The sequence below is a fragment of the Salinactinospora qingdaonensis genome (genome assembly GCF_039539445.1).
In the GTDB taxonomy this organism is placed as follows: Bacteria; Actinomycetota; Actinomycetes; order Streptosporangiales; family Streptosporangiaceae; genus Salinactinospora; species Salinactinospora qingdaonensis.
On the sequence record NZ_BAABDD010000028.1, the window covers coordinates 1 to 57,671 of the forward strand.

Sequence of the window (57,671 nt, forward strand, 5' to 3'; positions counted from 1 at the left end):
GATGACGATGCCCGGGGTGGTCACCACCGGCGTCGCGAACCGCACCGCCTGAGCCGGAACCGGAGCCGTGGGTTGGGGTTGCTGCTCACCCGGCCGGGGGTTGCGCCACATCAGCGCTCACCCCCGATCCGAGCCCGCTTAGCGTTGGCCACCGCGCGGGCGTTGTCGGCCACCGCACGCGACTCGCCATCGCCGCGCTGGACGGCGAGGGCTTCCATCACCTCGGCTTTGATCTCGAACAGGGCGGCATCCTCGCCGGGATCGACCGGGGCCAGCAGCGGACGCTCGAAACGTTCCCGCAGCAGCTCCACAAACGCGCTCACCTCACGGGTGAGCGAGCGCTGATCTCCACAGGACATAAGCTAGACACACCTCTTCCACGAGTTTTCGCAGGACTGGGGAGAGTCAGGGGCGGCCCTACGGTGTTGCAGCACCCAGGCCGCCCCGCAGAAACACAGGGTCAGGCCGCATCCTTGGCCGCAGAGGAGGGCGCAGAGCCCTTGCGCCCCGCAGCACCGGGCGTCTTCACCCCGGCAGCGCGCAGCGAATAGGCCACCCGGGGACGACGGCCCGACTCATCGACGTAGGGCATGACCGCCATCCCCTCAAACTCCACCGGGCGAAACGGCAGCCCCGAGACCTCATCGGGCAACGTCGGACAATGCTCCGCAGCGACCTTGACCTTGACGCTCTTGGCCTTACCCCGCGCATTGGGGTCAGCGTCGATCACATCCACCGCCCACAGCGGCAACCCCGAGTCCTTATCCGTCTGGGGCCGCTTGGTCTCAAAATCGGTAATCGCCTCCACACCCAACGCAAAAGCGCCATGGGGGAACACCGTCGCGAACGCGACGGGTAGCGCGCCCTGGATTGCCATAGGAAAACTCCTCAACGTTTCAAACGCTCGACTACTCGTTCGGTCGAGTGTTTACAAAGATAGCCGACTCAACTCGTGCAGACAAGTGGTTGAGTCGGCGGTGGATGGTGGCCGTCAGGAGGCCGGGTAGCTGTCTTCGAGGTCGTGCAGGTCACCGGGGAGCACCACGTCGGCCACCGCGATGACGTTCTCAGAGGCATCCAGGATGCTGGCGATGATGCCCAGCACCGGAGTACCGGCATCCAGGCGGAGTAGCTCCCGCTCGTGTTCGGTGGCCAGACGCGCGGAGAGGCGTTCACAGATACGCGCGGGCCGCAGTTGTTTGACCGCCTGGAGATGTTCACGCACCCCGATACCGATGAGGGGAGCCTCGGCCAGATCGGTACCCGTAGCCACATCGAGCGGGAACCACAGCGTCACCAGTTCGCTGGGAGAGTCGTCATCGACGACGAGACGTTGGCGCATGATGGCCGGGGAGTTCTCCGGCAGCTTCAACGCCTCGGCGATTCCCGCCGGAGCGCTCGCGCGCCCAGTACTGGTGATGGTGTGAGTGGTGGGATTCTCCGGCGCGTCGAAGGCGCTTCCCCCTTCGTGGGAGCGCTCAGCCGACTTCTCGGGTACCCCTTTGACGAAGGAGCCCCGCCCGTGCTCACGTTCGATCCAGCCTTGCATACTCAAGATCTGCAAGGCCCGCACGACGGTACTGCGCCCCGATCCGAACTCACGCACCATGCGCGACTCCGAGGGCAACATCTCGCCCACGGGATAGGTGCCGTCCTCGATACGCGCTTGGATCGCTTGCACGATCTGGGCGTACTTGGGCGGCGTGAACTCCAGATTCGACATGAACAACCGTCCGGTGACTCTAGTACTCGTCTGGTCAAGCAGCATACGTGCGTCGCTCTGCCTTTGTCATGACGGTGCGTACCGTCCGTACAAAGACACGCTGGCGTAGGAGTATCTGCGGGGAGGACACCTGAAGCAGGGGCAGTGGCCCCCTCCCGACCCGGTTCGTAGGCCGAGGCCACTGCCCCCAAGCGCGACCGGTGGGAAGGCCGTTACCCGGGCTCCCGACCGCGCCTCCCTGTCACGTCACCGGAGGCGTACCGCTCCAGAACGTGCCGTCACGAAGATCGTTGAGCATGTCCGAGACCCACGGCTGGGACAACAGGGAGCGCCCCACCCGCGCGGGAGGGTCTTCAAGCTGACCGACGAAGGTCTCCACATCGGGCTCAACGAGGGTGGGCGCATGCGGCACGTCACGATCAACGGCTGTTGCGACCCACAGATGCTGGGTACGCCGAATCGTCCAATGGTCGCCATAGTGCGTGCGCAGCAGCTCCAACAGAGGATCGTGCCCGCCGCTCATCACAGCGCCCCCGACCCCGCCAAGGCCGGCAGGGACGCCCGGGAACGCTCCTGACGTCGCGCGCGTTCGTCGGCTTCCTGCTCACGGACACGGCGCTCATGGGCAAGGACGTAGGGCCGGACATAGGAGGGAACGGTCTCGCGCCGTCGAGCACGGCGAGGCCGCTGCAACGGTACGTGGGACTCTTCAGCCGGCGTTGACCAGGCGGCGGACGGTCGCCGCCCCGAGGGAAGGCGCCACGACACCTTCCCGCCCGTTTCAGCCCCCACGGTGCGCCCGTGAGGGGAGGAATGCAGTTGTTCCGGGGCGTCGCCGAGTCTCAGCGTCGCCCCGGGAGGTGGGGGGAGAAATCGCAGCATCCACGCCCGGAATCGGGCGATAGGGTTTCTCATGTCAGCCTGCTTTCACCAGGTTGGCCATGCCCCCGGACGCCGGCCCGCGTCGCGGGGGTCCAGAACAGGTGGACCGATCGGCGTTCCAGCCGAGCCCACAGGGGTTGGGATGACAGTCACGGATGCACGTCTTGGCGGCTCACCCCAACTCCGCCGCATGCCGTGCAGACGACGGCGCGCGCGTGCGACCTCTGCGCGGCGCCCGAACGGACGATGAGCAGTCGCCGCGAGCGGAGTGTCTTGTAACCACGCCCCCGGCAGGCCCTGCATGGCTGTTGCGCGGGTACAGCCCCGGAATCCAAGAAGCACGCCCCTTCACGACCGCGCGGTGATTCTTCGCCGCGAACGCCAACGTCAACCCGCTTGTGTCCGTCGAGAAATCGACACAGCGAACACAGCTCATATAGATGAGCCCTTCACAGGCACTCATGTATATAAGCACTGCACAACAAGAGTGGCCTACTTATATACATGAGTCAACCCGGTTGGCGAAGAATCTCGACAGGTAGCCAGCCCGGGGACGTCAGTCCGTGGCCGGGATGCGGTAGTCCAAAACGAACTGGTCAGCAGCCATGATCGTGTCGCAGACCTCAACGACCCGCCCGGTGACGGTGACAGCGTTGCGCGTCAAGTGGATGATCGGCGACCCCGGGCTGAGGGCCAGCGCGGTGGTTTCCTGCTTGGTGGCGATACGCGCCCGTACCGTCTCGGTGTACTCCAAGAACTCATGACCATGCTCTTCGAGTCTGGCGTAGATACCGCCGCCACCGGGGTTGTCCTCGAACAACTCGGGGATGTCGCGCGCCACGTCCCACGGCAGGTACGACGTCGCCTCTTCGGTCGGCGTGCCGTCACTGAAGTACAGCCGTCGCCGCGCCAGCACCTTGGCGTTCTCTTCGACCGCGAGCCGGTCTGCGATCTCCGGTGGAGCAGCCACCGGACCCACCGAGAGCACTTGCACCGTCGCCTTCACCCCGGCCTGTTCCGTCTCGGCGATGTAGGCGGCCTTGCCCGCGCGACGATGCGAACGCCGGAACCGATCCGAGGACTTCCGGCTCACCGGAGGACGCGACTTCACGAACGAGCCCTTGCCCTGATACGTCACCACCAAGCTCGCGGCACGCAGCTCAGCGACAGCCTTGCGCACCGTCCCCGAGGACACGCCGTAGCGCTCCATCAGCTCGGCTTCACTGGGCAGCTCTTCAGCAGGGGCCAACCGCCCGTTCTTGATCTGTTCTTCGAGGTCGTCAGCGATTTGCAGGTACATGGGTTTCGCCGACTTCGCCCCTGCTGTGCTCGCCATAGTCCTTCACTTCCTTCTATGCTCCTGTACATGAGTAACAATGCCCGAGATGGCCAGTCAACGCCACTGCATTCGGTATCCGTGGCCGGAGCGGTCATCCGGGAGGACGGCCGACTCTTGGCGATCCGCCGCACCGACAACGGCACCTGGGAACTCCCCGGCGGCATCCTCGAACTCGACGAGCTACCCGAGGACGGCGTACGCCGCGAGGTCTGGGAAGAAACCGGAATCCACGTCGAGGTGGACCAACTCACCGGCGTCTACAAGAACACCACCCGCGGCATCGTCGCTCTGGTCTTTCGCTGCAAACCATCCGGAGGCACCGAACGCCCCTCCGCAGAGTCCAGCGCCGTCGAATGGCTCACCCCCGACCAGATCACCCAACGCATGAACCAGGTCTACGCCATCCGACTCTTAGACGCCCTCGACACCAACACCCCCCACGTCCGCACCCACGACGGCACACACCTCATCCAGACAAAGTGACCCTGCTAGGCAACTGAAGGAGAGCACGCCCCAAGTCGCAGCGTTGCCGAATTGGGCTATGTGGGATCAAGGCGCCGGCGCTTCGCGCCGACGCACCCGCCCTGCGGGGGTGCGCCCGGGCTGCGGGCTGCCGCCCGGTCCCGAGCGCACCCCCGCAGGGCGACCAAGGACGGAAGACAAGAGGCGCCACCGATTCGCCGGCAGCGCCCATGAGGCAGAAAGGCACGCCCCACAGCGTCGAGTAGGCCCCAGCAGTGTCGCACCGTCCGCTCCCACAGGTCCCATGGTTACTCGTGTCCTGGGTCCCGTGGCACACGATCGCGCGACCCTGTCTGTCTATAGTCACCGACTCCAGCGCGATCGAGCCCCACGGACCGGAAACCGTGGTTGCTCGCTCCCATGGTTGGGCACGATGGTTGAACCCCCTTACCGAGTGCGCCACCGCTTGGGTTGCCGGGAGCGTGGGTTCGCGTGGTTGGGGGTGTGGCCCGCGTGTAGAGCGGTCCCGCCTTCGCGGAGGGGGCGGTGGGAGGGCGCGCGAGGCGATGCACATTCATTGCACACGGCCCCGGGAAACCGTGGGAAGCCGTAGGAACCGGTGAGGGGACGCGATCCAGGTCAGATGTGGTGTCCGTGGGTTCTCGCAGGGCCGCGCCCCGGTTTCGAGGTAACGGCAGGTTAGGGGTTCAAATCCCCTCGCCGGCTCTCACAGTCTCTCACCTGGGGAAAAGCTGAAGCGACAGCTGGAATCCGCAGGCTACACCGCTCTTAGAGCAGCCGCTTGACGCAGGCGGGCCGTTCCAAAGCCCTTTCCAGGTACGGCCGTGGCCTCACGTCGCTCGCCCTCCGACGTTCAGTCCTTCGTTTGCCACCTGCGCTTCCCGGGCCGCGGCGTGCCCTGCGCTGGGAGTCGGGCGCGCTAGGTCACCCTGGCTTCCGGGCCCCGCCGAGGATCGGCCGGCGGCTCGGAACACCTGACGGCCACCCTTCCTCAAAGTTCTCCAATGCCCCAAACACCACAAAAGCGGGCAACACGGTGAAATTGGGTTAGCTTTCTCCGCGTGCCCCATGTGGCCGACCGTGGGCGGTGGCGGTGGCGCCCGCCCGCTACCTTCCGTGCCTCGCGCCCTGGTATGCCATAGCGTTCTCTGTAGCGGATATCCGGAATTCGGGCATTCATTCCTCGCAGGTGACAGTCCAGACACGGACGGGTACCGGCGAAAGTGGGGGCAATTACGCGAGGAGGGGGCACGTGCGCGACGGAGATTGGGTGACGCAGACAGGGACAGAGATCCGAGGCGTCTTGAAGGTCATGGTCGATGCGGGGTGGCTGCCGGGAGGGGCGGCCGTCGTCGGCACCGACGGTATGTGGGAGTTCGTGACGGTGGGCTCGCTGGCACTGGAGTGTGGCGACGCTGTCCCGGCTCCGGACGTCCATTACGACACCGCCAGTTTGACGAAGGTCATGGCTACCTGGCCGCTCATCGGCCAAGCCATAGCAGGGGGCGCGCTCCACCTGGATGTCCCCGTCGGCGAGTACGTTCCCGGCGGCCCCTATCCCGGGGGATCGGTGACGATTCGCCAGATCCTCACGCACACCTCCCGGATGAGCCCCGTCATTTGGTTGGAGCGCTACGTCGGAACCGGCCAGGATCTGGCCGAGGCGCTTCTGTCCGAGCCGCTGGAGGAAGAGGGCTACCGCTACATCGACCACGGCTTCATCCTGCTGGGGCTCCTGTTGGAACGTGTGCTCGGCGATCCGCTGGACCACCTCGCCGCCGACCTGTGGACTTCCGTGGGCATGCCGGCGACCACCTACGGGCCGCTACCGCGCAGCCGCAACGTCGCCCCCACCGAACGTCGCATCGCCGGGGCAGCGCCCACGTGGGGCGTGGTCCACGACGAGGCAGCGGCTCTCATGGGGGGCGTCGCCGGCCACGCCGGAGTGTTCACCACCGTCACCGACCTGGGCTCCTACGCTCGCGAACTGCTGCGCATCCACGCCGGCGGCGACAGCCACGACCCCATGACCCAATACCTGCGGGAGAGTTGGCGCGGCTACGTCAACGCCGGGGATCACTGCTCGCGTGGTCTAGCGTGGCTGGTCAGCGATGACGGGGTCGTGTACCACAACGGCTACACCGGTACCAGCCTGTTCCTGCACCCGCAGACGGGCCGCTACGTCGGCCTGTTGACCAACGCCGTGCACAATGGGCGCCGCCGCCCGGGACTGCTCGACCTTAGAACGGTCGCACACGCCGCGTTCGCCGCCTAGCGGCACCCGCGCCGCGGCTACCGGGCGGCCCCACGTCACCGCGCGCGGTGGTTCAGCGGTTCCTCGGCGGACCCCTGGTCTGGCAGGTTGTAGGGGTTGGCCATACGGCGCTGCAACGTGCGCCCGCCGATCACCGCTGCTACGAGGAGGACACCGGCGAAGCCGATCCCGGCCCATAGGGTCCAGCCCGCCCCCGTGAGCCCCTCGTCCTCGTTTTGCTGGGCCAGTTCCGGGTCGAAGGCGGGCTGGTCAGCGGCGAGCTTGCCGGCGGCTTCGAGCGCGTAGCTGGCGTTGACCGTGCCTGAGGCCGTCAGCTCCAGGGGGGCGGTGTCCGGAGAGCTGGCCTGCTGAGGCTCCTTCGAGGCCACGAGGGCGTCTTTGACCTGATCCGGGCGTAGCTGAGGGTACTCCGAACGCACGAGAGCGGCCACCCCGGTCACCATGGCTGCCGCCGCATCCGTACCGCTGACATGCTCGTAGCCACCGCCGGTGGCCGTGGTGGCGATCTTTTCGGCTGGAGCGGGCAGCGAGGCGCCCACGAATGTGCTCGTGGTCCCGCTGGGCCGCATGCTCGGCCCGACAGGGCTGGCTGCGAGTACGTTCTCGTAGGCCGCCGGATAGAAGGGGGTCTCCTCCCCGCTACCGCCGGCGATGATGACAACTCCGCGGCGGTTGGCGTACTCGACGGCCTCCCGCTCTACGGCGCTGGTTTCCCCGCCGTGGCCCAGCAGCGGGATGCTGACGATCTGGGCCCCTTCCCGGACCGCCTCGCGGATGCCGTTGGCCAACCATCGCTGCTGTTCCTCAGGGCCGGCCTGGCTCGCCTCGCTAGAGCTTCCGGGGTCGGCACCGACCCTGATCGACAAGATCTCGGCGTTGGGCGCCACGCCCATGACGCCGCCGGAGTGCTCCACGCCGTGGCCGTTGGCTGCGATGATGCCCGCCATTTTGGTGCCGTGGCCGCCATAGCCGGCCTCACCGGGCCTGGCGTCTTCCCCCGTGTAGTCGGGGCCGATCTCGATATTGCCCGCCAAGTCCGGGTGAGAGTCGTCGACACCGGTGTCCAGCAGGGCGACCGTGACCCCCCACCCCTCGGTGATCTCCCATGCCTTAGGGGCGTCGACAGCTTCTAGGCCCCACTGCTGGTACCGCAAGTCCCCCGACGCTTCCGGGTCGGCCGCCGCGGAATCCACCCCTATGCCGAGAGTGAGAGCGCCGGCCATGAGAGCCGCCGCGCACGCGCCACGTGCCCTGACCATATTGGCCGTCATCAACCGCGTGGCGTGCCGGGCCATGAATCCCCTTCCAGCAAGCGTTCGGCCGAACTCCGCGAACCCGGCCTATTGGCCCTGGTCATTGTGCCACGTAACGGGTGATTGGTTACCACGGGTTCCGGGGCTCGCAGGTGCGACCCCCATGGTTTTACCCAACTGTTGCCCGATCCATCGCCCCGATTTTCGCCCGTCGAACCGGAGTCTCACGGTTAGCCCCCCGTATTTTCTCGCCATCGCCACGCCCGATAAGGCCATCCCAATTTAATGAGGTCGGTGTCACCGCTGTGTCGCCGGCGGGTAACGGAGCCGTAGTGGACTCCCGATGCCGATGGGAACAGCGCCGGGGCTCGTGCGGCAGTGGCCAGCGCCACACTTCTGCCCGCCCGCCCGTGCATAGAGGACGGTAGGCAGGCAAGGACAGCCAATTGTCACCTCTTGGCGGCGTGCCCGACCGCGGAGCTTTGCCCCGCGGCGCTGCCGGGAAATCGCTACGATGAGTCGCGCCAAATCCGGACGAGGAGGCGCTTCAATGTCGAATCCCGGGCCGTTCGGCCAGCAGCCCCCCAATACGTCGGCTGACCGTGCAACGTCCGCCGAGGAGCCCCACCTATCTGAACGCGACCAGCGGATACTCGCCTTCGAACGCCAATGGTGGAAACTCGAAGGCTCGAAGGAACAGGCCATCCGCGACCACTTTGGATTCTCGCCCACGCGCTACTATCAACTGCTCAACGGTCTCGTCGAGCGTCCGGAGGCCCTCGCCTTCGACCCCATGACCGTGAAACGTATCCGTCGTATGCGAGCCGACCGTCGGCGCCGCCGCACCGCTCGCATGCTGGGCATCCAACTCTGAGGGCGCCGCGGTATCCCGCCGGCCCCTTTCAGGCCATCAGCCGCCGACAGATGAGACCGTAGCCATGAGCCTGCCCCACCCCACCACCGACACCGGCGCAGCCGCGCTGGATCGCGTCATGGGCGACCCCCACGGCGCTGTCCTCGCCCTGGACTTCGATGGAACCCTCGCGCCGATCGTCCCCAACCCCAGCGATGCCCGTGCCCACCCCGGCGTGGTCGAGGAACTCGCGCGGCTGTCCCCTCTGCTGCGTTCCATCGTCATCGTGACCGGGCGCCCGGCCGACGTGGCCGTAGAGTACGGCAACCTCACCAAGGTCAACGGCATCGTCGTGCTTGGCCAGTACGGCAGGGAACGCTGGGAGGGCGGCCGGCTCACCGTGCCCGAGCCCCCGCCCGGCGTCGCCCTGGCTCGGGCTGAACTGCCCGAACTACTCGCCCGAGCGGACGCTCCCGAGGGCACCTCGATCGAGGACAAGCGGATCGCGCTGGCGGTGCACACCCGTCGCACCCCCGAGCCGCATGCGGCGCTCGAACTGCTGCGGGCCCCGCTCGCCGAATTGGCCGAGCGTGCCGAGCTCGCGGTCGAGCCGGGACGTATGGTCATCGAGCTGCGCCCTCACGGGATGGACAAGGGAGCGGCGCTCACCGACTTCGTCACCGACCTGTCGGCCACCTCGGTGGTCTACGCCGGAGACGATCTCGGCGACCTCGCCGCCTTTGCCGCCCTTGAACAGTTGCGCGAACGCGGCGTCGCCGGCCTCAAAGTGTGTAGCGCCGCCGGCACGGCCGAGAATGTCGCAGCGCTGGTCGAACGGGCCGATGTCGTCGTCGACGGTCCGGCCGGGGTGGCCGAGCTGCTGACCGGACTGGCCGACGCGCTACAGCAGCGTTAGGTGGCGCTGTCCTTGCCCGCGGCCCACGGCCGCGGGCCTTGCCGTGGGGTTAAGTTCTGTTTTTTGAAAAGGGCGGCGAGAAACGGCGGTGGGCACAAGCGGGTGGGCACCTCCGCCCTCGCCCCGTGGGTTGCCGAGCTCGCGAAGCGATCGAGGCAGGAGCGAACAAAGAACACCCCCGCCCCAGTCGTCCGAAAAACAACAACCTAGCCCAGTGCCCGCAACTGGTCGGTGAACCAGCGCTGTGGCGGCAGCGCCGTGGCCGCCTCCACCATGCGTTCGCACCGAGCGCGCCGTTCCTCCTGGGGCATCGTCAAGCCCTTGTGGAGGGCCTCGGTGGTCTCGCTGATGTCGTAAGGGTTGATCAGGAGCGCGTTTTTACCGAGATCGTCGGCGGCGCCGGCCTCAGTGGACAGCACCACCGCACACCCCTCAAGCGACAGCACCGGCCCTTCCTTGGCTACGAGGTTCATCCCGTCGCGGATGGGGTTGACCAGGAGCACGTCGGCGATCTGGTACGAGGCCAGCGACCGGGGGAAGTCGTCGTTGACCTCCAGGATCAACGGGGTCCAGTCGTCGGTGCCGAACTCCTCGTTGATCTCCTTGGCGAGCCGTTGCACGGCGGCGGTGTACTCCCGGTACTCCGGCACGTCGCCGCGGCTGGGGTAGGCGTAGGCCATGTGCGTCACCCGCCCCCGCCACTCCGGCCGGGTCGCCAGCAGTTCGCGGTAGGCGGCCAACCCCCGGACGATGTTCTTGGACAGTTCGGTGCGGTCGACTCGGACGATGAGCTTGCGGTCGCCCACCAGTTCGCGCAGCTCCCCACGGCGCTGGGCCACGTCGTCGGCCTCGGCACGCTCGCGCAGGAAGGCTCCGTCGGCGCCCAGCCCGTGCACTCCTACCTTGACGATCCGGCCGCCGAACTGCACCGTGCGGGCCCTGCGGTCGACGCCGGCGTGCAGGAAGCGTGCGCAGCACTCCAGGAAGGCGTCGGCCCAGCGGGAGCTGAGGAATCCCAGATGGTCGGCGCCGAGCATGCCCTCCAGCAATTCCCTGCCGACATCGGTGGGCAGCATCCGGAAGTACTCCGGTGGGGCCCAGGGGGTGTGAGAGAAATGGGCGATGCGCAGGTCGGGCCGGCGTCCGCGCACCATGCGCGGCACCAGCGCGAGGTGGTAGTCCTGCACCGCGACCTTCGCTCCCTCGCCGGCTCCGGTGACCAGCGCCTCGGCAAACGCGGCGTTGTAGGAGCGGTAGTTCTCCCACTGGTGCCGGAATGTGGCGTCGAAGCCGGGTTTGTTGGGGGTGTCGTAGAGCATGTGGTGGACGAACCACAGGGTCGAGTTGGCCACCCACGTATAGGCGTCGGCGAAGGTTTCGGGCGCGATGTCGAGCATGCGCACACGCGCGCCGCCGAGATCGAAGCCGGCTTGGTCGAGCCGCCCCTCGGGGGCTGCGGCCACGGCTTTGCGGTCGGCGTCCGACAGTGCCGCGCACACCCACAGCGTTTCGATGTCGGCGGCTACGGAGCTCAGCCCGGAGACCAGTCCGCCACCGCCGCGCCGGAAGGCCAGGGAGCCGTCGTCGGCGACCGAGAAGGACACCGGGCCTCTGTTGGACGCGACGAGGATCTGTGCCTTGTCCACCTGATCGTCCACCTCTCCCTTGGGATCCGTTGCTCCCCACTTAACTACATCGCCGCCCCGAGATGATGGCCGGGGCGATGCCGCGATTGTGACCCGTGGGGCACGTGTGCAAACCCCGCATCCCCTGCCGGCAACCGTTGCGCAGGTGGCGGTGGGCGTGATGGCCGTCACTGAGTGGAAGCGCGGCGGTGCGCTGCGGCGTCGACAGCGGCGGATGTCGCTTGTTAGCTAGCTCACCCCGGATAGAAAATCGGACACCGCGTCGGTTACAGTGACCAACGGATCTCGCGCGGCGACATGGTCGGCGATGATCTTCACAACCACATATTGCTCATCCAGAGGGGTGGAGGGACCGGCCCTGCGAAGCCCCGGCAACCATCTCGGATTACGTTTCTCGTCAGGTGCGAGGCGGCCGAGGCAGGTGCCAACTCCGGCCTGTGGTCAAGGTGGCGTACAGGAAAGATGAGGGGAGAAGCCTCGCATGGCGACGATCGCCACGGAACCGACGAGAACCGACCAGCCCACGATCCGCTCTTTCGGCCCGGCAGCCGCGCTGTCATGTCGCGAGTGTGGTGAGCGCTACGATCTCACTCCGCGCTTCGCGTGTGACTTCTGTTTCGGCCCCTTGGAGATCGCTTACGACTTCGAGGGGATCACGCGCGCCGCCATTGAGCGGGGACCCGCCAACATCTGGCGCTACGCCGGGCTGCTGCCCGTACCGGACAACGTCCGCGAGTTGCCCAACATGAACCCGGGGCTGACTCCGCTGGTCCAGGCCGACCGCCTCGCTGCTGAGCTGGGCATGCGCTCGCTTCACATCAAGGACGACTCGGGCAACCCCACACACTCCTTCAAGGACCGCGTCGTGGCTATGGCGGTCGAGGCCGCGCGCGTCTTCGGTTTCACCACGCTTTCGTGCTCCTCTACAGGCAACCTGGCCGGCGCAGTGGGGGCCGCCGCAGCGCGCGCTGGTTTCAAGTCCTGCGTGTTCATCCCGGCCGGCCTGGAGCAGGGCAAGATCGTCATGGCCGCCATCTACGGCGGGCGGGTCGTGGCCCTCGACGGCAACTACGACGACGTGAACCGTTTCTGCTCGGAGCTGATGGGCGACCCGGCCGGTGAGGACTGGGGGTTTGTCAACGTCAACCTCCGCCCCTACTACGCTGAGGGCTCGAAGTCCCTGGCCTACGAGATCGCCGAGCAGCTCGGCTGGCGGCTGCCCGATCAGGTCATCGTCCCCATCGCCTCCGGGTCCCAGCTCACCAAGATCGACAAGGGGCTGCGGGAACTGATCCAATTGGGTCTGGTCGAGGACAAGCCCTACCGGATCTTCGGGGCCCAGGCCACGGGGTGCTCCCCGGTGGCCCAGGCGTGGGAGAGCGGCTACGACGTCATTCAGCCCGTCAAGCCCGACACCATCGCCAAATCACTGGCCATCGGAAACCCCGCCGACGGTCCTTACGTCCTCGACGTGTGCCAGCGCACCGGAGGCGCTGTGGCTCACGTCAGTGACGCCGAGATCGTCGACTCCATCAACCTGCTGGCGCGTACCGAGGGGGTCTTCGCCGAGACGGCCGGCGGCGTCACGACCGGCGTGCTGCGCAAGCTCCTCTCCCAGGGCGCGCTCGACCCCGCGGCCGAGACCGTGGTCCTCAACACCGGTGACGGGCTGAAGACGCTCAACGCCGTTGAGGCGGGGGTCACCGCGACGGTTCCGCCCTCCCTCGATGCCTTCAAGGACGCTGGCCTGCTGTAACGTCCAGAACCGTCTTGGGGTCTCCGCTGCCCCCACCCGATCAGTCAAGGAGTTGAGCGCACGCAATGAGCGTCAGTGTCCGTGTCCCGACCATCCTGCGCAGCTACACCAAGGACGCCGCCGAGGTGACGGCCGAGGGCTCCTCCCTCAAGGAGGTCATCAACCACCTTGAGGCCGAATACCCCGGTATCCAGGCCCGCATCCTCGACGACAACGGCAAGATCCGCCGTTTCGTCAACGTCTATGTGGGTGACGAGGACGTTCGGTTCGCCGACGGCCTCGATACCGCCACGCCCGAGGGGTGCCAGGTGTCGGTCATCCCCGCGGTCGCCGGTGGCTGCTAGGTCACTGCGCGCGCTCGTGGCCGCCGCGTCGCCACGTCATCACCCAACGCGGCCGTAACCGCCCGGTTCCGGGCCCGTCGCCCTCGTCGACGGGCCCGGAACCGGGCTTTTTCGTTGTGCTGACCTGCGGCTGACGCTCTGGAGAAAACCGCGCTGCGACATTTGCACTCCCCATTGGAGAGTGCTAGAAAAGGGATCGTTAGCACTCAGTCATTATGAGTGCTAAATCAGGATCGAGGCGATGAGGCCGCGGTCTCCGGTGGACGGAATCCGGAACGCCGCGGTCGTCCGTCGCGGGCGTCGGCTCGTTCCTTCGCGTATCAGACGGTCCCGGGAGGACAGGAAGTCTATGGCAGCCAAACTGATCGCGTTTGACGAGGAGGCCCGGCGCGGCCTTGAGCGCGGTATGAATCAACTCGCTGACGCCGTCAAGGTGACGCTGGGCCCCAAGGGGCGCAACGTCGTTCTTGAGAAGAAGTGGGGCGCTCCCACGATTACCAACGACGGTGTCTCTATCGCCAAGGAGATCGAGCTCGAGGACCCCTGGGAGAAGATCGGGGCTGAGCTGGTCAAGGAGGTCGCTAAGAAGACCGACGACGTCGCCGGTGACGGTACCACCACGGCCACGGTCCTGGCCCAGGCCCTCGTACGTGAGGGGCTGCGCAACGTCGCCGCCGGCGCCAACCCGGTCGGCCTCAAGCGCGGCATCGAGGCCGCCGTCTCCCGCATCAGCGAGGAGCTGGCCAACCTCTCCAAGGGCATCGAGACCAAGGAGCAGATCGCCTCAACCGCTTCGATCTCGGCCGGCGACCAGCAGGTCGGCGAGATCATCGCCGACGCCATGGACAAGGTCGGCAAGGAAGGCGTCATCACCGTCGAGGAGGGCCAGACCTTCGGGCTGGAGCTGGAGCTCGCCGAGGGTATGCGCTTCGACAAGGGCTACATCTCGCCCTACTTCGCCACCGACCTGGAGCGCATGGAGACGGTGCTTGAGGACCCCTACATCCTCATCGCCAACCAGAAGATCTCCAACAACAACGAGTTCCTCCCCATCGTCGAGAAGGTCCTTCAGGCCGGCCGTCCGCTGATGGTCATCGCTGAGGACCTTGAGGGAGGCGCGCTCCAGACGCTCGTCGTCAACAAGATCCGCGGCACCTTCAAGTCGGTGGCTGTCAAGGCCCCGGGCTTTGGCGACCGTCGCAAGGCCCAACTCAGCGACATCGCCACGCTCACCGGCGGCCAGGTCATCACCGAAGAGGTGGGCCTGAAGCTGGAGAACACCGAGCTCGACATGCTCGGCCGTGCCCGCAAGGTCGTCGTCACCCGTGACGAGACCACCATCGTCGAGGGTGCCGGTGACGCCGAGGCCATCGCCGGCCGCGTCAACGAGATCCGCAACGAGATCGAGCGCACCGACTCCGACTACGACCGCGAGAAGCTCCAGGAGCGCCTGGCCCGCCTGGCCGGCGGTGTCGCGGTGATCAAGGCCGGCGCCGCCACCGAGGTTGAGCTCAAGGAGCGCAAGCACCGCATCGAGGACGCGGTGCGCAACGCCAAGGCCGCTGTCGAGGAGGGCATCCTGCCCGGCGGTGGCGTCGCCCTGCTACAGGCCGGCGTTCCGGCGTTCGAGAAGCTGGAGCTGGAGGGCGACGAGGCCATCGGCGCCGACATCGTCCGCCGCGCCATCGCCGAGCCGCTGCGCCAGATCGCGATCAACTCCGGCCTTGAGGGCGGGGTTGTCGTGGAGAAGGTCCGCGGCCTGGAGCCCGGCATCGGCCTCAACGCCGCCACGGGCGAGTACACCGACCTGGCCAACGACGGCGTCATCGACCCGACCAAGGTGACCCGCTCGGCGTTGCAAAACGCCGCTTCCATCGCCGGTCTGTTCCTGACCACCGAGTCCGTCATCGCCGAGAAGCCGGAGAAGCAGCAGGCCGCTGCCGCCGCTCCCGGCGCTGACATGGGCGGCATGGACTTCTAGTCCACCTCGCCGATACGGCAAGGGCGGTCCCGCAGCCGAGGGGCCGCCCTTTGTCATGTCGCTGTCCTCCCGGCCGAGCCGGGGCCCAGCGCGACAGTGGCAAGCTAGGGGCGCTCGGGTGACTCCGCGTCTCGGCTCACCTGTCTCATCGCCGCGCTGTCCTCCCGTCCGAACCTCTCTTCCAGTTCCTCGGGGGCGGCGTCGACGTCGATACGCTCCAGAGGCGCGCCCCGCGCGCTCTCGATCGCCCCCAGGCGGCGCAGGGCACGGTCGTTGGCGTACTTCATCAGGTCCTCGGTCGACAGATCGTGGCTGCCCTTGATGTTGGGACTGTTGGACAGGTTGACGGTAGACATCACGTGCGGCAGCAGTTCGTGGAGCCGGTCCTCGACGAGCTGCCAGTTGGCGTCGTCGGCGGCCACATGCCGCCGGCACGTGAAGGTGCCCCACGCCATGTGGCGGCGCTCGTCCTCGCTGATGCGCTTGATGATCTCGCGCATGCCGGGGAAGATGCCACGCGCGGTGCAGATGTGGTTCCAGGAGTGGTATCCGGTCAGCGCCAGCGACCCCTCGATGATGTGGTTGTAGGTGACCGAAGCCCGGATCTGGTTGGCGGGGCTGGGGTCGTCGTTGAGGGAGGACAGCGCGGCCGGCAGCTCCTCGTAGAACAAAAACCGGTAGCCGGCGTTCTTTTGGACGTAACGGTGCAGGTCAGTGTCGATGCCCAACGCATCCAGCCACATCCGAAACGCTTGGAGGTGTTTGGCCTCTTCAAACGCGAACTGGGTGAGGTACATCTCGTCGTTCAGCCGCCCTTCGGCCGCCATGGCGCGGACGAAGGGCTGGATGTCCTCGGTGACGGCTTCCTCACCCGCGACAAACACCGCGCACAGCCGCAGAATACGTTTCTGGACGGGCTCGGGGAGGCTGTGCCAGTCCTCGGCGTCGCGGCTCATGTCGATGTCGGCGGGGTTCCAGAACTTGGCGTTGCCTTTCTCGAACAGTCGCAGCGGAAAGGAGTCCCAATTCAGGCCCCCGGCTCGCAGCGAGTGGAAACCGCTGCGGCCGGTGGATGAGGTGCCGGTTGTGGTCTCGTTCTCGGGGGGTGGCGCCATTGGTTCTCATCCTCCAGTTCGGTCTGTTGGCACTATCATTCGACACTTCTCTCCGCTACGTAAATCTCGGTGTGGTCGGAGGGGTGAACTCCGTTTGTCGTGATCCGCTCGGGCCGTCGCGTCCGGCGCGAAACGGTACGGTCGGGAGGTGTCATCCACCCGGGGTCATCCGAGACCGGCTGTGGCCGCTCTGACAGCCGCGCCATCGTGGCTCCTGCTGCTGTGCGATCTGGCGCTGGCGGCTACTTACCTGTTGTTCGTGCTCACCGACTGGGGAGACAACGTGTTCTGTGGCAAGCCCAGCGGCCCCGACTACGCGGGATGCGTCGACCAGATGGCGCTGTTCGCCGTCGCTTCGCTCATCCCGGCACTGCTCGCGCTCACCCTCATGGTCTCAGCTTTCCTCGCCCCGAGCTTGCGTGAGCGCCCGGAACTGCGCACCCGGACATTGGGCTACTCTTTCATGGCCTGGCTCATCGCCGGCTTCACCTTCATCCTCGGCGGTCTGCCCTCGGTGTGAGCCCACGTGGGCGCGGCAACCGAGCGGTGCCGTGGTGCTACGCACTCACGAGCGTGCCGTTATGCGTCGCTTTCGCCGCCAAGAGCGACAGCCGGAACCAGCCGCCTCGCCCAGGCTCTCGGCGACAAGATCGTCCCTTGCTCAGGGAGAGAACCGGCGAAGACACATCTTCCCTCCGCAGCGTCGCCGAAAGTGAGGCTGTCGCCTACGGTGGTCCCTCGCCGTCAGCCGGCATGCACGACAAATCCTTCATAACTGGTTATCATATGCATGGTTTTTGTTTCGGGTTTCTTCAATCCAACGGGGAAGGGACGAGGTCGTGGTAGCCGCCAACCGAGCGCGTCCCCAAAAAACAGCGATGATCATCGCGCAGCGTATCGTCGCTGATATGAAAGCCCAGGGGCTCACCGCGGGCGACAAACTCCCCTCTGAGCGCGCCATGCTCGAGGAGTACAGCGTCGGCCGAGGAACCCTGCGGGAAGCCCTGCGCTATCTCGAACTCCAGGGGACCCTCACCCTCAAGCCGGGGCCGGGAGGCGGGCCGGTCGTAGCCAGCCCCGACGCTTCCCACCTCGCCGCCAACCTGATGCTGCTGCTACAGTTCGCTCAGGCGCCATACCGGGTCATCATGGAGGCCCGCAACGCCCTCGAACCGGTCATGGCCACCCTCGCCGCCGAGCGTATGGACGCCGACGACCTGGCCCGCCTCGGGGAGACCGTCACCAACATGCGCGACAACCTTGCGGACCGCGCGACCTTCCTAGCGGCCAACAAGGGGTTCCACGACATCATCGCCTGGTCCTCCGGCAACGCCCTCTTCGGCTACCTCGTCGACGCCATCCTCGGCATGCTCGACGGCACGGTACTCGGCATTGACTACCCCCTCCACCGCCGCGGCGCCATCCTGGAGGCTCACGAGAAGGTCTATCAAGCGCTGAGCAGCCAAGACCCCACCCTGGCGGGCGAGGCTATGCGCGACCACATCATGGAGTACACCCGCTACGCCGAGGTCAAGTACCCCGAGTTGCTCACCCAAGAAGTCTCCTGGGACCAGGTGTTGGCCTGAGCCCTTTCCGGGGCGGCGCACTCGCCCATGCGCACCGGCGGTTTCCCGACGTCGCCGTTTCGCCGCCGCTACCAGTTCGTCACGGGCACGATTCCCTCCACCCACGAGCCGGCCTGCGTCAGCACCACGAAGGAGAGGATGAACATGACCGCGAACATGACCCCCGCGGCTCCCAGGCAGTACCAGGAGTAACGGGTCAACGTCTCCGCCTCCAGGTAACGTCCCCGATCGCGCTTGTGGGCCGCACGGATCGCCAACACCATGCCCAAGACGCCGAAGATCCAGTTGAAGCAGCACAGAAACGTCAAGGCGTGCACGATCAGCGCCATGGTGGAACTGCTCGACCCCCCGCTCGGCCGATCCCGGTCATCGGCGCGCTCCTCGGCGTTCTCGCGCGCCGCGTCGTCGCGTGAGCGAGCCCGAGACGAGTCGGAACCGTGGTCGCGGGGGGAGGAGGCACCGGGGGGCAGCGAGGGGTTGCTCATAGGTCCCTATTCCTCTGTGCGGTTTGGGATATCGATGGGTGGGCGTTCTCGCCCTATCTCATCAGAGATCGGGCCCGCAGCGAGAGTGGGAATCGGGAGAGCAACACCGTCGGCGCCCGGCAGCCACTCAGCCACCGGCTCCATGGAAAACGATGCGTACCGAGCGCACGCCGCTCAGCGGCGGAATCCACTGAGTGGCGTCCTGTCCGCTGCCCAAGGCGGCCCCCGTGCAGTCGGGGCCGGAGTGGAAGGTGTAGTCGGCCACGGGCGTGGAGTCGGCGTAATAGACCATGCGCGGGGCGAACGAGTGGCACCCGCTCGCCACCGCGAGCGTTGTGTGGCCAAGACCGGGGCCCGAGTACAGCTCCAGGTGGGAATCGGCGGGCTCGGCAGCAGCGGCCGAAGGGCTCAGGGGTGTGAGCACGGCCAAAGCGGCGAGGGGCAGGGGAGTCAGAGCGCGTCGGCGCATACGGTTCCTTCGTGACGTTGTGGCTGGAGGCACAACAGCGGCAGTTCCCACTGCCGTTACGGATCGTATCTTTAATATTTCTTTTTGTGTTCATCGGATGGTTGGTAAGTGTCGGCCGGGCCCGTCACAGGAGGGGTAAATCCTTGGCAAGGTAACTGTTGAGCTGGTGTTTCGTGGGGGTGGTGAGGTGACTCGCCGGGTATTGATAGAACCGCGTTCCGTTTCGGTCGGCCTGCCGCCGCCGGAACGCGGTGGTCGCCGCAGATCGGCCGAGCCAGCCACGCGGGCCTCCCACATGGCGCGACCATCCGTCCAACGGCATTCCGGAGCCGCCGGCTCCCGTCCCACAACTCCGCAACCAGCGGCACCGGGGATGTCGTTAAGGGAGACCCGGCCGAATGCGGACCGGGTCTCCCGCCCGCGGTCGACGCAGGGAGAGCACAATCGATAAGGAGTGGCCGCTTATGGCCGGTCGTTTGGTGCCTTTTGTGCTTTTTACGGGCATGTAGCTACTCGCTTGATGAGAGCGCGGCGCATTAGCCTGAAACTGGCCCTGTGGGAAGATGGGGCCTTAGGAGGCCAAGCGAGCAAGCGCCGGTGCACGGTAGCTCGCGGGCCTCCATTCTTGGTCCGACGGCGAAAGCGATGAGGTCACACGTGCCCACCGGCAAGGTCAAGTGGTACGACAGCGAAAAGGGCTTCGGCTTTCTCACGCGCGATGACGGCGGTGAGGTGTTCGTTCACTCTTCCGCGCTGCCCGCGGGAGCCACCTCGCTGCGGCCCGGCCAGCGCGTCGAGTTCGGTGTCGTCGAAGGCCGAAAAGGCGCTCAGGCGCTCCAGTTGAAGCTGCTCGATACCCCTCGTTCCGTCTCCAAGGCGATGCGTAAGAAACCCGAAGAGATGGTCGTCATCGTCGAGGACCTCATCAAGCTCCTCGACGGCATCTCAGGCACCTATCGCAGGGGCAAGCACCCCGACCGCCGCGAAGCCGCCAAGATCGCGCAGGTACTGCGCGTGGTCGCCGACGATCTGGAGGCGTGAGCCCCAGCCTCGCCCTCCTCTCCTCCCACCAGGCAGTCCTGTGAGGCTCGCGTAACGGTCGGCTATCGATCCCCCTGATGGTCATGTCGGCACTGGTAATCAGCGAAAATGGAAATGTGAGCCGTACCCGTCGTTCGACACCAGACAAGGCATGTACCGAGGCGGTAGACCTCGCCCGAACCGCCGCCGTCGATATCGGACGTCCGGAGTGGGTTGGCGAGCACCTCTCCGCCAGCGTTGAAGGAGATCGGCTGGTCACGCACCTCTTCGAGTGCCTTGACCCCGCCTACCCCGGATGGCGTTACGCCGTGACGGTCGTGCGCGCCGCGCGCGCCAAGCGCGTCACCGTCAACGAGGCCGTGCTACTGCCCGGCTCCGATGCCCTCCTCGCCCCCGAGTGGCTGCCGTGGAAGGAACGCCTGCGCCCCGGCGACGTCGGCGTGGGCGACCTGCTGCCCAGTGCGGTGGATGACGACCGCCTGATGCCGGGCTACGCCCAGGTTCCCGCCGGCGAGGAGGACGAAGAAGGCGTCGACAAACAGATGTTTTGGGAGCTGGGGCTGGGCCGAGCCCGTGTCCTGTCCGAGAGCGGGCGCGAGGCCGCCGCCGAACGCTGGTACCAGGGACCCGCCGGACCCAACAACCCTATCGCCAACGCCGCCCCGGCCCCCTGCGCCACCTGTGGCTTCATGACACCCCTGGCCGGGGAGTTCCGCCAGATGTTCGGCGTGTGCGCCAACGAGTACGCGCCCGACGACGGCCGCGTCGTGTCCATGGACCATGGCTGCGGCGCCCACTCCGAGGCCTCCCTGCCCACGGAAGCTCCCGAACCGGCCCCGCCCGTCGTCGACGAGATGGGCTATGACCACATCGTCTTCGACGACACCAGCGAACTCGAACTCGTGACCTCCGACAGTTGACCCTGCCTCGAACCGCGTCGGCGCCGCCCACCCTGCGGGGCTACAGCGGCGGCCCGGCGTTATCCATATCGGCTTCGGCCAGCAACTCGCCCACGGTCTGCGGGTCGCGCAGCACAGCCGTCACGACGTGGCGCTTCTCCCACTGCCCCGACGCCCACGCCAGCGCCCGCGCCAACCCGTCGGTGGTGGCGGCGCGCACCGTACCCTCGGTGTAGCGCCACTCCACCGCTGTGCCGTCGACGAGCAGCTCGTCGTGGTGCAGGTAGGTGAGGAGGGCGGTGTCCAGGAACGCCCGCACCTCATCGGGGACGGGCCGTACCTCCCCGGTCGAGGCCGCGCTGCCCGTCACCGTCACGCTGCCTTCAATCTCCTCGCTGGCCAATGCCACGTCCAGCACGTCGGCCAGTGCGGCACACCGGTCGGCCGCCACGAGAATCGCAGGCCGGCCTCCCAGCAGCGGCAGCAGATCCGGCGCGTCGACCACCACCGTCTCCTCGGCGTCGGCCACCATGGTCTCTCCCGTGGCCGGGCTCACCGCCCGTACCCGCTCCGGAACGTTCACCCGCTCGGGGTCCACCTCGGCCAGCGCCCGCCACAGGTGCCGTAGCGCCTCCCGCGACACTTCCCGCCGCGGGTCGGCCATCCGTTCCAGCAGCTCATCGGGGCCGTCACGCTCGGCCAACAACTCCGACACCGTCGCACGCACCCCCAGTGCCCGCGCCAATACCGCGTCCACCCTCTCGGGCACCTCGTCGTAGAGCCCGCGCAGCTCCGCCGCCGCGTCGGGCATGCGCAGCTCCACCGGGCGCCGCCCCGCCAACAGTGCCCCGGTCCGCAGCCACCACGCCGTGTAGGAGGGCACGTCCACCGAGCGTCCGTCGCCGCGCAGCACCCGCGTGGGTTCCACGACGGCCCCGCGTGTCTGCGGCGCTGCCAGCAGCTCCAGCGCTTGCGGCCAGCGGTCCTCACGAACGAATTCCAGGTCGCGCACCCCCACCAGCTCGGGCACCACCGGCGGTACCCCGTCGCCCCCGGCCTGCTCCGCAACCTCCTCGCCCCACTCCTCGACGCCGTCCAGCGCCAGATCTTCGAGACTCTCCCGCAGCGCTGCCCCCAGCGTCACGTCCGTGCGCCGCCACAGCGTGAAGGAGCGCACCACCCCCACCGCCTCCAGCGGCTCCGCGCCGTGGCGCGCCACCACCTCGCGCGCCACGACACCGAAGGGAGCGTCCGCGACGAAAATCTCGCGCAGCGGACTGTCGGGCAACAACAACTCGCCAGCGACGGAATAGCCCCCCTCGTCGTCGGGCAGCGCCAGTTCCGCCAACCACGGCTCGTCGTCGGCCGTCACCCCCGAAACCGCGACCAGCCTTAGCACAACTTCGGCGATCGTGTCGGGGGCGTCGGCCTCCAACGAGTTCTCCACCGCGGCCCGCGTCGCCGCGTCGGTCACGATCGCCCGGTTTCCCGCCTCGACGGCCCCCAACCGCACCAGCAGCGGATCGACCGCGTGCGGATGGACCAGCCGCAGCCCCAACGGAGCGAGCTGCCGCGCCGGAGGTGTCCCGGGCCCCACCGCCTCACCCGCGGGCACAAGCAACCCGCGTGGCCCGCGCACGAGCCGGCCGTCCGCCAGCGGCACCGGCAGCGCGCCCAGCTCGGCGAGATCCCAGCCGTGCTGCCCCGCTGCGCGCAGCGCCGCGTACAGTTCCGCCCACCATCGGGGCTCCCGGTCGAGGTCAGCGAGCAGGTCGGCCAGCTCGGCAAGCCCGATGTGGCGCAGCCGCAGCCGCGCCAGCCCCGGGTGGCGGAAATTCCACTCCCCGGGCAGCACCGTCGGCAGGATCGGCGCCAGCACCTCTGTCAACTCCGGCCCGCCGGCCACGACGACCGCGTCGCGCGGACGCACCGCCACGTTGCCCGCCGTCACCAGGAAAGGGGTGTCCAGCATCGGTTCCAGCACCGCCGAGCGGAAACCGACATCGAACTCGCTGCCGCTCATACGTTCCACCGGGATGAGGTCCCAGGTCGCCCGCGCCGCGAACCGGCACAGTAGCTCACAGAAAGCGTTGGCGGCCACCTCGATCAGCGCGTCGCGGGCGGGGCCGGCGGCCACGCGCCTGCGATCGGGACTCAGCGGGAACGACCCGATCAGCAGAGCGGGCACATCGAGCTCGGTGTCGCTGGGCGTGGGCGCGTGCACCACCCGCGGCACATCCGCCGGCAATCCAGCCACCCCACCCGTCTCGTCCACTGCCACTGCCCAGGTCACCACCCAGTCCAGCCGCTCGCGTTCCTCGACAGGGCGGTCGGCCAGCATCGCCGGATCGAACCGGCCGGTGCGGGTGACCGTGCGCCACCGGGTGAGGTGTTCCTGCTCTCCTTCGCGTACCACGGTCACCAGGTCTTCGCCGTTCGTGGGCGCGGCGCCGCAACTCAAGACGCGCCGCCTTCCCTCGACGTCGATCTCGACCTCGGCCAGGTCGGGCAGCGCCAGCAGTAACGCCTGCCCCGTCTCTGCCAGGAGGTGCGTGAGGTGCGCGCGAGCGTCATCGTCGCGCAGCACCAACCGCACCACCGTGTCGTACCCCTCAGGTACCGGCTCGGCCGTCTCGAACTCGAACGGCAACCGCAGCAGCGGTACGTCACCGTCGCGCCGCTTCAACTCCGCGGCCAGCTCTGCCGCGGCCCCGCCGGCGCCGGGCAACCGCTCCTGCACCCACTCCAGCGCCCGCTCCCGGCTCCACGCCACCGCCCCCTCGCGACTGGAGACGGTGACTTCGTCGCTGAGCGGGACCACCGCCGAGAACCCCACGCCGAAACGTCCCGTGGCGGCGTCGCCGTCCACAGTGTCGGGGCGCTTGGCCGACGCCCGCAGCGTGCTCAACGACTCCACCCCTTCGCGGGTGAGCGGCGCACCGGTATTCGCGGCAGTGAACTCCCGCCCCCGCAACGCGAGGCGGAGTCGACCCCGCGTTCCCGCGCGCCGCGCGGCGTCAGCGGCGTTTTGCGCCAGCTCCACGACGACACGGTCCCGGTAGCCGCCAAGCGCGTAGTCCTCTTCGGCGTTGGCGTCCTCACGAAACCGGGCCGCGGAGGCCACCCACCCGTCGAGTACACGGCGCCGCACCTCGGCCGTCTCGAAGGGATCGACCTTTGCCTCGACCATATGGGCTCCTCCCGAGTCTGTGCGGCAACTACGCTACGCGACCGACTGCCCGCCGTCCCGCCGGCTCCCACCGAAACCGGCGCCGAGCGCTCTTTCCGGCGGGCACGCAGGGCACAGCGAACAACATCCTTGCACTCCCCGCCCTACACGCGCTCCACGATCCGCGCTCGCTTCGACCGGAGCGACCGACAGCCCGGCCCCTCCCGGCGGTACGGTCTCCGGCGCGCTCCCGGCACGCGCGCCACCACCGGCCGCCTTGGGCGGGTACGGCTCCACCGAGCGAACCCACCGCAGCGCACCGTCCAGCCATCGCGGTCAGCGCGCTACCCGGAAGAAACCGTCGGCGATGAGTCCCCGCAGGATCTCCGGGGTACGTTCCCGCAACACGGCCGGGTCTTGGCTGGTCAACTCGGCGATGGCGTCCAGGAGCGGCCCCACCGGCATCGTGCCGTCGCACACGCCCGCCAGCGCTGCCTCCACCGTTCCCACTTGGGCAAGCCGTCGCAGCCCGTTGCGCTGGCGCAGCAGGATCTGCTCCGGGTCGGGCGCGCCGGGGATCGAGACCCGTTCCTCCACCACGCCCGGCGCCGGCGCCACGTGGGCCGACAGCAGCGCCGCGTTGGTGAGCCGGTGCGCTGTCATGGCCCCGTTGACCACATCCGGCAGATAGGCGCCCGCCGGCTGCTCGATCTCGTGGCGCAGGTCTTCTACCCGCACGGCGGCGTCCTGAGCCACGTCGTTGCGCAGACAGATCCAGCCGAACCCGATCCCTTTGATGCCCTCGCGCTCGAAGTAGTCCAGCCAAGCGTCGTAGCGGCGCGTGTACTCCGGAGTTCCCTGCTCGCAGGAGTCGCGCAGCCACAGCTCCACATACTCGGCCGGGTCCTGCACGTCGCGCTGCACCACCCAGCCCGCGCAGCCGGTGCCCGTCACCCACGCACCGACCCGGTCGCGCCAGTCCTCTCCGCCGACGTGCAGCCAGTTCGCCAGCAACTGGCACCAGCCACCGTCGGTCAGGTACCCCGGCGCGCGCTTCACGATCTCGGCGCACACCTCGTCACCGGCCATATCGGACTCCCGGTAGGAGTAGCGCGCAGGCTCCGGGGTGATGACGAACGGCGGGTTGGAGACGATCAGGTCGAATCGTTGGTCTTCGACCGGTTCGTAGAGCGACCCCTGCCGCACCTCCACGTTGTCGATCCCCGACAGGGCGGCGCTGATCTCGGTGAACCACAAGGCGCGCGGGTTGACATCGGTGGCACAGACCTGCGAGGCCCGCGCGGCCAGATGCAGCGTCTGCACCCCGCAGCCCGCACCCATGTCGAGCGCGCGCTCCATCGGTCCGTCCACGATGAGCTGGGCCAGGGTGCTTGAAGCGCCTCCCGGTCCCACCACGTGGTCCGGATTCGGCTGGCCGTGGCCCGGCCGCACTGTGGGGTCGGAGACGACATAACCGGGACGGCCGTCATCCAGTTCCCACGGCACCAGGTGCACCCGCGCGCGCACCTGCCCCTCGGCGAGGGTCAACAGTCCCGCCTCGGCCAGCTCGGTCACCGGCAGGATGGCGCGCGCCGTCCGTTCCGCAACGGGTTCCTGTAGCCACCACAACCGCAGCAGCACCCCCAGATGCTCTTCGCCACCCGTCGCGCGCAGCGCGGGCACGAGCTGTTCGCGTGCGAGCGCCCGCGCTGCCGTGCCGCCCAGCCGGTCGCGTACCCCTGAGACCGTGTAGTCGGTCTCGATCAGAGTGTGGCGAAGCTCGTCGGCCAGCGCGCGGGGGAAAAGGTTAGACGAATCAGACACGCGCCCATTATCGGTGCCTGTGTCGAGGGGAGCCACGGGGTGAGTGAAGAGCAGTCAGTGAATCCTCACTGACTGCCGTGCTTGGGCTCCTCGCCGGTTTCGCCCTCTTCTTCGGCGTCGTCCGTCTCAGGCTCGTGCTGCGCAGCGTGGTGTCCCTCGGCCTTGTCCCGTCGTCTCAGCAGCCAGGGTATGTAGAAGTAGGCGAAGATCCCCAACCCGAGGCCGGTCACGCACACCCAGATCCACCAGCGGTCCTGTTCGGGCAGCCGGTCGCCCAGCGCCAGGAGCACCACAAGGGCCACCGTCCATCCCAGCGAGCCCAGCGCGGTTGGGATACGGTAATCGATCTCCATCACTTCGGGGTCTGGTTGACGGGGCGCGCGCACAGTTTCAGGCTAGACGATCGCCGTCTATGGGCACCGTAGCCCGCACCGGCCGGGGGTTTTCCGCCCGCTATGTCGCCCGCGAAGACAGGGGGAGACCGTCCACCCGCGCCGTCCCTTGGAGCCGGACCGAGTCCGCAGCGGTGCGCGCTTACCCGCGCGCTCCCCCCCCATTACCTTTTAGGGAGTTCCGCAAGGGAACTCCCGGCCTTCGGGCCCGGCAGGACTGGTCCCCCCTGTCATCGATGATCCGGGGGGTGGTGTCACCGGGCCCGAAGGCACCGCCAGACCGCTGATAGAAGCACCCCCCGGGGGCAATGTGGCGGGGTGTGGCTTCGGTCTGGGGAGAGCGTGCGGGGTTTTTCGTCGCTCGTGCCTCGATCGCTTCGCGATCTCGGCAGCTTTGACGGGGGCGCTGTGTCTTTGACGCATCGCTGTTGTGCCGGGTGCTGCTGGTGTGGGGGGTATGCCGGTGGGGTGGTGGCTGAGAACACGCCGGAACCCGCCGAGCCGCCCCGTCTGCCTTGTCGTGGTGCTCGCCTCCTGGTTGCCTCGTCATGGCGTCGACCCCGCCCCCGTCTGCCCGGTTGTGGTGGTGGTCTCGTTCCCGTCTGCCCGGTTACGGCGTCGGCCCCGGCCTCCGCCTGCCTTGTCGGGGTGGTGGCTCCACGTCGGCCCCAGCCCCTGTCGTGGTACCCGTGCCACCTCAGGCACAGCCCGCCCCGGGCTGCTGAGATCGCGCAGCGATCGAGGCACGAGCCAACGGCGAACCCTCCAGGCACAGCCCACCCCCCGGCTTGACAAACCCATAGAAGCACCCCCCGCGGGTGAGGCGCCGGCGCTCTCGCTGAAGGGGCAATCGGCCGGATTCCAGACCGTAATGTGGACATGTCAAGCTGCTGCGAGATGAGTGACAAGCCTCGTACTACCCAAGAACCCCCGTCGAGTACCGGAGCCGGCGGACTCAGCGGCCGGATCGACAGCTACTTCAAGATCACCGAGCGCGGCTCCGGGTTCGCCCGCGAGATCCGTGGCGGCCTGGCCATGTTCTTCGCCATGGCCTACATCGTCGTCCTCAACCCGTTGATCATCGCGACCGCGACCGACGTCCACGGCGACTTTGTCGGAGGCGCGGCCGGACCCGAGACGGCCATCCCCATGGTCGCCGCCGCCACAGCACTCGTAGCCGGAGTGCTGACCATCCTTATGGGGATCGTCGGGCGCTACCCCTTTGGCCTCGCCGCCGGAATGGGGCTCAACGTCGTCGTCGCCGTCACGCTTGCCCCCCAGATGACCTGGGCCGACGCCATGGGTATCGTCGTGTTGGAGGGGCTGGTCCTGCTGGTCCTGGTTCTCACGGGGTTCCGTACCGCGGTGTTCCACGCCATCCCGGCGGGCCTGAAGACGGCCATCGTCGTCGGGCTCGGGCTTTTCCTCACCCTCGTGGGGTTCGTCAACGCCGGGTTCATCCGCCGCATCCCCGACGCGGCCAACACCACCGTGCCCGTGCAGTTGGGGAACGGCCAGCTCGACGGGTGGCCGATCCTGGTGTTTGTGATTGGCCTCCTGCTGATCACGATCCTGACCGTGCGCAAGGTCAGCGGTGCGCTGGTCATCGGTATCGTCGCCGCCACCGCCATCGCGATCACCGTCGAAGCCGTTGCCAACGTGGGGGCTCTCAACGAGGAGAACCCCTACGGCTGGGCGCTCACGGTCCCCCAACTGTCCGGGTCGATCGTCGATACCCCTGACTTCGGTCTTCTGGGCCAGTTCAACCTGTTCGGCAGTTTGGAGCACGTCGGCGTCATCGCGATGATCCTGCTCGTGTTCACCCTGCTGCTGGCCGACTTCTTCGACACCATGGGGACGATGGTCGGCGTCGCGGGCCAAGGCCAGCTCCTCGACGACAATGGTGACCTGCCCGGCGCGCGCCAGGTCCTCGTGATCGACTCGCTTGGGGCCGCCGCCGGCGGAGCCGCCTCCGCCTCCTCGGCCACCGTCTACGCCGAATCGGCCGCGGCCGTGGGGGAGGGGGCCAGAACCGGGCTCGCCTCCATCGTCGCCGGAGTCCTCTTCCTCGCAGCGACACTGTTCTCCCCACTGGTGAACCTGGTGCCCTTCGAGGCGGCCACGCCGGTGCTCATCGTCGTGGGGTTCATGATGATGACTCAGGTGACCCGCATCGACTTCCACGACATGGGGATCGCCATCCCGGCGTTTCTCACCATCGTCCTCATGCCGTTCACCTACTCCATCGCCAACGGCATCGGCGCGGGCTTCATCAGCTTCGTGATCCTGCGGGCCGCCCAGGGCCGGAGCCGGGAGATCCACCCCCTCATGTGGATCGTCGCCGCGGCCTTCCTCGTCTACTTCACCCTCGATCCCATCCGTGCCCTGCTCGGCGTGTGACCCTACTCCTCCTGTCCGCTGTCGCGGAGCCGTGTCACCGGTGACACGGCTCCGCGCCTGTGTGATCTCGGAGATGGCTCCCCACGTTGTTCGCCGCCGCCTTCTCAACGAGACTTCAAAGGAATACCGTTAAATCGGATATCGTTAGCGAAAGTAATGAGTCATGCTAATGAAGCACCCCGATCTATCCCAGCAGACCAGGACCGACGCCGGCCTGGCCGCGGTGCTTCGCGTGGCTGTGGGCAGGCTGGCGCGCAGGCTTCGAGCCCAACGCTCCGACACCTCGATGTCCCTGGGGCAGAGCGCAGTGCTGTTCACTCTCGCCCGCCACGGCCGGATGACCCCTGGGGAACTGGCCGAGCACGAGAAGGTGCAACCCCCCTCGATGACGCGGATCATCACCAACCTGGAGGGGCGCGGCCTGGTATGCAAGATGAGGCACCCCGACGACCGCAGGCAACAGCTCGTGGAGCTGACCGCGACGGGCCTCGAAGTGGTACAGGCCGATCAGCGCCAGCGCGAAGCGTGGCTAGCCCAGCGCCTACGGGAGCTAACCGCAGCGGAGAAGGCCACACTGCGCAAAGCCGCCGAGATCCTGGAGCGGCTGAGTCAGGCCTAGCCGGCGACGCGGGCGGGGTGGCCGCTACAGGTGAGGAGACAGCCACGACTGCCGCACCATCCCCCCAAGCCTCCGACGACCCCCGCCACCCCGAACCCCCTGAGCGCGACGCGCCTCCCGAGACCACCGAACCCAAACCGCGCGGCCCCGCGATGTTTCGTTCGCTGGCCGTACGCAACTACCGGCTTTTCGCCGCCGGCCAGCTCGTCTCCAACACCGGCACCTGGATGCAGCGCATCGCCCAGGACTGGCTCGTCCTCCAACTCAGCGGCGGCAGTGGCATGGCGCTCGGTCTCACCACAGCCCTACAGTTCCTGCCGATGCTGCTGTTCGGCCTCTGGGGCGGCACCCTGGTCGACCGGTTGGCCAAGCGCCGCCTGCTCATCATCACCCAAAGCCTGATGGGAGTGCTCGCCCTCCTCCTCGGCGTGCTCGTCATAGCGGGCGCCGCCCAGGTCTGGCACGTCTACGTCTTCGCCTTCGCCCTTGGGATCGTCACCGTCGTCGACAACCCCGCGCGCCAGACCTTCGTCGTGGAGATGGTGGGCCAGCGCGACCTGTCCAACGCGATCGCCCTCAACAGCGCCGGCTTCCAGATGGGCCGCGTGGCGGGACCGGCCGTGGCGGGCCTGCTCATCGCCGCGATCGGCAGCGGCCCCGTCTTCCTCCTCAACGCGCTCTCCTTTGTCGCCGTCCTCGCCGCCCTAGGGCTCATGCGTCCCCGCGAGTTGCGCATCACCGAACCCGCGCCGCGCTCCAAGGGGCAGACGCTGGAGGGGCTGCGCTATGTCGCCAGCCGGCCCGATCTCGTGCTCCTGCTGCTCATGACCGGCCTGGTGCAGATGTTCGGCGCGAACCTCCAGAACCAGATCGCGCTCATGACCAACAACGTCTTCCGCGCCGGCGCCGACGCCTTCGGGTTCGCCGCCGCGGCCATCGCCGTCGGCTCCCTCCTGGGGGCGCTGTACTCCGCTCGCCGCGAGCAGCCCCGGCTCCGGCTCGTGTTCGCGGGAGCCTTCGTGATGGGGTTCTTGCAGGCCGCATCGGCCTTCTCCCCTGGTTACGTGACCTTCGTCGTCGCCTTAGTGCCTATGGGGATCGCCTATCTCACCTTCCACACCACCATGAACGCCGTCTTCCAGCTCAGCGTCGACCCTCAAATGCGGGGCCGTGTCATGAGCATGTACATGCTGTTCTTCTTGGGGATGGCCCCGGTCGGCGCCCCCGTCGTCGGCTTCCTTGCCGACACCTTCGGGCCGCGCCTCAGCCTGGCCGTGGGGGGCGCCGTTCCCGCGGCCGCGACCCTCCTGGTGGGCGCCCTGCTGTGCCGCAGGTTCGGCGTCCGCCTGCGCCTGACTCCACTGCGTCGCCCGTTCGTGCGGGTGAGCCAGGACACCAAGACCCAACCGGCCTGAGTCGCACGCCGCGGGGCGCGGCGCGCGCTAACGTGGAGCCAGATCCGGGGGGCTCTGCCCGCCGGCCGCCGCACCGCCGCAGCAAAGGGGGGAGGCATGCGCCTGTTCGCCGCCCTGACACCCTCGGCAGCCGCGCTTGACCAACTCGGCGGCGCTATCGCCGGCGCCACCACCGCGCGGGGGCTGCGCTGGATGCCACGGCAGAGTTGGCACGTCACGCTGGTGTTCCTCGGTGAGATCGCCGACGACCACCTCGGCGCCCTCCTCACCGGCCTCGACGAGGCTGCCACGCGCCACACCGCCATGACCCTGCGGCTCAGCGGCGCCGGCACGTTCCCGCGCAACGCCCGCAGCGCCCGCGTGCTGTGGGCCGGACTGGCCGGCGACACCGCCCCCCTCACCGCCTTGGCCACCAGCCTTGAGGAGACCGCCCGCGACCACGGCGTGGCGGTACAGCGCCGCCCCTATGTGCCCCATCTCACCGTGGCGCGCTGCCCGCGCCCCGTCGACCTCACCCGCGCCCGCGCCGGGCTCGCGGCTCTCGACACCGTTTCCTGGCAGGCCGGAGAAGTCGAACTCATCCACAGCAATCTCGGGGGCGAGCCTCGCTACCGCACTATCGCCGCCTGGCCGCTGCGCATCACTGAGAACTGAAAGCCGGCCGCCGCGGCGTCGTGGACGCCTGGGCCCAAACCAACAGGCCGGCCCGCAGCCACGAGCCTGCGGCGGGGGCCACACCCCTCCTTAGGCGGGTACCGCCGCGACGCCGCCAACACAGCGCCATACCCTGGAATCATCCCCGGGCGAAACTCCACACCACCACCGGGCCGGGGCACAGCGAAACCGAGGACCCATGAGCATGCTCACCAACAACCGCAAGCAGCGTTGGTTGCTGCCCACTGTGCTCGCCGCGATCATGCTCCTCGTCGTCATCGGCGCTTTCCTACAGTGACCCCGCTGCGTGGCCGCCGTCAGGCCATCGCCGCCATCCGGGCCACCGCCATCTCCACCAGCGCGGCGTTGCTCTCGACCTCCTCGCCCTCAGGGCCGGTCAAGGTGTCCTCCAACCCGATCCGCACATCCCGGCCGCTGGCGATCGCCGTGTCCAACACCGCCCACACCGTGTCATCCTTACCGTGCAGCAGGCGGGGGAGTTCGATCTCGGCGTGATCGAGCACGGCGTCGATACGCTCGGCATTGCCCAGCGCCTCCCCCGCGGTGGCCCCCTCCGGCTCCACCAGTACGTGCGTGAACCCGCTCACCAGCCCACTCGCCGCGAGGATGCGGGCCGCGTCGACCGACCACAGTCCCGCCTCCACCCCCACCCGCCGGTCGATCAGCAACCGCGCGATCTCCACCGACCCAGGCTCGTGCAGGTTGACGGTGGCCGAGTCGGGAAGCTCTCCCCAGCGCTGCACCATGTCGAACCGTCGCCAAGCGTCCGGCTCGGCCGACAGCGACGTGGTGACGCTGATCGGCGTCTTGGGCAGCACCGCCCGCAGCTCCAGCAGCAGCGGCGTCAGCACCTGCGGCTCCAGCGACTGCGCGCCCGTCGCATCATGCGGATGGATGTGCAACTCGGTCGCCCCCGCTGCCACGGCGGTGCGGGCATCCTCGACAAGCTGGCCCACCGAAATGGGAAGGGCAGGGTGCGAGCCCGGGCGCCGATCCCCGTTCAGACAGGCGACTATCCTCATGGCCGTCCTCTCGCCTTGGGCGCGTTTTCTGTGCGAAACATGCCCACCCGGGGTGACTCGCAAGCTAAGCACCCGAGAACCCTTCATGGGAAGATCCCCACATGACAAGCAGTACCGGCCTCCCCCTCCTGGCAGCGGCCCTGCTTGCCGTCACGGTCCCCGCTATGGCCGGACCCGCTGTCGCCGCTCCCTCTGAAGAGGAGAGCCCGGAGGAGCGGTCCCCGGCGTTCCACATCAGCGACCCCCGCGTCGTCGAGTCCAGCGGACTGGCTGCCTCCCGTCACCACGAGGGCGTGTACTGGACCCACAACGACAGCGGGGAGCAGTACGCACCGATGCTCTACGGGGTTGACGACACGGGGGAGACCGTCGCGACCGTGACCCTCACCGGCGCCGGCGTGCAGATGCGCGACTGGGAGGCCGTCGCCGTCGCCCCCGGTGCTGACGGCGAACCCGCCATCTACGTGGGCGATATCGGCGACAACTTCGACGGCGGGTGGCCTACGATCCGCCTCTACCGGCTGCCCGAGCCGCGCACCCTGGGCGACACCACAGTCGAGGCCACCACGTTCACCTTCAGCTACGCAGACGGTGGGCGCGACGCCGAGTCGCTGCTAGTCGACCCCCGCGACGGCCGGATCTACATCGTCAGCAAGGAGGCCGGCGGCGGGATCTACGCCGCCCCGGAGGAACTCGCCACCGACGCCACTAACCAACTGACTCGCCTCGGCTCGGCCCCCCTTTATGCCACCGATGCCTCTTTCGCCCCCGACGGCTCCCACTACGCGATCCGCACCTACTGGGGGGCCACGATCTACGACGCCACCGACGGTGTGCCCGGCTCCGCTGTCGAACGCCTCACGTTGCCCGACAGTGCCCAGGGGGAGTCGCTGGCCTACACCGGCACCGGCGACGCGCTCTTGGCCGGTTCGGAGGGCGCCACTAGCCCGGTCTGGCGTATCCCCGTGCCGGGGGAGTCCGGCGAGGACACCGACGACGCTGCCACTGGTGCGTCGCCCTCGCCCGCGGCCACTTCCGCCGGCGGTGACGCCGCCGGCGGGCGCGACCTCAACCGTGTGGCCGGCACTGCCCTGCTCATCGGGGTGGGCGCCGTCGCCCTTGCCATCGCCGGCATCGTGTGGCTCGCCCGCCGGAGTTGAACCTCAGTCGTCCTCCTCCGCGGCGGTGGCGGGCAGCGGGAACTCCGATGTGTCGAGTTCCAGGTCGAACGGCTCGGGAAGCGCGATCGGCTTACCGAAGGGGACCGTGGTGTGGCGCTGGTAGGTGCCGTTGCCGGAGTTTTCGAACAGCGTGGCCGCGGCGCCGTTGGGGTGCCACGAGTCGACCAGCAGGTACAGCGGAACGGCAGCGTTGGCGTAGCCGCGCAGTTCCTCCGTGCGGTCGGTCTCGGCGTTGCCCCGCGAGGTGATCTCCACCGCCAGCAACGCCTCCTCGGCGGGTACCGGCAGTTCGCCCCTCCTGAGCACTTCCTTGGGGTATGACAACGAGGCCGGGAATGTAGAGCTTCTCCACAAGCGCGATCCACACTCCCAGGGTTTGAAAGATCCCCCGTTCCGCGCGAGAGCCCTTCCGAAGGACTCCGTCCATGACGTCTGCGATCAGATTGGGCGGGACCGACGGCGGCGGCATCAGACTGATCCCCTCATCGATGATCTCGGCCCGCCATCCGTCAGGCACGTCCAGTTCTCGCCAGGTGCGCAGCAGCAGGTGGTCGCGCGGTGTGTCCGCCCCCGGGAGCGGCATCCATGACAGCGACACTCATTTCGCTAAGTCACCTCCGAGACCGGAAGCGTAATCGTCCCCGCGCCGGTTCGCCTGTCGTTTCCACAGAATAGGCAATGGCCGATCCGCTCGCCCGGAGCCGGGCACGGCGCGCGGCGGCGAGGCGTCCCCGCGGCACGCCCCTTAACAAACGCGGCCGGCCCGGACAGCGTCGGCTGTCCGGGCCGGCTGGTCGACGTCGGCGGCGTCTGCGTCGGCTCCCGCCGGCGCCGCTGTGTCAGAGGTGGCCGCGGGCTCAGGAGAGCTTGTTCACCACGTGATCGATGCACTCGGTGAGCGCCTGGACGTCACCGGGCTCGATCGCGGGGAAGGTGCCCACCCGCAACTGGTTACGGCCCAGCTTGCGGTAGGGCTCGGTGTCGACGACACCGTTGGCGCGCAGCGTCTTGGCGATCTCGGCGGCGTCGATCTCGTCGTTGAAGTCGATGGTGCACACGACCTGCGAACGCTGGGCGGGGTCGGTGACGAACGGCGTCGCGAACGACGACTTCTCGGCCCAAGCGTAGAGCAGGCTGGAGGACTCGCTCGTGCGCCGCACCGCCCAGTCGAGCCCGCCCTGGCCGTTGAGCCACTCCAGTTGCTCGGCGAACAGCAGCAGGGTCGCCACGGCCGGAGTGTTGTAGGTCTGGTCCTTGCGGGAGTTGTCGATGGCTGTGGTCAGCGAGAAGAACTCGGGGATGTAGCGCCCGCTCTCGGCGATCTCGGTGGCGCGGGCCAGCGCGCGCGGCGACATGATCGCCGCCCACAGACCGCCGTCGGCGGCGAAGCACTTCTGCGGGGCGAAGTAGTAGACGTCGGTCTCGGTGATGTCCACGGGCAGGCCGCCGGCGCCGCTGGTGGCGTCGACGAAGACCAGCGCGTCCTCGTCAGCGCCCTCGACCCGGCGGATCGGCATCGCCACACCGGTCGAGGTCTCGTTGTGGGTCAGCGCGTAGGCGTCGACTCCCCCCTCGGCGCGTGGCTCGCCGTGGGTGCCGGGGTCGGTGCTGATCACGGAGGGCTCGGCCAGCCACGGCGCGCCCTTGGTGACCTTCACGAACTTCGAGGAGAACTCGCCGAACGACAGATGCTGGGACTTCTCGCGGATGAGGCCGTGAGCGGCGATGTCCCAGAAGGCGGTGGTTCCGCCGTTGCCGAGGACGACCTCGTAGCCGTCGGGCAGCGAGAACAGGTTGGCCAGCCCGGAACGGACCCGGCCGACGAGGGACTTCACCGGCTTCTGGCGATGTGAGGTGCCGAGGTATGAGTCGCCTGAGGAGGCCAGGGCGCTCAACTGCTCGGGACGGACCTTGGACGGGCCGCAGCCGAAGCGGCCGTCACGGGGCAACAGGTTCGCGGGAATCTGGATCTCGGTCACTTGGCCTAGGGTACTCGCCAGCCGAGTCCAGCCAAGGGACAGGGCGGACGGCAGCAACATTTTCCCTGATCAGGCGGGGGTTCTCTCTCTTTTGGCGGCGCTGGCAGAGCGGTCGCCGCGGCGGGGCGGCGAAGCGGCGGTTAAACAGCCGCACGAGTGGAGACAAGCATCATTTCAGGATAATTTTTAGTGAAATCCCAGAGACATGCCTCTTTAGCTTATATATTCACAATTTCTGACTCTGGAAGCAGTGGCGCCTCAGTTGCCACCTCTGGCCACTGTTGCTCGCCTTGAGAGGGAGAGATGCCAAACATCGAGACCACGGGGCAGGACGGTCACCATCTTGACCAACAGCAGGCGCGTATCGCCGGCATGAAGGAGTTGCGCGGCGCCTTCACGAGTCTGCGTTGGCGTCCCTCCTATCGAAAAGGAGACAAGCCACTTCCCACCCTTAACCTCACGGGGCCACCATCGGTCACGGCCGAGGTCTTGACAGAATTCGACCGGTCGTGTGGGAACGATCCCCGGGCTCGACTCCCACTCGCCGACTCCGATGCTCCCGTTGACGTCCCCTCCTTGGTCCGGGAAGCGGCCCAGCGGCTCTCGACTCACTCGCATTGGTTCGAGCCGGCTTTGCGCTTTCCCCGTCTCGACCGGGTCCTTTGGCTGCTTGAGCAGCAGAAACCGCCGGGTACCGACCGCAAAGCGCAGCGCCGCCACATCTACCGTCGGTTTCTCGCGCCAAAGTCACGGACCAGTTTCACCCGTGCCGGCCGTGGGCTGCGCAATTTCCTGCTGGAGTTGATGGATCTCATCGTCACTCCCATCATTCCGGTACTGAGCTTGATCAGCATTACCGCCTCCTCCGTTCTGGACATGGCATTTTCGTTGATCATGCTGGGCGGTATTGCACTACTTATCGGAATTCAAGGCTTGTCGATGACCATGAGTCGACTCCTGGCGCTGCGGTTCCGCTGGTTTCTCGAGCAACCCTACATGTGTCTTTCCGAAGAGGCGAGTCGGAAGTTCTCCGAGTTCGCGCTGGGGGTGATCGAGAACCGCCACTCCGAGCAGCACCGCGACGAGATCGACAAACTGGTCGTCAACGCCTTCCTGCAAGACCTGTCGCGTGCCTATGTGCGGACGCTGCTGCGGCGCGCCCCGTGGGCCCGCACCAACTACCCCGTGTTGCTGTTGCAGGACGTGACACCGGGCTCGCCGGGCCAGCGACTTCTGGACCTCATCACGGCGGTGCGCCAGGACACCCGCAAAAACGTCGACCGTCTTGACCCGCTGCTCCTCGTCGTCAGTTCGACGGAGCCGATCGCGGCACCGGCCGCCACCCCACAGCCCGCCCCACCCCCCGCTCGTCCCCACCCGCAGCCGCCGTCGCTGTGGTCGGTGCTGCTCGGCCGTCGTTCCCGGCCGCGTCCGGCCGCCCCCGCGCCGCAGCACGTCACGGTCTCGGCCGGCACCTCCTCCGGTGTCGCCGTGTCCCCTCAAGAGATCGACGAGGCGCTGGAAGAGTGGCGTAGCGAACGGGAGTCCTACTCCCTGTTCGGGCCGCCGCGCATGCTCATCGTGGGTCTGCAAAGCGGCGACGACAGTCTTATGCGCGCCGGGGACGGCCCGATCCAACGACCGCGGCGCAGGCCGATAATCGCCCACCCCCTGCTGGCCGTGGGGCTGGTTCTGGCCTTTCTCGCCGCTTCGGGCGGCGTGGCCGCCTACCAGGTCACAACCTTCTGCGGCACCACCGACATCCGTCGCATCGAGGGCCAGTGCATCGGCATCAGCGACGGCTCCCACGTCTTCGATCCCGTCCTGGGGCCGGTCTTCGGCCAGATCGAGGCCCAAAACGCCGCGGTCGACACCGAAGGCGACGACTACGTCACGGTCATCTACATCGGCGCGATGTCCACCGCAGGTGACGCCGGCGAGAACGCCCTCTTGGCCGGGGTCCACGGTGAACTTCTCGGGATCGCCACCCAGCAGATGCAGGCCAACCAGGTCGGAGCGCCCCGCATCCGGGTCCTCATGGCCAACTCGGGGGCGGACTTCGAGCACGGTGAGCGCGTGGCTGAGGAGATCGTCGCCTACGCTCGCCAGGACTCGAGCGTGATGGCCGTCATCGGTTTCGGCCAGAGCACCCGCGGTGCCCAAGATGCCGTGCGCACGATCAACGGGATCGGGCTGCCGATGATCGGCACCACGACCACCTCACGCGACGTGGCCCAGATCAGCTACGCCAAGTATTCCCGATTCTTCTACCCCATGGCCCCCTACAACGAGGCGATCGCCGAGCAAGCCGCCAATTGGGCGAAAGAGGGGGTCCCCAGCGAAGCCGAGGAGGACGAGCAGCTCTTCCCCGCCGTCGGCGACGTCGACGTGTTCTACCACGAGTCCGAGGACGACCTCTACAGCGAGGACCTCGGCCAGAACTTCCACGACTTCTTCGGACCGCACCAGGCCGAGATGTTCTCCTACGACTCCCAGGGCAAGGGCATCAGCCAAGGCGTACAGCAAGCCTGCGAGGACCCGCCTGACCTCGTCTACTATGCCGGCCGTTCCGACCACGTCGACCAGTTGATGGACGAGTTCGAGAATTCGCGGTGCACCAGCGTGACCCTGTTGGCCGGAGACGACGTCACCCAATACGTCGCGCAGCGCTACGCCGAGGGCGACACCACCGCCCAGCGCATCCAGTTCTACTACACGCCGCTGGCCTTCGAGAAGGTGTGGGACAGCCAGGGCTCTGAGGACCCCATCGACGTCACCAACTTCTACGAGGACTACTACAAGCTACGCGAGACGCTCGGAGTGCACCAGATCGGCGACCAAGTCGACCAGTTGCCCTCCCCTTCCCACGCCGCCATGGCCGGCGACGCCGTCGACCTGGTGCGATGGGCGGCCAAGCTCGCCACCGAGGAGCAGTCGTCGCTGACCGCCGAGCAGCCGAACAGCCTGCCGCGCGACATCAGTTTCGCGCTGAGCAAGCGCCAAGGCCACGAGGGGGTCGCCTTCAACGGCACCACCGGCGCGATCCTCTTCGGCCCCCGCGGCTCCGCCCACAAGACGCAAGACCGGGTGATCCCCCTGGTGCAGGCGTTCCCCCTCAACGAGCAGCAGTTGATCGCCCGCTGTGGCAAGCTCGTCGCCGACGGCGTCCAGCCCGAGAACTGCGAGCGGTCACGGCGTCCGATCTCGGACTTTCCCGGAGCTGACATCTCCGCGCAGTGAGGGGCGTGCCCGGTCGCGGCCTGGTGCGGCACGCGGGCCGGGCACGACCACCATCTGCCGGCGGCCTCGGAAAGAGCGCGGTCGGTGCCGCTACGGGCGGTTCCGGCCGTGCCACCCCGGGGCCGCCGGGGTGGCCCGCATCGCGAGACACCCCCGTGAGGCCGTTTCGTCGCACGGGGGCCGCTCGCTGCTGTATGGCCACAAGGCGCGGGGTCACACGCCTTGAGCGATCGCTTCCTCCGCGCCCTCAACGCCCTTGATGTCACGCTCGGCCGGTCCCGTGTAGCGAGCGCTGGGCCGAACCAGGCGACCGGTGCGCTTCTGCTCAAGGACGTGGGCCGACCACCCGGCGGTGCGGGCGCAGGTGAACATGGACGTGAACATGCTCGAGGGGATCTGGGCGAAGTCCAGTACCACAGCCGCCCAGTACTCCACGTTGGTCGCCAAGACCCGGTCGGGCTTGCGGGCGTGCAGCTCCTCCAACGCCGCGTTCTCCAGCGCAGCCGCCACCTCGTAGCGCGGGGCGTTGAGTTCCTTGGCGGTCCGGCGCAGCACCCGGGCCCGAGGGTCCTCGGCGCGGTAGACGCGGTGGCCAAAACCCATGAGCCGCTCGCCCTGGTCCAACGCCCGCGACACATAGGTGCGCGCGTCGCCGATGCGCTCGGTCTCGTCGAGCATGTGCAGCACCCGCGCCGGCGCCCCACCGTGCAGCGGTCCCGACATGGCGCCTACGGCGCCCGAGAGCGCGGCGGCGACGTCGGCACCGGTGGAGGCGATGACGCGGGCGGTGAACGTGGAAGCGTTCATGCCATGCTCGGCCGCCGACGTCCAATAGGCGTCCACGGCTTTCACATGCTGGGGATCGGGCTCGCCGCGGAGCTGAATCATGAACCGCTCCACGATGCTCTCCCCCTCCTCGACGCGGCTGCGCGGAACCACCGGCTGGTCACCACGAGCCGATTGGGCGATCACAGAGAGCGCCGCGGAGGCGGAACGGGCGACATTGTCCCGTGCCTCGGCCTCGTCGATGTCGAGCACCGGCTTGAAACCCCACAATGGAGCCAGCGTCGCCAACGTACTCTGAACATCGACACGGACGTCGCCGGTTGAGACCGGCAAGGTGATCGGATCTGCGAAGGGAAGTCCGGGGGTGAAGCTGTTGTCCACCAACAGTCCCCACACGCGCCCGAAGGAGACGTGGCCGACGAGGTTCTCGATGTCGACGCCGCGGTACCGGAGGGAGCCTCCCTCCTTGTCCGGTTCGGCGATCTCGGTCTCGAACGCCACAACTCCTTCGAGCCCGGGTTTGAAGTCCGACATACCGGCTTCCTCCGTCTTCTCGGTCCTTGGAAAGGGTGAAATCCATTGAACCGGTTGGGGATTTTTCGATGACACGCGAGGTGCCCCAATGATCTCGCCGCCAAGTGGCGCTCGCCCCACAGGTCATGTGAGGATGCCCCTTTGTGAACCATTGTGACCCTGCTGGGCTGCGTGAACCTTACGACGGTACGCCGCTGTGCCGTACCGAGCTGTCCCCGCATCCCATGGAGCAGTTTCACACCTGGTTTACACAGGCCCACACGTCGGGTATCCCCGAACCCAATGCGATGGTGGTGGCCACCGTCGAAGCTTCTGGCGCGCCACGCGCTCGCACGGTCCTCCTCAAAGGATACGACGCCTCTGGCCTGCGGTTCTTTACCAGTTACCGGTCACGCAAGGCCCGTGCGCTGGCGGCGTATCCCACAGCCAGTGCCGTGTTCCCGTGGCACCCGATCCAGCGCCAAGTCATCGTCAGTGGCCGTGTCGAAAATCTCACTGACGAAGAAAACGATACGTACTTCGCACAGCGCCCCAGGGGTTCACAAATCGGAGCATGGGCCAGTGAGCACCAGTCCTCCCCCGTAGCCGACCGCGCGGAGTTGGAACGAAGCTACGCGCGCCGCAGCGAGCAGTGGGCCGATACCGCGGAGATTCCCCGTCCCCCCTACTGGGGCGGCTACCGAATCCAGCCGTTGGAGGTCGAGTTTTGGCAGGGGCGCGCTGACCGAATGCACGACCGGTTTCGGTATTGGCTCAGCGAGGGCGAGCCCGCCGACGGAGTCTGGCACCTGGAGCGTCTCTCCCCCTGACGTGCCTTTCAGCAGTTCAGCGCTCCCAAAGACCTGCCGGCCGCCGCTCGGGCGCGGCGCCTGTCCCCGGCTCTGCGTGGCCCCGGCGGTGGAAGCCACGCCAATCCCGGAGGGAACTTTTCCGTCTCACGCTATGATTGGGATATCGGTGGCCGCTCCCGCGGTCGGGCGCACACGACCGGCAAGCGCCGTCCACCCCTGGACGCGCTTTCGGGATGATCCGTGCGCTGGCCCGCTGTTTGAGAGATCCGCCGTTGATAGCTCTCAACCGGGCCCAAGAGGGGAGGGGAGCCTTGACCGCACACGGACTCATTGACACGACGGAGATGTACCTCCGCACGATTTTCGAGCTCGAAGAAGAAGGCATCGTGCCGCTTCGGGCCCGGATCGCGGAGCGACTGCAACAGAGCGGGCCGACTGTCAGCCAGACTGTGGCCCGTATGGAACGCGACGGTCTGCTGCGCGTCGAGAATGACCGCCACCTTGCCATGACCGACGAGGGCCATCGCCTGGCCACTCACGTCATGCGCAAACACCGCCTCGCTGAGCGCCTACTCGTCGACATCATCGCTCTGCCATGGGAGGACGTCCACATCGAGGCGTGCCGCTGGGAGCACGTCATCTCCGAGGCGGTTGAAGAGCGCCTCGTGAGATTGCTGGACGCGCCGCTGGTCTGTCCCCACGGCAACCCCATCCCGGGGTTGGACGAGCTCGGGCTCAAAGACTACGACCCCGAGCCGTTCACCGACGACTCCATCGTCCCTATGGTCGACATCGCCAACGCCACTGAGGTCACCGTCACCGTGCGCCGTATCAGCGAGCAGTTGCAAAGTGACCTGGACGTCATGCTCAGCCTCAAGCGAGCCGGGGTACAACCGGAAAGGGAAGTGACGTTCATCGCGAGCGATGACGGGGTCCGGGTGATGGATGGTACCGGAGAGGACGGTCAGCCCACCGAGCTGCCAAAACAGATCGCTAGCCATATTTTCGTCGCCAAACCGTAAGTTTTACCGAGGCTCGGCAGCCACAGATCGAATGCCGACTTGTTCTGCGGATACGCCGCCACTGTTGCTAATCTCTGGACTCATGGCGTGGGCCGGTCGGCACGAAGCTCATCACGCCCATCGGTCGGGGGCGGTGTGGATCGCGTGGTCATCGTAAATACGGTCCGTGACGGCGAGGTGGCGACTCTATGAAGCGCTCGTGGGAAGCGTTTTACGGCGAAGACGCGCTGCCCGGGACGGAAATCCTGGACAAGGCGCAGCTCGCCATGGTCGTCCTCGACCGCCTCGGTAACCTCCAGTACTGGAACCCTGCCGCAGCGGAACTCTTCGGCAGAACCAACGACCGTGATCTCACCGGCACCCCCTTCCCCCATCTGGGCATCCACGAAGCCGACAGCGAGCTCGCCGCCCAGGTCACTCACCGTGTTCTGCGCGGCGAGAACTGGGAGGGCACCTTCGCCGTCGTCCGCGGCGACGCCAGCCGCATCCACGTGAGCGCCCGCGCCGTACCGCTCAAGAGTTCCGCCGGCGCCGTCGAGGGCTTCCTCCTCTTCGCCCAAGAGGCCATGCGCAACCGCCGCATCGAGGAGCAGTACGGGCTTCTCGACCGCATCGGTAGTCGCCTGTCGAGTTCGCTTGAGTTCGACTCCACCACCAAAGCCGTCGCTGAGACCCTCGTCCCACAGTTCGCCGACCACTGCTTCATCGACCTCTACGACCACGACCGTCTGATCCGGCGGGTATCGGTACACGCCGAGGGGTGGACCCCGCCGCCGGCCACCTGGTACGGCGTTGACGAGGAGGTCCACTATCCCGAAGACCACTTCGTCCATATGGCGATGCTGCGGCTCGACACCGTCTTCATCGGCGACGACGCCCACGCCGTCGACATCGCCGCCGGCGAGCACGACGACCCCGTCTCAGAGCAGCTCGGCGTGACCTCGGCCATCGCGGCTCCGCTCCGCGCCAGGGGCGAACTGTTGGGAGTGCTCACCCTCGCCCTGTCCGGACTCTCAGACCGAGACAAAACCAGCTACGACGGATTCGACCGCGACCTCGTCGGCGCCATCGCCTCCCGCGTCGCCCTGGCCATCGACAACGCTTACCTCTTCGAGGAGGAGCGCAGCACGGCTCTGGCGTTCCAGAACAGTCTGCTGCCCCACAGCTTCCCTCTCTTCGACGGGTTGAGCATCGCGCACCGCTATGTGCCCGTGATGCCCCTCGAAGCCCACGGCCACGGCATCCAGACCCAGGTGGGGGGCGACTTCTACGACGTCATTCCCCTCTCCGCGGGGCGTGTGGGCATTGTCATCGGCGACGTCGAAGGCCGCGGTCCCCACGCCGCCGCCGTCATGGGGCAACTGCGTGCGGCCTTGCGGGCCTTCGCCCAAGCCGATCGCGAACCCGCCGACATCCTGCGCGAACTAGACGAATGGGTGCGCCAGCTCGGGCGTCCCGACCCTAACGGCGACACCTGGGTTCCCAGCGTGAGTTGCCTGTACATGGTCTATGACGCTTGGTCGCGGGAACTGTCCTATGCCAATGCCGGACACCAGGCGCCGCTGCTCATCCACGACGGGCGCGTGGAGGAGTTGGCACTGGAGATCTCCGACATGCTGTTGGGGCTCAAAGTCAAGGGCGCGCCCTATGGCGAGTCCGTTTACCAGCAGGCCACGATGACGCTGCCGCCGGGCGCCACCCTCCTGCTCTACACCGACGGCCTCGTCGACCGCAGACCCGTGGGCGGTGTCGTTGACGTCCGTCGTTCGTTGGCCCACCTCTACGAGCGGGTTCGCGAGGTGGCGAACAAGGACGTCGAGCAGATCGCCGAAGCCGCCGCTGCCGCCGTGCCTGGCGAGATCGAAGACGACACCGCCCTGCTCGTCATACGCTCCCACCCCGAAGAACTCTCCCTGCGGGAGGGGTGGTTCGTGGCCGAGGCTCCCACGGTGGGCGAGTCGCGCCACCTCGCCGCCACGACCTTCGCCGACTGGGGCATGGACCGCGGCCAGGCGGAGCTGGCGTGCCTGCTCGTCTCGGAGATCGTCACCAACGTCGTTATCCACGCCACCCCCCACCCGGTGCGCCGCGACTTCGCCACCGAGACCGACAAGGAAGCCGACGAGACCGACGCCCTCCACGGCATCGACCACAACGGCGGGTTCGACGACTTCGACGAAGACTGGTCCGACCTGCTTGAAGAGGCCCAGGACAGCACCGAGGACGACACCGCCCGCGAGTTCCTGCTGCGACTGCGCCGAGGGGCCAACTCGGTCTGGGTGGAGGTCTTCGACCGCGACCTTCGCCTGCCGCGCATCCGTAGCGCCGGCGCCGACGACGAGGGGGGCCGTGGGCTCTACCTGGTCGACCAGCTCGCCTCGCGGTGGGGGTCACGGCCCACCCCCGACGGCAAGGCCGTGTGGTTCGAGATGCCCATGAACCCCGAATAGTCTCCCGCCGCCCCACCTCGCGCCGATGGTGCCGTCACCGCCAGGACCACGCCCACAGCAGCAGCACCACGAAGATGAAGAACACGACGATCCCGCCAGTGGCCCAGGGGATGTGCACGCGGCGCCGCAGCATGCGCACACCCACGATGAGGAGGATGACCAGCAGGCCGAGGACGATGTAGCCGTCATAGACGCCGGAGGACATGGGCGGGACCTTTCACGCTGCGCACGCCGGATTCGGGGGCGGCGGCTACAGCCCCAGCGAGCGCCCCACGATCTCTTTCATGATCTCGGTTGTACCGCCGAAGATCGATTGCACACGGGCGTCCTGCCAGGCTTTCGCCACCGGGTACTCCATCATGTACCCATACCCCCCGTGCAGTTGTAGGCAACGGTCCATCACCTTATTGGCCAACTCCGTGGTCCACCACTTCGCCTTGGCGGCGTCTTCCACGGTCAGCTCGCCCCGGTTGAGGAGGCCGATCGCCCGGTCCACGTAGGTACGGGCGATATCAGTCTCGGTTGCCAGCTCGGCGAGCACGAAGCGGGTGTTTTGGAAGCTGCCGATGGGGCGGCCGAACGCCGTGCGGTTCTTGCAGTACTCGACCGTGTCGGCCAGCACCCGTTGCGCGCCGGCCACGGCCGAGACCGCGATCGACAGCCGCTCCTGGGGCAGGTTTTCCATCAGGTGGACGAACCCCCGACCCTGGGTGCCGATCAGGTTGGCCGCGGGAACACGGACGTCGGTGAAGGACAGTTCGGCGGTGTCTTGAGCCTTCAACCCGATCTTGGCGAGGTTGCGCCCCCGCTCGAACCCGGGCGTGTCACGCTCCACGGCGAGCAGCGAGATGCCGTGCGCCCCGGCCTCGGGGGCGGTGGTGGCGACCACGATCACGAGGTCGGCGTTGACCCCGTTGGTGATGAAGGTTTTCGCGCCGTTGAGGATGTAATAGTCGCCGTCGCGCACCGCCGTGGTCCGCACATTTTGCAGGTCGCTGCCGGCGCCGGGCTCGGACATGGCGATCGCGGTGATGAGTTCGCCGCTGGCAAAGCCCGGTAGCCAGCGCTGCTGCTGCTCCTCGGTGGTCAGGCCGGTCAGGTACGGCGCCACGACGTCGTTGTGCAGCGCAAAGCCCAGCCCGGAGGCGCCCACGCGACAGATCTCCTCGTCGAGTACGGCGTTGAACCGGAAATCGGTGGTGCCTGAGCCGCCGAACCGCTCTGGCACGCCCAGGCCGAGCAGGCCCACCTCGCCCGCTTTGGCCCACACCTTCCGCGGGACGATCCCCGCTTCCTCCCACTGAGGATGGAACGGCACCACCTCAGCTTCGAGGAAGCGGGCCACCGACTCGCGGAAGAGGTCGTGTTCGGGCTCGAAGATTTCCCGCTGCATCGTTTGGCTCCTTCGCTCGCCGCAGGATGGGGCCGGTTGCGCCGACGCCGCGAAATACACCGTAACCGAATCATGTTCGGGTCGATATGGGACAGCGTGGGGGAAGAGGCAAGGGAGAATGTGCTCTGGTCCAGTCGTGGCGCCGCCGGCGACATTTCCTCACCCCCGGAACCACTGTGGGCAAGCAAAACCGAATATGGTTCGGTTTGACAGGTTGGTTATTCCGCGCTCCTCCAGGAGGACATCGTGACTGAGGCATTCATCGTCGGGGCGGTTCGCACCCCGGTAGGGACCAAGAAGGGCGCGCTGGCCGGAGTCCACCCCGCCGACATGGGCGCCCACGTACTCAAGGAACTCCTCACGCGCACCGGGGTCGACCCCACGGCGGTTGAGGACGTGGTCATGGGCTGCGTGAGCCAGGTCGGCCCGCAGGCACTCGACATCGCCCGCACCGCGTGGCTGTCGGCCGGCCTGCCCGAGACGACCCCCGGCGTGACCGTCGACCGCCAGTGCGGCTCCTCGCAGCAGGCCCTGCACTTTGCTGCCCAAGGCGTGATGTCGGGAACCCAAGACATCGTCGTCGCCGGCGGTGTGGAGAACATGGGCATGGTGCCCATCGGCACCAACGCCAAGTTCGCTCTCGACGCCGGAGTGTCCCTCTACGGCCCGGAGTGGGAGCGCCGCTACGGCACCCAGGAGATTTCGCAGTTCCGCGGCGCCCAGCTCATGTGCGAGAAGTGGGGGCTCAGCCGCGAAGAGCTGGAGAAGTTCGCCCTGGAGAGCCACCGGCGCGCCGCCGCGGCCCTCGACGACGGCCGATTCGACGAGCAGGTGGCCCCACTGGGGGGGCTGGAGCGCGACGAAGGCGTGCGCCCCGACACCTCGCTGGAGGCCATGGCCGAGCTCGCGCCGCTGCGCGAGGGCTGGGACCTCACCGCTGCCGTGGCCAGCCAGGTCTCCGTGGGCGCGGGCGCGCTACTGATCGCCTCCGAACGCGCTGTGGCCGAGCACGGTCTCACGCCGCTGGCGCGGGTCGTGCAGATGGCGGTCGTGGGCGACGACCCGGTTTACATGCTCACCGCTCCCATCCCCGCCACCCAGGTGGCGCTGCGAAAGGCCGGGATGAGCATCGACGACATCGACACCTTCGAGGTCAACGAGGCGTTCGCGCCGGTGCCGCTGGCATGGGCCAGGGAGACCGGCGCCGAGTTGGCCAAGACCAACGTCAACGGCGGCGCCATTGCCCTGGGCCACCCGCTGGGCGCGACCGGCTCCATTCTCATGACCAAGCTCGTCTACGAGTTGCACCGCAGCGCAGGCCGCTACGGCATGCAAGCCATGTGCGAGGGCGGTGGCCAGGCCAACGTCACGATCGTCGAGCGCGTCTGACCCTGCTTGCCCGGTTGTCGGGGTGGACACGAGGGCCGCGCATGTGTGGGGACGGCCGCGCGTCCCTCGACTGCGTCAGGAGGGGGAGCGGCCGAATTCGGCCTCACGGGTGCCCGGCCGTGCGGGCGAGGGTGAGGCCGCGCTGGCAGGGCCGCTCGGCGGTTGCTCGCCAGCCAAAGCCCGCGATGGTGCGGCGACCCCCGGGAAGAGAGAAGGGTCAGGGTCGCCGCACCACCACGAGCGGGCCAGCGCGGTAGGTGAGGGGACACCACCGCGCATCTCCGCACTGGCCCCACCATAACTTGGGAGCGCTCCCAACGTCGATACCCCACAACCGATCCGTTGCAGCACGATTGGCACCGATTGGCATCGATCGTGCGCCGCCGGCTTAAACCTCGCCCCACACTCCGTTGGCCAGGCCGAGCCACTCGGCCAGCCGCTCCAGCTCTGCGCGTAGTTGCTCCCCCGTGCCCGCCGGAGCATCCTCCTCCAGCGTGGTGCGCCGCACGAGCAGTCGACCCGCCCGCCGGTCGGCCTTGAGGTCCACCCGGGCCACGAGCCGATCCCCCAGCAGCAGCGGCAGCACGTAGTAGCCGTAGCGCCGCTTGGGCGCCGGTACGTACAGCTCCACCGTGTGGTGGAACCCGAACAGGTGCTCCACCCGCTCGTGCTCCCAGATCAGCGAGTCGAACGGGCTCAGCAGGGCGCGCGCTTCAACCCGACGTGGCACGCGGGCGTCGCGATGCAGGTAGGCGGGGCGGCGCCACCCCTCGATGCGCACCGGCACCAGCTCACCGGCCTCGACAAGATCGGCGATCGCGGGCCGCGCCTCGCCGGCGCGCAGCCGAAAGTAGTCGCGCAGGCACTTCTCGGTCCCCACGCCGTGGGCGCGGGCGGCGATACGCACCAGTTCGCGGCGGGCCTCGGCGGGTTCGGGATCGGCGGCCTCGTGCACGTCGGCGGGCAGCACCCGCTCGGGCAGGTCATAGCGACGCTCGAACTGGCCGGTGCGGCCGTCGGTGGTGACCTCCCCCGCCCAGAACAAAAACTCCAGTGCCGTCTTGGCCGCCGACCAGTCCCACCACGTCCCCCGGCCGCCGGGGCGCTCGTGCTCCAGGGCGGCCTCGATCTCGCGCGTCGTGGCCGGCCCGATGCGCTCGACCTGCTCGCGCACCCGCTTGACCAGGTGGGGCTGCTCGTCGGCGATGCGCCGGATGTCCGACCACGCCTCGTCGCGCGCCCGTGCCATCCGCCACCGCAGCAGCCGGTGCGTCGCCGGGGGCAGCAGGCTCGCCTCGTGCCCCCAGTACTCCACCAGGCGGCGCTGCCGGCGCCCCGCGGCCCGGTCGAGCAGCCGCGGGTCGTAGTGGCCCAGTCGCGCGTAGACCGGCAGATACTGGCTACGCACCACCACGTTCACGCTGTCGATCTGGATCGCGGCGACCCGGTCGATGACCCGCTGGAGGTGTCGCATGGTCGGTGGCGCCGAGGGGGAACGGTCGGTGAACCCCTGCGCGGCCAGCGCGACGCGGCGCGCCTGGGCGCGCGAGAGCACCGCGTCGCGCCGGGGGTGGGCAGGCGGACCGGAGTCGTACATGCGTACCAACGTATCGTCCCCCGGCCTCGCTTCGGGCCGCGCTCGGCGTCACCGCCCGCCCCGAAGCGGCGGATTCACCCCATCGTGCGGTGGACATCCTCCCGTTGGGAGGGCCCCGGCTCGGCGGGGCCGATGAGTGGTCCCGGAATCGACGGGTCGAGCGTTCCCTCCTCCAACCACGTGTAGTGGTCGTCGAAGACGCGGCGGGCGAGCTTGCCGTCCACGTTGTCGGTGTTGTCCCACATGGCGGTGAACAGGTGATCCACTCGAAGCCGTGACTGGCGGGCGAAGGTGTCGGCCAGCTCATAGGCGCCCTGGGCGCGCTCGGGGCGCTCCTGGCCATCGCTATGGGCGCGCAGCACCACCGAGCTCGTGGCGAACAGTTCGGCGCCGATGTCGACCACCCGCGCCAGGAACGCCTGCTTGGTCTCCAGCGAGCCCTGCCAGCGCGACATCGCATAGAACGTGGAACGGGCCAGCTTGCGGCTGGCGCGCTCCACGAAGCGCAGATGCCGCGCGAGGGGGCCGAATTCCGAGAACGACGACGGGAGCTGGCCCTCGCCCACGACGAGCGTAGGCAGCCACGTGGCGTAGAAGCCGCCCGCCTTGGCCACGGCGCGCACTTTGGCTGAACTGTCGGACTCCGGGTCGATGATGTCGCCGGCCACCGACAGGTGCGCGTCGACGGCCTCGCGCGCGATCAGCAGGTGCATGATCTCGGTGGAGCCCTCGAAGATCCGGTTGATACGCAGGTCGCGCAGCATCTGTTCGGCCGGGATGCCGCGCTCGCCGCGGGCGGCGAGGGAGCCGGCGGTTTCGAAGCCGCGTCCGCCGCGGATCTGCACCAGCTCGTCGGCCACCCGATAGGCCATCTCCGAGGCCCACAGTTTGGCGATGGCGGCCTCGATCCGGATGTCGTTGCGCTCGTCGTCGGCGAGCTGGCTGGCCAGGTCGAGCATGGCTTCCATGGCGTAGGTCGTGGCGGCGATGAACGAGACTTTCTTGGCGATCTCCTCGTGCCGGCCCACAGGCCGCCCCCACTGCACCCGCTCGCGCCCCCACTCGCGGGAGACCTTGGTGGCCCACTTACCGGCGCCCACGCACAGCGCCGGCAGCGAGAGCCGGCCGGTGTTGAGCGTCGACAGCGCGATCTTGAGCCCTTCGCCCTCACGGCCGATCCGGTTCTCAGCGGGCACCCGCACCCGGTGGAAACGGGTGACCCCGTTCTCCAGGCCACGCAGCCCCATGAAGCGGTTGCGGTTCTCGACCGTGATCCCCTCGGCGTCGCCCTCGACCACGAAGGCGGTGACTCCGCCGCGGTGCCCCTCCGCCTTGGGCACGCGCGCCATCACCACCAGCAGGTCGCCCACGACGCCGTTGGTGGTCCACAGCTTCACCCCGTCGAGTAGGTAGGCCGTGCCGTCCTCGGTTGGGGTGGCGGTGGCGCGCAGCCGCGCCGGGTCGCTGCCCACATCGGGTTCGGTGAGCAGGAACGCGCTGATGTCGGTGGTGGCGCAGCGGGGCAGGAAGGCGCGTTTCTGCTCCTCGGTGCCGAACATCTTCAACGGCTGGGGGACCCCGATGGACTGGTGAGCCGACAGCAGCGCTCCGATGGCCGGCGACACCGAGCCCACGAGGGTGAGCGCCTTGTTGTAGTACACCTGGCTCAGCCCGAGCCCGCCGTAGTCCTCGGGGATCTTCATCCCCAGCGCTCCCAGATCCTTGAGGCCGCGGACCACCTCGTCGGGGATGCGCTCCTCGTCCTCGATGCGCTGGGCGTCGATGGTGGCGCAGAAGTCGCGCAACCGGCTCAGGAACGCCTCTCCCGTGGCGACGGCCGTGGCCTCGGGGCGCGGATAGGGGCTGACCAGGTCGAGCCGCAGCCGGCCGAGGTAGAGCTCTTTGCCGAAGCTGGGGCGGCGCCACTGGGTCTCGCGAGCTGCTTCAGCGACTTTGCGTGCCTGCCGTTCGTCCACGTGGCCGGTGGCGGCATCGGGTTCGGTCGCGGTCATCTGCGGATCACCCCCGCAACGGTGAGGACGTGGTTCCAATCACGCCCTTACCCGCTGGTAGCCCTTGCACACGCTTGTCACTGGTGCAGCGGCAGTCGCACCGTGATCGTCGTGCCTTCGCCCGGCGCCGAGGTGATCTCCACATCACCACCGTGCGCTGCGGCGATGGCCTGCACGATCGACAATCCTAGCCCGCTGCCGCCGCCGGGGGAGCGGTTGCCGCGGTAGAAGCGGTCGAACGCGCGGCGCACGTCGTCGGGGCTCATGCCCGGCCCCTGGTCGGTCACGTGCAGTTCGGCGGTGCCGTCGACCTCGACCAGCCGGAACTCCACGGGGGTGGAGCTCTCGGTGTGCTCGCGTACGTTGCCCAGCAGGTTGGCCAGGATCTGGCGGAACCGGGTCTCGTCGACGGCGCACGGCAGACTCTCGGGCGTGGTCACCGTTATGGGGCGATCGGGCTCTACCGCTTCAGCATCGGTCACCATCTCCCGCACCATCTCCGCGAGGTCGCCTTCGGCGATCTGTAGTGACCCGGTACGGTCCAGCCGCGCCAATTCCAGCAGCTCTCCCACCAGCCGGCTCATGCGGGTGGCCTCGCCTTCGACACGGCTCATCGCACCGGGTAGTTCCTCGACGGGGATGGCGCCTTGGCGGTACAGCTCGGTGTAGCCGCGGATCGTCGTCAACGGGGTCCGCAGCTCATGTGAAGCGTCGGCGGCGAAGGCGCGCACACGCTCCTCCGACTCCTGCTGGGCTCGGAAGGACTGTTCGATGCGCCCCAGCATGGTGTTGATCGCCATGCCGAGCCGGCCGACCTCGCTGTAGGGCTCGGCGTCGGGCATCCGGTCGGCCAGGTCAGAGCCGGTGCTGATGCGGTTGGCGGTGGTCGCCATCCGGTCCAGTGGGGCCAGCGCGCGCACGATCAACCACCGTCCGGCCAGCGTCAGCCCACCCAATAACAGGCCGGCGGTAATGAGTTGGGTGAGGACGAGCTGCCACGGGTAAGCCTCGCGGTCGTCGGTGGGGACACCCGCCACCATGATCGAGTCCGGGCGCATCCGAACCGTGGCCCGATGGGGTGGGACGCGGGGGTCGCCGCCGTCGAGCTCGAAGATCTGCTGGGAGCCGGCCAGATTCCGCAGCTCCGGCAGGGGGACGCGCACGATGCGCTCCAGCACGACGTCCTCGCGCAGCGTGTCGCCGTATACCTGGTCGACCTCGCCGGTTTGCGGGTTGAGCAGCACCACGAAGTACGGCGAGGGGCTGGGGGCGTCTATGCCGACCGGAGGGGTGCCGTTGTCCAGGCGCGCCATAGCACGGTCGGCGGTGAGCGCGAGTTGGGCGTCGAGCCGGTCGGTGATGAACGCCCGCAGGGTCAGGAACCCCACCACGCACGTCACGAGCAGTCCGACCCCGGTGACGGCGAGCAGGCCGACCAGCAGACGGGAACGTAGTGATCGCCCTTGCCACATCTCAGCCGTCGTTCTGGGCGCGCAGCGCGTAGCCGACACCGCGCTGGGTGTGGATCAACGGCGGCCCCAGCGGGTCGAGCTTGCGGCGCAGGTAGCTCACATAGGTCTCGACGATCTGCGACTGTCCCGCGTAGTCCCAGCCCCACACGTTTTCCAGCAGTTGTGCCCGGCTCAGTACCTGCCCGGCGTTGCTCATCAGGTAGGCCAACAGTCGAAACTCGGTGGGGGAGAGGTCGATGGGGGTGCCCGCCCGCCGCACCGTCCAGGTGCGCTCGTTGAGTTCCAGGTCAGAGACGCGCAGCACCCCTTCGTTTTCGGGGCCCGCCGCCGTGGCCGCGTCGCGCTGGGTGCGGCGCAGCAGCGCGCGGATACGCGCGATCAGCGCCTCGACCGAGAAGGGTTTGGTGACGTAGTCGTCGCCGCCGAGCGAGAGCCCGGTGACGGTGTCGGATGGGGTGTCGCGCGCTGTGAGGTATATGACGGGCACGTTGTCGTGCCCTTCGCGCAGTTGCCGACACACGTCAAAGCCGTTGACATCGGGGAGCAGCACATCGAGCACGATGAGGTCCGGCCGGTGGGAGCGTGCGGAGGACAGCCCTTCGCTGCCGGTCTCGGCCGTGCTGACGGTGAAACCGTGGAAGCGTAGGGCGGCTTGGACGAGATCACGAATATTGGGCTCGTCGTCGATCACGAGCACGTGCGGCTGTGCCGCGGTCTCGCTCATTGATCACCTCGCGGTGCTCGAAGAAACCTGCCCAGGGGCGTCATAGCAGTGCCGATACCGCTACGGCCCGCCCTCCCCATGATGCCGCAGATGACGGGGATGGCGGCGCGCGCCAGAGCCGCCATCCCCGTGAAGCCGCCCCGGCGCCGCGCTCATGCGGGCGCGTCGCGCGTGAACGGCGGTGGACCCATCGGCCCCTCCGCCCGGGCGGACCGGACAATACGCTCGGGCGGACATCCCTGTGGCGGCCCGCTGTCGGGGGGCAGTTGACCGACCACATACATGAAACATTTTCATTCTTAACTGTTGCCTGGTCATAGCTGGGAAAACCCTGAGTCTGCATCTGTTATGAGATGAGATTAATGTCCTTTATTGCATTTTGTGAGTAAAATATTACGCTGAGAATTTTCTTCGTCGCACGTGAACCATCATCGCCCCCCGATCATCTAACTCATAGCGACTACAAGAGCCCTTCGTGTGCCAGGAGTCGTGCAGGGGTCCTTGGCGTGGAGGACGGCCATGCCAAGGACCCGCCTAGGCGCATGCGGCGGTGTGGCACCCACGATGTCCCCACCAAGCGCTAGCCTGGCGTTGTGCGAGTGGCGACGTGGAATGTGAACAGCGTGCGGGCGCGCGCCGACCGGATCGCGGCCTGGCTGCAACGCAGCGACATCGACGCGGTGGCCCTACAAGAGACCAAGTGCCGCGACGACCAGTTCCCTGCGCAGGTCTTCCGTGACCTGGGCTACGAGGTAGCCCACCACGGTCTCTCGCAGTGGAACGGGGTCGCCATCGCCTCCCGCGTAGGCCTCGACGATGTCACCATCGGCTTCCCCGGACAGCCCGGCTGGGGCGAGCCACCCGAACCCGAGGCGAGAGCCGTCGCGGCCACCTGCGGCGGGCTGCGTATGTGGAGCCTCTACATCCCCAACGGGCGCGAGATCGACGACCCGCACTACACCTACAAACTGCAATGGCTCGACCGGCTGCGCGCCGCGGGCGAGTCCTGGCTCAGCGCCGACCCCGCGGCCCGCATCGCCCTGTGCGGTGACTTCAACATCGCCCCCCAAGACGACGATGTCTGGGACATGGCCGAGTTCGAGGGCAAAACCCACGTCACCAAGCCCGAGCGCGACGCCTTCCAGGCCATGGTCGAAAGCGGGTTCACCGACGTGGTGCGCCCCCACGCCCCCGGCCCCGGCGTCTACACCTACTGGGACTACAAAGGTCTGTCGTTTCCCAAGCGCAAAGGCATGCGCATCGACTTTGTCCTCGCTTCGCCGGCCCTCGCCCCTCAGGTGAGTGCCGCCTACGTCGACCGGGAGGAACGCAAAGGCAAGGGAGCCTCCGACCACGCCCCGGTCATCGTCGAACTCGCCTCCCCCTGAGCGGCGCCCGCACCGCTTCGTCCGCGTGGCCACAGCCGACGCGCAACAAAGGCGCGGTAGGGCCCACAATGGGCGGGTAGTGGGTAGCGTAGGCAGGCGTGAGCCACACATCCGCCCCGCAGATCGCGGTGTTCGGTAGCGTCAACATGGATCTCGTCGCCTACGTCGACACCGCGCCGGCGCGGGGCGAGACCGTGACCGGCACCCACTTCTCCCAGATCCCCGGCGGTAAGGGAGCCAACCAGGCGGTTGCCGCGGCGCGCGCCGGTGGTGAGGCCGCCTTCCTCGGCGCCGTCGGCGACGATGCCTTCGGCCCCCACCTGCGTGCCGCCCTAGCCGACTCCGGCGTCGACGTGACCGGACTGCACACGGTCTCCGGTCCCTCGGGAGTGGCCCATATCGTCGTCGAAAACGACGGGTCCAACTCCATCATCGTCATCCCCGGTGCCAACGGCACGGTGACCGGCCTGCGCGAGGGGGACACCGCCCTCATCGCGGGCAGCGACGCCCTCCTGTTGCAATTCGAGTTGCCTATGGCGGGCGTGGTCGCGGCGGCGACCGCGGCGCGGGCGGCCGGCGTGCCCACCGTCCTCACCCCCGCACCGGCGCGCCAACCCCCCGAGGAGCTGTGGGAGGCAGTCGATGTGATCGTGCCCAATCAGCACGAGGCCGCCGCCATCACCGGCGAGAGCGACCCGCGCTCGGCCCTGGCGGCACTGCTGCGCCGCGTGCCCGAAGCCGTCATCACGCTCGGCGAGGAAGGCGCGCTCCACGGCAGCCGGGAGCAGCGGCCCATCCATGTCCCCGCCGCCCAGGTGCGGGCGGTCGACACCACCGCGGCGGGCGATACGTTCTGCGGAGCGTTCGCGGTGGCCCGCGCCGAAGGCGCCGCGGTCGAGGAGGCGCTGCGGTTCGCCACTGCGGCGGCGCTGCTGGCGGTGGGGCGCGAGGGCGCCAGTACGTCCATGCCTACACGCGGCGAGATCGAGGCGGCGCTCGCGTCGTCACCTCCGGGGAGGGCCGTCGGCTAGGTTGTTGTTTTTGGAAGGGCGGCGAGGGCGGTCGGTGGGCGAAAACGGGGGGAGCGCGTGCGCTGCCGCCCCGCAGACGGGCGAGATCGCGCAGTGATCAAGGCACGAGCCGACGGAGAACACCCCCACAGCCCCCACACCCCAGCCGTCCGAAAACAGAACCGCTAGGCCGGCTCGGCCGCGTCCTACAGCCGGTTTTTCCGCGACGGTGTCGATCTGGTGACCGACCACTCGGCCCTCTCCGTGCACCGGGCCATCGTCACCGGCCTCCGAAATTCCACAAAGTGGAGCCGGCCGTTGGCCGGGTCGATGTTTCCCCAGGTCTGGCGGTCGAGACCGGCCCACTTTGGACTCAGTGGTGATCCTCGCCACGCGAGTGGGGGCGGTTGGAGTGAACCGTCGTGCCGCGCGGCCGTTCCCGGCGTGCGGCCTGGGGCCATCAGCGGACAGGGTTTACAGCAGGCCCTTATTGCACTACATACGATATGTCCGTTATTGCAATGTGATGAACGGTGAACCCCGGCGATAGCCGGACTCCTCCCGTTGCCCACATGTCCCTTCCCGCGACGAGGACGCCCGTATGCCAGGTCCCCACCGGGCCGACGGTCCGACCCGCACCCAGCGGCTGCACGCCCGACAGCGCCGCCGCCGACGCCGCCTCATCGGCTTCGCCGCGAGCACCCTCACCGTCGCCGGCCTCACCACAGCGGTGGTGACGCTAGGCCCAGACATCGCGCCCCCCACTCCGCACGTGGAAGTGGCCCAAGCCCCCGCCAGCACCCAAGAACTCAGCGACACCTCAGCCACCGGGCCGCACACCCCCTCCCCCGCACCCTCGATCACCGCCCCCGAAGAGCCCGCGCGCGCCGAGTTCAGCGCCTTCGCCACCACCTCCAGCCGGCCAGGGGCAGCCACCCGCGACCGCCCCGGCCCCGCCGTCCCTACCTCCCCCGCCGACCCGGCACCCTCCGGAGCCGCCGACGCCGCCGGCACGGAGGACACCCGCAGCGAGGAGACCAACGACACCCGCAGGCGCGAGCCCAGCGCCGGCCCTACCGGCACAACACCGGCCCAGTCCGCCCGGGCCTCCCCGACTCAAGGCGCGCCTTCCCCGTCGGCCACGCCGCAGCCCACCCCCTCGCAGCCGGGGCCACCCGAGCCGCCCTCGCCCAGCACGGCCCCCTCACCCACGCCCATCCCCTCAGCTTCGCCCACCGCCGCGCCGACTTCAGCCGCGCCGACCAGTTGAGCTCGTCCGCCGCCTACATCTGTTGCGGCGCCCGCACCCCGAGCAGTTCCAGGCCCTGCACGAGAGTGCGCAGCGTAGCGGCGGTCAACGCCAGCCGAGAGTCCCGCACCTGCTCCTCCTCTGCCCGCAGCACCGGGCAGTGCTCATAGAACGAGGTGAACGCCTGAGCCAGATCGAACAGGTAGCTGCACAGCCGGTGCGGTTCCAGTTCGTCACCGACCTGGGCCACGGTCGGCCCGAAGCCCAACAGCGTCAGCGCGAGCGTCCGCTCAGTGGAATGGCCGATATTGATGTCGCCGGTGGCGTCCTCAGGCGAGATCCCCCCCTTGCGGAAGATCGAACGGATGCGCGCCACCGCGTATTGCTGGTAGGGGCCGGTATTGCCGTTGAGGGCCAGCATCCGGTCGAAGTCGAAAACGTATTCGCTGTCGTGGGCCACCGAAAGGTCGGCGTACTTCACCGCGCCGATCCCCACGTCTTGGGCGATCTCATCGCGGGTCGCGGCGTCGAGGTCGGGCCGGGTCTCGGCCACCACCGCGGCGGCGCGCTCGATCGCCTCGTCCAACAGCGCCATCAGCCGCAGCGACCGTCCGCTGCGGGTACGCAGGATCTTGCCGTCCTCTCCCAGCACGTTGCCGATCTGCACGTGGGTGGGCACCACATGGTCGGGGAGCCAGCCGGCCTCCCGCGCGCTGGCGTAGACCATCCGCAGGTGCAGGTTCTGCGGCGCGCCGACCACGTAGATGATGCGGTCGGCCTTCAACTCCTCGACCCGGTATTTCAACGTGGCCAGATCGGTGGTGCCGTAGCCGTACCCGCCGTCGCTTTTGCGGATGATCAGCGGGACGGGCCTGCCCTCCCGGCCAGTGAA

At 68.0% G+C, this 57,671-nt stretch carries 48 protein-coding genes and 1 riboswitch (1 of these 49 running past the window's edge); of the genes, 24 read left to right on the forward strand and 24 right to left on the reverse strand.

The window, feature by feature from the left end:
- Positions 1-110 precede the first annotated feature (110 nt).
- The 5 genes from ABD848_RS20315 to ABD848_RS20335 form a co-directional block, all read right to left on the reverse strand.
- Entirely contained in the window at positions 111-359 is a 249-nt protein-coding gene (locus ABD848_RS20315) for a hypothetical protein (RefSeq protein WP_344975053.1), read from the reverse strand.
- Between the two features lie 101 nt (positions 360-460).
- Positions 461-877 (reverse strand): plasmid replication, integration and excision activator, encoded by a 417-nt coding sequence (locus ABD848_RS20320; protein ID WP_344975056.1) that lies wholly within the window; start codon positions 875-877, stop codon positions 461-463.
- 114 nt (positions 878-991) lie between these two features.
- Positions 992-1,768 (reverse strand): GntR family transcriptional regulator, encoded by a 777-nt coding sequence (locus ABD848_RS20325; protein WP_344975059.1) that lies wholly within the window; start codon positions 1,766-1,768, stop codon positions 992-994.
- A 196-nt stretch (positions 1,769-1,964) separates the two neighbouring features.
- Positions 1,965-2,246 carry a hypothetical protein gene (locus ABD848_RS20330; RefSeq protein ID WP_344975062.1) on the reverse strand — a complete coding sequence of 94 codons (282 nt, stop codon included), beginning with the start codon at positions 2,244-2,246 and terminating at the stop codon, positions 1,965-1,967.
- A gap of 915 nt (positions 2,247-3,161) precedes the next feature.
- Positions 3,162-3,941: a GntR family transcriptional regulator gene (locus tag ABD848_RS20335; protein ID WP_344975065.1), complete on the reverse strand. Its 780-nt coding sequence runs from the start codon at positions 3,939-3,941 to the stop codon at positions 3,162-3,164.
- Between the two features lie 30 nt (positions 3,942-3,971).
- Here ABD848_RS20335 and ABD848_RS20340 point away from each other — a divergent pair, with 30 nt between their 5' ends.
- Entirely contained in the window at positions 3,972-4,427 is a 456-nt protein-coding gene (locus ABD848_RS20340) for an NUDIX hydrolase (protein WP_344975068.1), read from the forward strand.
- Between the two features lie 1,252 nt (positions 4,428-5,679).
- Positions 5,680-6,702 (forward strand): serine hydrolase domain-containing protein, encoded by a 1,023-nt coding sequence (locus tag ABD848_RS20345; protein ID WP_344975071.1) that lies wholly within the window; start codon positions 5,680-5,682, stop codon positions 6,700-6,702.
- Between the two features lie 35 nt (positions 6,703-6,737).
- Here the strand turns inward: ABD848_RS20345 and ABD848_RS20350 are convergent, their stop codons facing one another.
- Positions 6,738-7,997, reverse strand: coding sequence for a S8 family peptidase (locus tag ABD848_RS20350; RefSeq protein WP_344975074.1), 1,260 nt, complete (start codon positions 7,995-7,997; stop codon positions 6,738-6,740).
- A 508-nt stretch (positions 7,998-8,505) separates the two neighbouring features.
- Here ABD848_RS20350 and ABD848_RS20355 point away from each other — a divergent pair.
- A complete protein-coding gene (locus tag ABD848_RS20355) occupies positions 8,506-8,829 on the forward strand; it encodes a DUF3263 domain-containing protein (protein WP_344975077.1) in 324 nt (107 codons plus the stop codon).
- A 64-nt stretch (positions 8,830-8,893) separates the two neighbouring features.
- Positions 8,894-9,724 carry a trehalose-phosphatase gene (otsB, locus tag ABD848_RS20360; RefSeq protein WP_344975079.1) on the forward strand — a complete coding sequence of 277 codons (831 nt, stop codon included), beginning with the start codon at positions 8,894-8,896 and terminating at the stop codon, positions 9,722-9,724.
- A 206-nt stretch (positions 9,725-9,930) separates the two neighbouring features.
- Here otsB and ABD848_RS20365 read toward each other — a convergent pair whose 3' ends face one another.
- Complete coding sequence (locus ABD848_RS20365; protein ID WP_344975195.1) at positions 9,931-11,370, reverse strand: alpha,alpha-trehalose-phosphate synthase (UDP-forming); 1,440 nt, start codon at positions 11,368-11,370, stop codon at positions 9,931-9,933.
- 328 nt (positions 11,371-11,698) lie between these two features.
- Positions 11,699-11,839, forward strand: a riboswitch (SAM riboswitch).
- 12 nt (positions 11,840-11,851) lie between these two features.
- On the opposite strand from ABD848_RS20365, the gene thrC reads away from it, so the two are divergent.
- The 3 genes from thrC to groL all read left to right on the forward strand — a co-directional run bounded on the left by thrC (position 11,852) and on the right by groL (position 15,451).
- On the forward strand, positions 11,852-13,126 hold the full coding sequence (gene thrC, locus ABD848_RS20370) for a threonine synthase (RefSeq protein WP_344975082.1): 1,275 nt from the start codon (positions 11,852-11,854) through the stop codon (positions 13,124-13,126).
- A 65-nt stretch (positions 13,127-13,191) separates the two neighbouring features.
- Positions 13,192-13,470 carry a MoaD/ThiS family protein gene (locus ABD848_RS20375; RefSeq protein WP_344975085.1) on the forward strand — a complete coding sequence of 93 codons (279 nt, stop codon included), beginning with the start codon at positions 13,192-13,194 and terminating at the stop codon, positions 13,468-13,470.
- 349 nt (positions 13,471-13,819) lie between these two features.
- Entirely contained in the window at positions 13,820-15,451 is a 1,632-nt protein-coding gene (gene groL / locus ABD848_RS20380) for a chaperonin GroEL (RefSeq protein ID WP_344975088.1), read from the forward strand.
- A gap of 104 nt (positions 15,452-15,555) precedes the next feature.
- Here groL and ABD848_RS20385 read toward each other — a convergent pair whose 3' ends face one another.
- Positions 15,556-16,566, reverse strand: coding sequence for a R2-like ligand-binding oxidase (locus tag ABD848_RS20385; RefSeq protein WP_344975091.1), 1,011 nt, complete (start codon positions 16,564-16,566; stop codon positions 15,556-15,558).
- Positions 16,567-16,747: 181 nt separating this feature from the next.
- Between ABD848_RS20385 and ABD848_RS20390 the strand changes: the two genes are divergently transcribed.
- Positions 16,748-17,086, forward strand: a complete 339-nt coding sequence (locus ABD848_RS20390; RefSeq protein ID WP_344975094.1) for a hypothetical protein — start codon at positions 16,748-16,750, stop codon at positions 17,084-17,086.
- A gap of 358 nt (positions 17,087-17,444) precedes the next feature.
- Complete coding sequence (locus tag ABD848_RS20395) at positions 17,445-18,152, forward strand: FadR/GntR family transcriptional regulator (protein ID WP_344975097.1); 708 nt, start codon at positions 17,445-17,447, stop codon at positions 18,150-18,152.
- Between the two features lie 68 nt (positions 18,153-18,220).
- Here the strand turns inward: ABD848_RS20395 and ABD848_RS20400 are convergent, their stop codons facing one another.
- Both ABD848_RS20400 and ABD848_RS20405 read right to left on the reverse strand, forming a co-directional pair.
- Entirely contained in the window at positions 18,221-18,637 is a 417-nt protein-coding gene (locus ABD848_RS20400) for a hypothetical protein (RefSeq protein WP_344975099.1), read from the reverse strand.
- Positions 18,638-18,764: 127 nt separating this feature from the next.
- Entirely contained in the window at positions 18,765-19,106 is a 342-nt protein-coding gene (locus ABD848_RS20405) for a hypothetical protein (RefSeq protein ID WP_344975102.1), read from the reverse strand.
- A 657-nt stretch (positions 19,107-19,763) separates the two neighbouring features.
- Here ABD848_RS20405 and ABD848_RS20410 point away from each other — a divergent pair.
- Complete coding sequence (locus ABD848_RS20410) at positions 19,764-20,147, forward strand: cold-shock protein (RefSeq protein ID WP_344975105.1); 384 nt, start codon at positions 19,764-19,766, stop codon at positions 20,145-20,147.
- 116 nt (positions 20,148-20,263) lie between these two features.
- Positions 20,264-21,067, forward strand: coding sequence for a DUF3027 domain-containing protein (locus ABD848_RS20415; RefSeq protein ID WP_344975108.1), 804 nt, complete (start codon positions 20,264-20,266; stop codon positions 21,065-21,067).
- A 40-nt stretch (positions 21,068-21,107) separates the two neighbouring features.
- Here the strand turns inward: ABD848_RS20415 and ABD848_RS20420 are convergent, their stop codons facing one another.
- The 3 genes from ABD848_RS20420 to ABD848_RS20430 all read right to left on the reverse strand — a co-directional run bounded on the left by ABD848_RS20420 (position 21,108) and on the right by ABD848_RS20430 (position 26,425).
- A complete protein-coding gene (locus tag ABD848_RS20420) occupies positions 21,108-24,236 on the reverse strand; it encodes a sacsin N-terminal ATP-binding-like domain-containing protein (RefSeq protein ID WP_344975112.1) in 3,129 nt (1,042 codons plus the stop codon).
- A gap of 315 nt (positions 24,237-24,551) precedes the next feature.
- Entirely contained in the window at positions 24,552-26,039 is a 1,488-nt protein-coding gene (locus ABD848_RS20425) for a DUF7059 domain-containing protein (protein WP_344975118.1), read from the reverse strand.
- A 65-nt stretch (positions 26,040-26,104) separates the two neighbouring features.
- On the reverse strand, positions 26,105-26,425 hold the full coding sequence (locus tag ABD848_RS20430; RefSeq protein ID WP_344975121.1) for a DUF2530 domain-containing protein: 321 nt from the start codon (positions 26,423-26,425) through the stop codon (positions 26,105-26,107).
- Positions 26,426-27,328: 903 nt separating this feature from the next.
- Between ABD848_RS20430 and ABD848_RS20435 the strand changes: the two genes are divergently transcribed.
- The 4 genes from ABD848_RS20435 to thpR all read left to right on the forward strand — a co-directional run bounded on the left by ABD848_RS20435 (position 27,329) and on the right by thpR (position 31,519).
- Positions 27,329-28,831, forward strand: coding sequence for an NCS2 family permease (locus tag ABD848_RS20435; RefSeq protein ID WP_344975124.1), 1,503 nt, complete (start codon positions 27,329-27,331; stop codon positions 28,829-28,831).
- Positions 28,832-29,000: 169 nt separating this feature from the next.
- Complete coding sequence (locus tag ABD848_RS20440; protein ID WP_344975127.1) at positions 29,001-29,450, forward strand: MarR family winged helix-turn-helix transcriptional regulator; 450 nt, start codon at positions 29,001-29,003, stop codon at positions 29,448-29,450.
- Between the two features lie 152 nt (positions 29,451-29,602).
- Entirely contained in the window at positions 29,603-30,865 is a 1,263-nt protein-coding gene (locus ABD848_RS20445; protein ID WP_344975198.1) for an MFS transporter, read from the forward strand.
- 96 nt (positions 30,866-30,961) lie between these two features.
- On the forward strand, positions 30,962-31,519 hold the full coding sequence (thpR, locus tag ABD848_RS20450) for an RNA 2',3'-cyclic phosphodiesterase (protein ID WP_344975130.1): 558 nt from the start codon (positions 30,962-30,964) through the stop codon (positions 31,517-31,519).
- Between the two features lie 317 nt (positions 31,520-31,836).
- Here thpR and ABD848_RS20455 read toward each other — a convergent pair whose 3' ends face one another.
- Complete coding sequence (locus ABD848_RS20455) at positions 31,837-32,562, reverse strand: 3-keto-5-aminohexanoate cleavage protein (RefSeq protein ID WP_344975133.1); 726 nt, start codon at positions 32,560-32,562, stop codon at positions 31,837-31,839.
- A gap of 101 nt (positions 32,563-32,663) precedes the next feature.
- Here ABD848_RS20455 and ABD848_RS20460 point away from each other — a divergent pair, with 101 nt between their 5' ends.
- Positions 32,664-33,722 carry a hypothetical protein gene (locus ABD848_RS20460; protein WP_344975136.1) on the forward strand — a complete coding sequence of 353 codons (1,059 nt, stop codon included), beginning with the start codon at positions 32,664-32,666 and terminating at the stop codon, positions 33,720-33,722.
- A 3-nt stretch (positions 33,723-33,725) separates the two neighbouring features.
- Here the strand turns inward: ABD848_RS20460 and ABD848_RS20465 are convergent, their stop codons facing one another.
- A complete protein-coding gene (locus tag ABD848_RS20465; protein WP_344975138.1) occupies positions 33,726-34,067 on the reverse strand; it encodes a Uma2 family endonuclease in 342 nt (113 codons plus the stop codon).
- Between the two features lie 533 nt (positions 34,068-34,600).
- The gene (gene serC / locus ABD848_RS20470; protein WP_344975141.1) at positions 34,601-35,722 is read right to left on the reverse strand and encodes a phosphoserine transaminase; all 1,122 of its coding nucleotides are present in this window, start codon (positions 35,720-35,722) and stop codon (positions 34,601-34,603) included.
- Between the two features lie 303 nt (positions 35,723-36,025).
- On the opposite strand from serC, the gene ABD848_RS20475 reads away from it, so the two are divergent.
- The gene (locus ABD848_RS20475; RefSeq protein WP_344975144.1) at positions 36,026-38,962 is read left to right on the forward strand and encodes an ABC transporter substrate-binding protein; all 2,937 of its coding nucleotides are present in this window, start codon (positions 36,026-36,028) and stop codon (positions 38,960-38,962) included.
- Between the two features lie 213 nt (positions 38,963-39,175).
- On the opposite strand, the gene ABD848_RS20480 is transcribed toward ABD848_RS20475, so the two are convergent.
- Positions 39,176-40,282 carry a citrate synthase 2 gene (locus tag ABD848_RS20480; RefSeq protein ID WP_344975147.1) on the reverse strand — a complete coding sequence of 369 codons (1,107 nt, stop codon included), beginning with the start codon at positions 40,280-40,282 and terminating at the stop codon, positions 39,176-39,178.
- A 143-nt stretch (positions 40,283-40,425) separates the two neighbouring features.
- Between ABD848_RS20480 and pdxH the strand changes: the two genes are divergently transcribed.
- The 3 genes from pdxH to ABD848_RS20495 all read left to right on the forward strand — a co-directional run bounded on the left by pdxH (position 40,426) and on the right by ABD848_RS20495 (position 44,545).
- Positions 40,426-41,091 (forward strand): pyridoxamine 5'-phosphate oxidase, encoded by a 666-nt coding sequence (gene pdxH / locus ABD848_RS20485; RefSeq protein WP_344975150.1) that lies wholly within the window; start codon positions 40,426-40,428, stop codon positions 41,089-41,091.
- Between the two features lie 293 nt (positions 41,092-41,384).
- Positions 41,385-42,095 carry a metal-dependent transcriptional regulator gene (locus ABD848_RS20490; RefSeq protein ID WP_344975153.1) on the forward strand — a complete coding sequence of 237 codons (711 nt, stop codon included), beginning with the start codon at positions 41,385-41,387 and terminating at the stop codon, positions 42,093-42,095.
- A 188-nt stretch (positions 42,096-42,283) separates the two neighbouring features.
- Positions 42,284-44,545, forward strand: coding sequence for an ATP-binding SpoIIE family protein phosphatase (locus ABD848_RS20495; protein WP_344975156.1), 2,262 nt, complete (start codon positions 42,284-42,286; stop codon positions 44,543-44,545).
- A gap of 34 nt (positions 44,546-44,579) precedes the next feature.
- On the opposite strand, the gene ABD848_RS20500 is transcribed toward ABD848_RS20495, so the two are convergent.
- Positions 44,580-44,750 (reverse strand): hypothetical protein, encoded by a 171-nt coding sequence (locus ABD848_RS20500; protein WP_344975158.1) that lies wholly within the window; start codon positions 44,748-44,750, stop codon positions 44,580-44,582.
- 45 nt (positions 44,751-44,795) lie between these two features.
- Complete coding sequence (locus ABD848_RS20505) at positions 44,796-45,938, reverse strand: acyl-CoA dehydrogenase family protein (protein WP_344975161.1); 1,143 nt, start codon at positions 45,936-45,938, stop codon at positions 44,796-44,798.
- A gap of 246 nt (positions 45,939-46,184) precedes the next feature.
- Here ABD848_RS20505 and ABD848_RS20510 point away from each other — a divergent pair, with 246 nt between their 5' ends.
- Positions 46,185-47,327, forward strand: coding sequence for an acetyl-CoA C-acetyltransferase (locus tag ABD848_RS20510; protein ID WP_344975164.1), 1,143 nt, complete (start codon positions 46,185-46,187; stop codon positions 47,325-47,327).
- 388 nt (positions 47,328-47,715) lie between these two features.
- Here ABD848_RS20510 and ABD848_RS20515 read toward each other — a convergent pair whose 3' ends face one another.
- The 4 genes from ABD848_RS20515 to ABD848_RS20530 all read right to left on the reverse strand — a co-directional run bounded on the left by ABD848_RS20515 (position 47,716) and on the right by ABD848_RS20530 (position 53,132).
- Positions 47,716-48,924: a winged helix-turn-helix domain-containing protein gene (locus ABD848_RS20515; RefSeq protein WP_344975167.1), complete on the reverse strand. Its 1,209-nt coding sequence runs from the start codon at positions 48,922-48,924 to the stop codon at positions 47,716-47,718.
- A 74-nt stretch (positions 48,925-48,998) separates the two neighbouring features.
- Positions 48,999-50,936, reverse strand: coding sequence for an acyl-CoA dehydrogenase family protein (locus ABD848_RS20520; RefSeq protein ID WP_344975170.1), 1,938 nt, complete (start codon positions 50,934-50,936; stop codon positions 48,999-49,001).
- Positions 50,937-51,013: 77 nt separating this feature from the next.
- Complete coding sequence (locus ABD848_RS20525) at positions 51,014-52,408, reverse strand: sensor histidine kinase (RefSeq protein ID WP_344975173.1); 1,395 nt, start codon at positions 52,406-52,408, stop codon at positions 51,014-51,016.
- Position 52,409: 1 nt separating this feature from the next.
- Entirely contained in the window at positions 52,410-53,132 is a 723-nt protein-coding gene (locus ABD848_RS20530; RefSeq protein ID WP_344975177.1) for a response regulator transcription factor, read from the reverse strand.
- Positions 53,133-53,731: 599 nt separating this feature from the next.
- On the opposite strand from ABD848_RS20530, the gene ABD848_RS20535 reads away from it, so the two are divergent.
- The 3 genes from ABD848_RS20535 to ABD848_RS20545 all read left to right on the forward strand — a co-directional run bounded on the left by ABD848_RS20535 (position 53,732) and on the right by ABD848_RS20545 (position 56,800).
- Positions 53,732-54,520, forward strand: a complete 789-nt coding sequence (locus tag ABD848_RS20535) for an exodeoxyribonuclease III (RefSeq protein ID WP_425567628.1) — start codon at positions 53,732-53,734, stop codon at positions 54,518-54,520.
- A gap of 98 nt (positions 54,521-54,618) precedes the next feature.
- Positions 54,619-55,551 (forward strand): ribokinase, encoded by a 933-nt coding sequence (locus tag ABD848_RS20540; RefSeq protein ID WP_344975182.1) that lies wholly within the window; start codon positions 54,619-54,621, stop codon positions 55,549-55,551.
- Positions 55,552-56,131: 580 nt separating this feature from the next.
- A complete protein-coding gene (locus ABD848_RS20545; RefSeq protein ID WP_344975184.1) occupies positions 56,132-56,800 on the forward strand; it encodes a hypothetical protein in 669 nt (222 codons plus the stop codon).
- Positions 56,801-56,813: 13 nt separating this feature from the next.
- On the opposite strand, the gene argS is transcribed toward ABD848_RS20545, so the two are convergent.
- Positions 56,814-57,671, reverse strand: the final stretch of a protein-coding gene (gene argS / locus ABD848_RS20550) for an arginine--tRNA ligase (protein WP_344975187.1). Its footprint extends 912 nt past the window's final position; 858 of the gene's 1,770 nt are visible here — the last part of the coding sequence; its start codon lies beyond the right edge, outside the window; the stop codon is at positions 56,814-56,816.

What these genes read in the sequence shown, in the direction of transcription:
- ABD848_RS20315 (WP_344975053.1), bottom strand. Translation starts at nt 359, where the DNA reads ATGTCCTGTGGAGATCAGCGCTCGCTCACCCGTGAGGTGAGCGCGTTT.
- ABD848_RS20320 (WP_344975056.1), bottom strand. Translation starts at nt 877, where the DNA reads ATGGCAATCCAGGGCGCGCTACCCGTCGCGTTCGCGACGGTGTTCCCC.
- ABD848_RS20325 (WP_344975059.1), bottom strand. Translation starts at nt 1,768, where the DNA reads ATGCTGCTTGACCAGACGAGTACTAGAGTCACCGGACGGTTGTTCATG.
- ABD848_RS20330 (WP_344975062.1), bottom strand. Translation starts at nt 2,246, where the DNA reads ATGAGCGGCGGGCACGATCCTCTGTTGGAGCTGCTGCGCACGCACTAT.
- ABD848_RS20335 (WP_344975065.1), bottom strand. Translation starts at nt 3,941, where the DNA reads ATGGCGAGCACAGCAGGGGCGAAGTCGGCGAAACCCATGTACCTGCAA.
- ABD848_RS20340 (WP_344975068.1), top strand. Translation starts at nt 3,972, where the DNA reads ATGAGTAACAATGCCCGAGATGGCCAGTCAACGCCACTGCATTCGGTA.
- ABD848_RS20350 (WP_344975074.1), bottom strand. Translation starts at nt 7,997, where the DNA reads ATGGCCCGGCACGCCACGCGGTTGATGACGGCCAATATGGTCAGGGCA.
- ABD848_RS20355 (WP_344975077.1), top strand. Translation starts at nt 8,506, where the DNA reads ATGTCGAATCCCGGGCCGTTCGGCCAGCAGCCCCCCAATACGTCGGCT.
- otsB (WP_344975079.1), top strand. Translation starts at nt 8,894, where the DNA reads ATGAGCCTGCCCCACCCCACCACCGACACCGGCGCAGCCGCGCTGGAT.
- thrC (WP_344975082.1), top strand. Translation starts at nt 11,852, where the DNA reads ATGGCGACGATCGCCACGGAACCGACGAGAACCGACCAGCCCACGATC.
- ABD848_RS20375 (WP_344975085.1), top strand. Translation starts at nt 13,192, where the DNA reads ATGAGCGTCAGTGTCCGTGTCCCGACCATCCTGCGCAGCTACACCAAG.
- groL (WP_344975088.1), top strand. Translation starts at nt 13,820, where the DNA reads ATGGCAGCCAAACTGATCGCGTTTGACGAGGAGGCCCGGCGCGGCCTT.
- ABD848_RS20385 (WP_344975091.1), bottom strand. Translation starts at nt 16,566, where the DNA reads ATGGCGCCACCCCCCGAGAACGAGACCACAACCGGCACCTCATCCACC.
- ABD848_RS20395 (WP_344975097.1), top strand. Translation starts at nt 17,445, where the DNA reads ATGATCATCGCGCAGCGTATCGTCGCTGATATGAAAGCCCAGGGGCTC.
- ABD848_RS20400 (WP_344975099.1), bottom strand. Translation starts at nt 18,637, where the DNA reads ATGAGCAACCCCTCGCTGCCCCCCGGTGCCTCCTCCCCCCGCGACCAC.
- ABD848_RS20405 (WP_344975102.1), bottom strand. Translation starts at nt 19,106, where the DNA reads ATGCGCCGACGCGCTCTGACTCCCCTGCCCCTCGCCGCTTTGGCCGTG.
- ABD848_RS20420 (WP_344975112.1), bottom strand. Translation starts at nt 24,236, where the DNA reads ATGGTCGAGGCAAAGGTCGATCCCTTCGAGACGGCCGAGGTGCGGCGC.
- ABD848_RS20435 (WP_344975124.1), top strand. Translation starts at nt 27,329, where the DNA reads ATGAGTGACAAGCCTCGTACTACCCAAGAACCCCCGTCGAGTACCGGA.
- ABD848_RS20440 (WP_344975127.1), top strand. Translation starts at nt 29,001, where the DNA reads ATGAAGCACCCCGATCTATCCCAGCAGACCAGGACCGACGCCGGCCTG.
- ABD848_RS20445 (WP_344975198.1), top strand. Translation starts at nt 29,603, where the DNA reads ATGTTTCGTTCGCTGGCCGTACGCAACTACCGGCTTTTCGCCGCCGGC.
- thpR (WP_344975130.1), top strand. Translation starts at nt 30,962, where the DNA reads ATGCGCCTGTTCGCCGCCCTGACACCCTCGGCAGCCGCGCTTGACCAA.
- ABD848_RS20455 (WP_344975133.1), bottom strand. Translation starts at nt 32,562, where the DNA reads ATGAGGATAGTCGCCTGTCTGAACGGGGATCGGCGCCCGGGCTCGCAC.
- ABD848_RS20460 (WP_344975136.1), top strand. Translation starts at nt 32,664, where the DNA reads ATGACAAGCAGTACCGGCCTCCCCCTCCTGGCAGCGGCCCTGCTTGCC.
- ABD848_RS20475 (WP_344975144.1), top strand. Translation starts at nt 36,026, where the DNA reads ATGCCAAACATCGAGACCACGGGGCAGGACGGTCACCATCTTGACCAA.
- ABD848_RS20480 (WP_344975147.1), bottom strand. Translation starts at nt 40,282, where the DNA reads ATGTCGGACTTCAAACCCGGGCTCGAAGGAGTTGTGGCGTTCGAGACC.
- ABD848_RS20495 (WP_344975156.1), top strand. Translation starts at nt 42,284, where the DNA reads ATGAAGCGCTCGTGGGAAGCGTTTTACGGCGAAGACGCGCTGCCCGGG.
- ABD848_RS20500 (WP_344975158.1), bottom strand. Translation starts at nt 44,750, where the DNA reads ATGTCCTCCGGCGTCTATGACGGCTACATCGTCCTCGGCCTGCTGGTC.
- ABD848_RS20505 (WP_344975161.1), bottom strand. Translation starts at nt 45,938, where the DNA reads ATGCAGCGGGAAATCTTCGAGCCCGAACACGACCTCTTCCGCGAGTCG.
- ABD848_RS20515 (WP_344975167.1), bottom strand. Translation starts at nt 48,924, where the DNA reads ATGTACGACTCCGGTCCGCCTGCCCACCCCCGGCGCGACGCGGTGCTC.
- ABD848_RS20520 (WP_344975170.1), bottom strand. Translation starts at nt 50,936, where the DNA reads ATGACCGCGACCGAACCCGATGCCGCCACCGGCCACGTGGACGAACGG.
- ABD848_RS20525 (WP_344975173.1), bottom strand. Translation starts at nt 52,408, where the DNA reads ATGTGGCAAGGGCGATCACTACGTTCCCGTCTGCTGGTCGGCCTGCTC.
- ABD848_RS20530 (WP_344975177.1), bottom strand. Translation starts at nt 53,132, where the DNA reads ATGAGCGAGACCGCGGCACAGCCGCACGTGCTCGTGATCGACGACGAG.
- ABD848_RS20545 (WP_344975184.1), top strand. Translation starts at nt 56,132, where the DNA reads ATGCCAGGTCCCCACCGGGCCGACGGTCCGACCCGCACCCAGCGGCTG.